The sequence below is a fragment of the Tepidimonas sp. genome, from assembly GCF_046292505.1.
In the GTDB taxonomy this organism is placed as follows: Bacteria; Pseudomonadota; Gammaproteobacteria; order Burkholderiales; family Burkholderiaceae_C; genus Tepidimonas.
This window is the reverse complement of record NZ_JBKBQX010000006.1, coordinates 1-55770: the sequence shown is the minus strand read 5'-3', so window position 1 is coordinate 55770 and position 55770 is coordinate 1. Positions and strand designations below refer to the sequence as shown.

56 protein-coding genes (1 of these 56 only partly in view) are annotated in these 55770 nt (G+C 67.6%); 31 read left to right on the top strand and 25 right to left on the bottom strand.

All coding sequences use genetic code 11. The features are described from left to right. Positions 1 to 182, top strand: partial view of a uroporphyrinogen-III C-methyltransferase gene (locus ACK4TH_RS04720; protein WP_409623386.1) — the final stretch only. Its footprint begins 940 nt before the window's first position; only the last 182 of its 1122 coding nucleotides appear in the window; its start codon lies beyond the left edge, outside the window; the stop codon is at positions 180 to 182. A gap of 48 nt (positions 183 to 230) precedes the next feature. Continuing rightward, the gene (locus tag ACK4TH_RS04715) at positions 231 to 1505 is read left to right on the top strand and encodes a heme biosynthesis protein HemY (protein WP_409623384.1); all 1275 of its coding nucleotides are present in this window, start codon (positions 231 to 233) and stop codon (positions 1503 to 1505) included. 12 nt (positions 1506 to 1517) lie between these two features. Here ACK4TH_RS04715 and ACK4TH_RS04710 read toward each other — a convergent pair whose 3' ends face one another. Next, positions 1518 to 2153 carry a DUF2062 domain-containing protein gene (locus ACK4TH_RS04710; protein ID WP_409623382.1) on the bottom strand — a complete coding sequence of 212 codons (636 nt, stop codon included), beginning with the start codon at positions 2151 to 2153 and terminating at the stop codon, positions 1518 to 1520. 68 nt (positions 2154 to 2221) lie between these two features. Here ACK4TH_RS04710 and ACK4TH_RS04705 point away from each other — a divergent pair, with 68 nt between their 5' ends. Next, positions 2222 to 3007 carry a 16S rRNA pseudouridine(516) synthase gene (locus ACK4TH_RS04705; RefSeq protein ID WP_409623380.1) on the top strand — a complete coding sequence of 262 codons (786 nt, stop codon included), beginning with the start codon at positions 2222 to 2224 and terminating at the stop codon, positions 3005 to 3007. Here the strand turns inward: ACK4TH_RS04705 and ACK4TH_RS04700 are convergent. Then, complete coding sequence (locus ACK4TH_RS04700; protein ID WP_409623378.1) at positions 2979 to 3821, bottom strand: alpha/beta fold hydrolase; 843 nt, start codon at positions 3819 to 3821, stop codon at positions 2979 to 2981. The two genes, ACK4TH_RS04705 and ACK4TH_RS04700, sit on opposite strands and share 29 nt — an antisense overlap. Positions 3822 to 3870: 49 nt before the next feature. On the opposite strand from ACK4TH_RS04700, the gene ACK4TH_RS04695 reads away from it, so the two are divergent. The 6 genes from ACK4TH_RS04695 (at position 3871) to ntrC (ending at position 10505) form a co-directional block, all read left to right on the top strand. Next, positions 3871 to 4788, top strand: a complete 918-nt coding sequence (locus ACK4TH_RS04695; RefSeq protein ID WP_409623376.1) for an EI24 domain-containing protein — start codon at positions 3871 to 3873, stop codon at positions 4786 to 4788. Beyond that, a complete protein-coding gene (locus ACK4TH_RS04690; protein WP_409623374.1) occupies positions 4785 to 5627 on the top strand; it encodes a competence/damage-inducible protein A in 843 nt (280 codons plus the stop codon). The genes ACK4TH_RS04695 and ACK4TH_RS04690 overlap by 4 nt, the downstream gene beginning before the upstream one ends. Positions 5628 to 5780: 153 nt before the next feature. Then, complete coding sequence (gene glnA, locus ACK4TH_RS04685) at positions 5781 to 7196, top strand: type I glutamate--ammonia ligase (protein ID WP_068608840.1); 1416 nt, start codon at positions 5781 to 5783, stop codon at positions 7194 to 7196. Between the two features lie 118 nt (positions 7197 to 7314). Further along, entirely contained in the window at positions 7315 to 7887 is a 573-nt protein-coding gene (locus ACK4TH_RS04680) for a hypothetical protein (RefSeq protein ID WP_409623372.1), read from the top strand. A gap of 7 nt (positions 7888 to 7894) precedes the next feature. After that, positions 7895 to 8980: a nitrogen regulation protein NR(II) gene (glnL, locus tag ACK4TH_RS04675; RefSeq protein WP_409623370.1), complete on the top strand. Its 1086-nt coding sequence runs from the start codon at positions 7895 to 7897 to the stop codon at positions 8978 to 8980. Positions 8981 to 9017: 37 nt separating this feature from the next. Then, a complete protein-coding gene (gene ntrC, locus ACK4TH_RS04670; protein ID WP_409623368.1) occupies positions 9018 to 10505 on the top strand; it encodes a nitrogen regulation protein NR(I) in 1488 nt (495 codons plus the stop codon). A gap of 8 nt (positions 10506 to 10513) precedes the next feature. Here the strand turns inward: ntrC and ACK4TH_RS04665 are convergent, their stop codons facing one another. The 12 genes from ACK4TH_RS04665 to ACK4TH_RS04610 form a co-directional block, all read right to left on the bottom strand. Further along, the gene (locus ACK4TH_RS04665; protein ID WP_409623366.1) at positions 10514 to 12583 is read right to left on the bottom strand and encodes an acyltransferase family protein; all 2070 of its coding nucleotides are present in this window, start codon (positions 12581 to 12583) and stop codon (positions 10514 to 10516) included. 106 nt (positions 12584 to 12689) lie between these two features. After that, positions 12690 to 13493 (bottom strand): exodeoxyribonuclease III, encoded by an 804-nt coding sequence (locus ACK4TH_RS04660; RefSeq protein WP_409623364.1) that lies wholly within the window; start codon positions 13491 to 13493, stop codon positions 12690 to 12692. A gap of 15 nt (positions 13494 to 13508) precedes the next feature. Then, entirely contained in the window at positions 13509 to 15143 is a 1635-nt protein-coding gene (locus tag ACK4TH_RS04655) for a hypothetical protein (protein ID WP_409623362.1), read from the bottom strand. A gap of 23 nt (positions 15144 to 15166) precedes the next feature. After that, positions 15167 to 16453, bottom strand: coding sequence for a hypothetical protein (locus tag ACK4TH_RS04650; protein ID WP_409623360.1), 1287 nt, complete (start codon positions 16451 to 16453; stop codon positions 15167 to 15169). Then, complete coding sequence (locus tag ACK4TH_RS04645; protein WP_409623357.1) at positions 16450 to 17124, bottom strand: PilW family protein; 675 nt, start codon at positions 17122 to 17124, stop codon at positions 16450 to 16452. The genes ACK4TH_RS04650 and ACK4TH_RS04645 overlap by 4 nt, the downstream gene beginning before the upstream one ends. After that, positions 17096 to 17521 carry a GspH/FimT family pseudopilin gene (locus tag ACK4TH_RS04640; protein WP_409623510.1) on the bottom strand — a complete coding sequence of 142 codons (426 nt, stop codon included), beginning with the start codon at positions 17519 to 17521 and terminating at the stop codon, positions 17096 to 17098. Before ACK4TH_RS04640 ends, ACK4TH_RS04645 begins: the two co-directional genes overlap by 29 nt. 27 nt (positions 17522 to 17548) lie before the next feature. Then, entirely contained in the window at positions 17549 to 17707 is a 159-nt protein-coding gene (locus ACK4TH_RS04635) for a prepilin-type N-terminal cleavage/methylation domain-containing protein (protein ID WP_409623355.1), read from the bottom strand. Further along, on the bottom strand, positions 17692 to 18129 hold the full coding sequence (locus tag ACK4TH_RS04630; RefSeq protein WP_409623353.1) for a type IV pilin protein: 438 nt from the start codon (positions 18127 to 18129) through the stop codon (positions 17692 to 17694). The genes ACK4TH_RS04635 and ACK4TH_RS04630 overlap by 16 nt, the downstream gene beginning before the upstream one ends. 131 nt (positions 18130 to 18260) lie before the next feature. Beyond that, positions 18261 to 18758, bottom strand: a complete 498-nt coding sequence (locus ACK4TH_RS04625; RefSeq protein WP_409623351.1) for a GspH/FimT family pseudopilin — start codon at positions 18756 to 18758, stop codon at positions 18261 to 18263. Between the two features lie 216 nt (positions 18759 to 18974). After that, positions 18975 to 20336 (bottom strand): tRNA (N6-isopentenyl adenosine(37)-C2)-methylthiotransferase MiaB, encoded by a 1362-nt coding sequence (miaB, locus tag ACK4TH_RS04620; protein ID WP_409623349.1) that lies wholly within the window; start codon positions 20334 to 20336, stop codon positions 18975 to 18977. A gap of 58 nt (positions 20337 to 20394) precedes the next feature. Further along, a complete protein-coding gene (locus tag ACK4TH_RS04615) occupies positions 20395 to 23139 on the bottom strand; it encodes a cation-translocating P-type ATPase (protein WP_409623347.1) in 2745 nt (914 codons plus the stop codon). Between the two features lie 107 nt (positions 23140 to 23246). Beyond that, a complete protein-coding gene (locus ACK4TH_RS04610; RefSeq protein WP_409623345.1) occupies positions 23247 to 24791 on the bottom strand; it encodes a CHAD domain-containing protein in 1545 nt (514 codons plus the stop codon). 49 nt (positions 24792 to 24840) lie between these two features. On the opposite strand from ACK4TH_RS04610, the gene argB reads away from it, so the two are divergent. The 9 genes from argB (at position 24841) to ACK4TH_RS04565 (ending at position 34629) form a co-directional block, all read left to right on the top strand. Then, complete coding sequence (argB, locus tag ACK4TH_RS04605) at positions 24841 to 25743, top strand: acetylglutamate kinase (RefSeq protein ID WP_409623343.1); 903 nt, start codon at positions 24841 to 24843, stop codon at positions 25741 to 25743. Positions 25744 to 25903: 160 nt separating this feature from the next. Then, the gene (locus ACK4TH_RS04600; protein WP_409623341.1) at positions 25904 to 26554 is read left to right on the top strand and encodes a TetR/AcrR family transcriptional regulator; all 651 of its coding nucleotides are present in this window, start codon (positions 25904 to 25906) and stop codon (positions 26552 to 26554) included. A 52-nt stretch (positions 26555 to 26606) separates the two neighbouring features. After that, complete coding sequence (locus tag ACK4TH_RS04595; protein WP_409623339.1) at positions 26607 to 28403, top strand: acyl-CoA dehydrogenase C-terminal domain-containing protein; 1797 nt, start codon at positions 26607 to 26609, stop codon at positions 28401 to 28403. A 26-nt stretch (positions 28404 to 28429) separates the two neighbouring features. After that, on the top strand, positions 28430 to 28861 hold the full coding sequence (locus ACK4TH_RS04590; protein ID WP_409623337.1) for a DUF2147 domain-containing protein: 432 nt from the start codon (positions 28430 to 28432) through the stop codon (positions 28859 to 28861). A gap of 28 nt (positions 28862 to 28889) precedes the next feature. After that, positions 28890 to 31301 (top strand): 3-hydroxyacyl-CoA dehydrogenase/enoyl-CoA hydratase family protein, encoded by a 2412-nt coding sequence (locus ACK4TH_RS04585; RefSeq protein WP_409623335.1) that lies wholly within the window; start codon positions 28890 to 28892, stop codon positions 31299 to 31301. Between the two features lie 19 nt (positions 31302 to 31320). After that, on the top strand, positions 31321 to 32556 hold the full coding sequence (locus ACK4TH_RS04580; RefSeq protein ID WP_409623333.1) for an acetyl-CoA C-acyltransferase: 1236 nt from the start codon (positions 31321 to 31323) through the stop codon (positions 32554 to 32556). Positions 32557 to 32573: 17 nt separating this feature from the next. Beyond that, the gene (locus tag ACK4TH_RS04575; protein ID WP_409623331.1) at positions 32574 to 33338 is read left to right on the top strand and encodes an enoyl-CoA hydratase; all 765 of its coding nucleotides are present in this window, start codon (positions 32574 to 32576) and stop codon (positions 33336 to 33338) included. A gap of 15 nt (positions 33339 to 33353) precedes the next feature. Continuing rightward, positions 33354 to 33845, top strand: a complete 492-nt coding sequence (locus ACK4TH_RS04570) for a thioesterase family protein (RefSeq protein WP_409623329.1) — start codon at positions 33354 to 33356, stop codon at positions 33843 to 33845. A 16-nt stretch (positions 33846 to 33861) separates the two neighbouring features. After that, the gene (locus ACK4TH_RS04565) at positions 33862 to 34629 is read left to right on the top strand and encodes a glycosyltransferase family 25 protein (protein ID WP_409623327.1); all 768 of its coding nucleotides are present in this window, start codon (positions 33862 to 33864) and stop codon (positions 34627 to 34629) included. On the opposite strand, the gene ACK4TH_RS04560 is transcribed toward ACK4TH_RS04565, so the two are convergent. The 4 genes from ACK4TH_RS04560 to ACK4TH_RS04545 are packed head-to-tail and all read right to left on the bottom strand — an operon-like array spanning position 34620 to position 38265. Continuing rightward, positions 34620 to 35771 carry a glycosyltransferase gene (locus ACK4TH_RS04560; protein ID WP_409623325.1) on the bottom strand — a complete coding sequence of 384 codons (1152 nt, stop codon included), beginning with the start codon at positions 35769 to 35771 and terminating at the stop codon, positions 34620 to 34622. The two genes, ACK4TH_RS04565 and ACK4TH_RS04560, sit on opposite strands and share 10 nt — an antisense overlap. Continuing rightward, positions 35768 to 37069: an O-antigen ligase family protein gene (locus ACK4TH_RS04555; protein ID WP_409623323.1), complete on the bottom strand. Its 1302-nt coding sequence runs from the start codon at positions 37067 to 37069 to the stop codon at positions 35768 to 35770. The genes ACK4TH_RS04560 and ACK4TH_RS04555 overlap by 4 nt, the downstream gene beginning before the upstream one ends. Before the next feature lie 32 nt (positions 37070 to 37101). Then, on the bottom strand, positions 37102 to 37323 hold the full coding sequence (locus tag ACK4TH_RS04550) for a zinc-finger domain-containing protein (RefSeq protein WP_409623321.1): 222 nt from the start codon (positions 37321 to 37323) through the stop codon (positions 37102 to 37104). 6 nt (positions 37324 to 37329) lie between these two features. Next, positions 37330 to 38265, bottom strand: coding sequence for a branched-chain amino acid transaminase (locus ACK4TH_RS04545; protein ID WP_409623319.1), 936 nt, complete (start codon positions 38263 to 38265; stop codon positions 37330 to 37332). A gap of 285 nt (positions 38266 to 38550) precedes the next feature. On the opposite strand from ACK4TH_RS04545, the gene ACK4TH_RS04540 reads away from it, so the two are divergent. Then, positions 38551 to 39297 (top strand): hypothetical protein, encoded by a 747-nt coding sequence (locus ACK4TH_RS04540; protein ID WP_409623317.1) that lies wholly within the window; start codon positions 38551 to 38553, stop codon positions 39295 to 39297. 23 nt (positions 39298 to 39320) lie between these two features. Here ACK4TH_RS04540 and ACK4TH_RS04535 read toward each other — a convergent pair whose 3' ends face one another. Together ACK4TH_RS04535 and ACK4TH_RS04530 are read right to left on the bottom strand one after the other, a co-directional pair. Next, a complete protein-coding gene (locus tag ACK4TH_RS04535; protein ID WP_409623508.1) occupies positions 39321 to 40421 on the bottom strand; it encodes a chemotaxis response regulator protein-glutamate methylesterase in 1101 nt (366 codons plus the stop codon). Positions 40422 to 40590: 169 nt separating this feature from the next. Then, positions 40591 to 41454 carry a flagellin gene (locus ACK4TH_RS04530; RefSeq protein WP_409623315.1) on the bottom strand — a complete coding sequence of 288 codons (864 nt, stop codon included), beginning with the start codon at positions 41452 to 41454 and terminating at the stop codon, positions 40591 to 40593. Positions 41455 to 41642: 188 nt separating this feature from the next. Between ACK4TH_RS04530 and ACK4TH_RS04525 the strand changes: the two genes are divergently transcribed. The 7 genes from ACK4TH_RS04525 to ACK4TH_RS04495 are packed head-to-tail and all read left to right on the top strand — an operon-like array spanning position 41643 to position 47598. Beyond that, positions 41643 to 42929, top strand: a complete 1287-nt coding sequence (locus ACK4TH_RS04525) for an HD-GYP domain-containing protein (RefSeq protein WP_409623313.1) — start codon at positions 41643 to 41645, stop codon at positions 42927 to 42929. Between the two features lie 14 nt (positions 42930 to 42943). Further along, on the top strand, positions 42944 to 43414 hold the full coding sequence (gene nudB / locus ACK4TH_RS04520) for a dihydroneopterin triphosphate diphosphatase (protein WP_409623311.1): 471 nt from the start codon (positions 42944 to 42946) through the stop codon (positions 43412 to 43414). A gap of 15 nt (positions 43415 to 43429) precedes the next feature. Next, positions 43430 to 44191: an endonuclease/exonuclease/phosphatase family protein gene (locus tag ACK4TH_RS04515; protein WP_409623309.1), complete on the top strand. Its 762-nt coding sequence runs from the start codon at positions 43430 to 43432 to the stop codon at positions 44189 to 44191. Continuing rightward, the gene (gene clsB / locus ACK4TH_RS04510) at positions 44188 to 45438 is read left to right on the top strand and encodes a cardiolipin synthase ClsB (protein ID WP_409623307.1); all 1251 of its coding nucleotides are present in this window, start codon (positions 44188 to 44190) and stop codon (positions 45436 to 45438) included. The genes ACK4TH_RS04515 and clsB overlap by 4 nt, the downstream gene beginning before the upstream one ends. Before the next feature lie 59 nt (positions 45439 to 45497). Next, positions 45498 to 46199 carry a GTP cyclohydrolase I gene (gene folE, locus ACK4TH_RS04505; protein WP_409623305.1) on the top strand — a complete coding sequence of 234 codons (702 nt, stop codon included), beginning with the start codon at positions 45498 to 45500 and terminating at the stop codon, positions 46197 to 46199. 4 nt (positions 46200 to 46203) lie between these two features. Then, positions 46204 to 46629, top strand: a complete 426-nt coding sequence (locus tag ACK4TH_RS04500) for a BLUF domain-containing protein (protein ID WP_068608940.1) — start codon at positions 46204 to 46206, stop codon at positions 46627 to 46629. An 18-nt stretch (positions 46630 to 46647) separates the two neighbouring features. Next, a complete protein-coding gene (locus tag ACK4TH_RS04495; protein ID WP_409623302.1) occupies positions 46648 to 47598 on the top strand; it encodes a DUF429 domain-containing protein in 951 nt (316 codons plus the stop codon). On the opposite strand, the gene ACK4TH_RS04490 is transcribed toward ACK4TH_RS04495, so the two are convergent. The 3 genes from ACK4TH_RS04490 to gpmA form a co-directional block, all read right to left on the bottom strand. After that, a complete protein-coding gene (locus ACK4TH_RS04490) occupies positions 47531 to 48292 on the bottom strand; it encodes a HesA/MoeB/ThiF family protein (protein WP_409623300.1) in 762 nt (253 codons plus the stop codon). The genes ACK4TH_RS04495 and ACK4TH_RS04490 overlap by 68 nt on opposite strands. A gap of 8 nt (positions 48293 to 48300) precedes the next feature. Beyond that, on the bottom strand, positions 48301 to 49764 hold the full coding sequence (locus ACK4TH_RS04485; protein ID WP_409623298.1) for a S41 family peptidase: 1464 nt from the start codon (positions 49762 to 49764) through the stop codon (positions 48301 to 48303). Positions 49765 to 49850: 86 nt separating this feature from the next. Next, on the bottom strand, positions 49851 to 50594 hold the full coding sequence (gene gpmA, locus ACK4TH_RS04480; protein WP_409623296.1) for a 2,3-diphosphoglycerate-dependent phosphoglycerate mutase: 744 nt from the start codon (positions 50592 to 50594) through the stop codon (positions 49851 to 49853). A 108-nt stretch (positions 50595 to 50702) separates the two neighbouring features. Here gpmA and ACK4TH_RS04475 point away from each other — a divergent pair, with 108 nt between their 5' ends. From ACK4TH_RS04475 to ACK4TH_RS04460, 4 genes are all read left to right on the top strand, one after another. After that, positions 50703 to 51113 carry a rhodanese-like domain-containing protein gene (locus ACK4TH_RS04475; protein ID WP_409623294.1) on the top strand — a complete coding sequence of 137 codons (411 nt, stop codon included), beginning with the start codon at positions 50703 to 50705 and terminating at the stop codon, positions 51111 to 51113. Positions 51114 to 51137: 24 nt separating this feature from the next. Continuing rightward, entirely contained in the window at positions 51138 to 51404 is a 267-nt protein-coding gene (grxC, locus tag ACK4TH_RS04470) for a glutaredoxin 3 (RefSeq protein ID WP_409623292.1), read from the top strand. A gap of 141 nt (positions 51405 to 51545) precedes the next feature. Beyond that, a complete protein-coding gene (gene secB, locus ACK4TH_RS04465; RefSeq protein WP_409623290.1) occupies positions 51546 to 52004 on the top strand; it encodes a protein-export chaperone SecB in 459 nt (152 codons plus the stop codon). Between the two features lie 58 nt (positions 52005 to 52062). Further along, entirely contained in the window at positions 52063 to 53085 is a 1023-nt protein-coding gene (locus ACK4TH_RS04460; protein WP_409623288.1) for an NAD(P)H-dependent glycerol-3-phosphate dehydrogenase, read from the top strand. Positions 53086 to 53098: 13 nt separating this feature from the next. Here the strand turns inward: ACK4TH_RS04460 and panC are convergent, their stop codons facing one another. Continuing rightward, positions 53099 to 53950 (bottom strand): pantoate--beta-alanine ligase, encoded by an 852-nt coding sequence (panC, locus tag ACK4TH_RS04455; protein WP_409623285.1) that lies wholly within the window; start codon positions 53948 to 53950, stop codon positions 53099 to 53101. A gap of 50 nt (positions 53951 to 54000) precedes the next feature. Then, entirely contained in the window at positions 54001 to 54876 is an 876-nt protein-coding gene (panB, locus tag ACK4TH_RS04450; RefSeq protein WP_409623281.1) for a 3-methyl-2-oxobutanoate hydroxymethyltransferase, read from the bottom strand. A gap of 118 nt (positions 54877 to 54994) precedes the next feature. Here panB and nadC point away from each other — a divergent pair. Then, the coding region (gene nadC, locus ACK4TH_RS04445) for a carboxylating nicotinate-nucleotide diphosphorylase (RefSeq protein WP_409623278.1) at positions 54995 to 55770 on the top strand (776 nt) is incomplete at its 3' end.

The following is a 55770-nucleotide window of genomic DNA, read 5'->3' as shown; positions in this document are numbered from 1 at the left end:
GCGCGCGTGCCGATGTGCGCACCGTCGAGCGCCACCTGCGGCGCTACTTCGAGACCGATGCACCGCGCATGCGCCAGACGCTCGACACCCTGGCCGCGCTGCAGCGCGATCTGCGGCAGGAGACCTTACCCCGGCCCGACGAAACGCTGGCGGCGCTGTCTGCCGCGGCGGGAGGGCGCTGACATGGCCGCGCGCACGCGCGACGGGGCAACGCACTGCGGAGGCGGGCGGTGAAGGGGGTATTCGGCCTGTTGTTCGTGGCGGCGCTGGCGGTCGTCGCCGCACTGCTGATGGGCGACAACCCCGCCACGGTGTCGTTGTTCTGGCCGCCTTGGCGGGTGGACGTCTCGCTCAACTTGGTGCTGATCGTCGCGGTCGCCGGCTTCGCGTTCGGCTACGCTGCCCTGCGCGGCATCGCTTTGTTGCGCGAGCTGCCGCGCCGGGCCAGCCGCTGGCGGGCCTTGCAGCAAGAGCGGGCCACCGTGGGCCTGCTGCTGCAGGCTTGGGGGCACCAGTTGGGCGGGCGCTTCGTGCGTGCCCAGGGGGCGGCGCGCGAGGCCATCGCGCGCCTGCAGGCGGCCGACCGGGATACCGTCCCGTACGCCGATGCGCTGTGGGTGCTGGCACACCTGACCGCTGCCGAGAGCGCCCAGCAACTGGGCCAGCGCGAACAGCGCGACACCTGGTTGGCGGCGGCCACCGATGCGACGCGCGCCCGCGGGGCACCCGAGGCCCGCGAAGGCGCGCTGCTGCGGGCCGCCGAGTGGGCCATCGAGGCCCGGGATCCCGCCGAGGCGGCGCGCTGGCTGGCCGAACTGCCCCAAGGTGCGGCCCGCCGCATCCAGGCGGTTCGGCTGCGGCTGCGGCTGGCGCAATTGCGGCACGACAGCCGTGCCGCACTGGACATGGCACGTTTGCTCGCCAAACACCGCGCCTTTTCGCCGGAGGCGGTGCGCACCGTGCTGCGTGGGCTGTGGATCGAGGCCCTGCGCGATGCGCGCGACGAGGAAAGCCTGTCCGCGGTCTGGCGCAGCCTGCACGGCGACGAGCGCCGGGACCCCACTCGGGCGCTGGCTTTGCTGGCGCATGTCGAGCGGCTGGCGGCCGAGGGCTTGCTCGACGCCACGGGACCGGTGCCCCGCGCGGTGGACGAAGCCATCCGCACGGCCTGGGCGGGGTACGACACCCTCACGGGAGCGGATCGGCTGCGGGCCGTCGCCCTGGTCGAGCCTTGGTTGACGCGGCTGGATGCCGCATGGCTGCCCCGGTTGGAGGAGGCTCAGCAGCGCAACCCGGCGGATGCCGGTCTGCAGTACCTGGCCGGACAGGCATACCGCACCCGTGGCTTGTGGGGCAAGGCGCAGACGCTGCTGCAACAGGCGGTGCGCGGCCTGGACGACCGCGATTTGCGCCGGCGCTGCTGGTGCGCGCTGGCCGAACTGGCCGAGCAGCGCGGTGACGCTGCCGCCGCCGGCCACGCGTGGAAGCAGGCCGCGCTGACCTGAATGGACCGCTGCTCAGGACCGTCGTGCATACTGGGCACGGGCGTGGCCCAAGCGCTGGCGGCGCCGACGCCGCTGCGCCAGGCGTACCTTCAAAATCCATGCTCCGTGGACTGCCAGATACACCAACAGGCCGGTGAGGCTGGCGACGATGGCCAAGCCCACCACCAGGGGTTTGCCCACGTCGGTGATCCAGTGCCAGAAGTCGGCCAGCCACGACCCGCCGGAACCGTCGGTCGCCGCGCTGTCGCCGGCCGCTGCGTCGGCGTTGGCCCCCGGTGCGGACAAGACGATGGCGTCGGTCCCGCTGCGGGGGGACGCCGCGCTGGGCTCCGCCTGCAGCACCCACTCGCCCAGCTTGTACGCCCCAAAGTACACCGGCCCAAAGGTGACCGGATTGGTCACCAGCGTGCTTGCCACGGCGGCCGGTACATTCGCGCGCAGCAACACCGCCAGCGTGGCCGAGGCCGGGATTTGCGCCACGGGAATCAACAGCCCGAAAAACACCCCCAGCGCCAACCCCAGCGCCAGCCCCTTGCGGTTGATGTGCCACAGCCGGGGATGGTGCAGGTAGGGGGCAAGCCAGCGCAGCCAGCGCATGTCGTGCAGGCGCTCGCGGCTGGGCAGCAGGGACTGGACGCGCGCTTTCATCGGTGGTGGAGTACGAAAGTGTTCAGATTGTGACGCATCCGCCGCGATCCCCGCTATCCTCGCGCCCCATGCGATGGGAAGATGTGTTGTATTCGCAAGGGTTTGGCACCCGCCGCGCCTGCCGGGCGTTGATTCTGAGCGGGGCGGTGGCGGCGGGGGCCGACCGGCGCCCCGTCGTCGATCCGGATGAGCCCGTGCCCCCGGACGAGCTCGCCCCGGGCCTGCCGTTCTGGGTGGATGGGGTCTGCTGGCCATACCAGCCGCGCGCCTACCTGATGCTGCACAAGCCCGCCGGCTACGAATGTTCGCGCCGGCCTTCGGCCTGGCCAAGCGTGCACACCTTGCTGCCCGTGCCGCTGCGCCAGCGCCCGGGAGGGGCGGCCGACGGCGTGCAGGCCATCGGCCGGCTCGATCAGGATACGACCGGCCTGCTGCTGCTGTCGGACGACGGGGCCTTCATTCATCGCCTGACGTCGCCGCGCCACCATGTCCCCAAGGTGTATGTGGTGACCTGCCGCCACCCGGTCGACGAAGGACAGGCCCAGCGTCTGCGCGCTGGCGTCGTGCTGCACGACGATCCGCGTCCGGTGACGCCCGTGGCGGTGGAGCGCATCGATGCCAGCCGGCTGCGCCTGACCCTGACCGAGGGCCGCTACCACCAGGTCAAGCGCATGGTGGCGGCGGTGGGCAACCGGGTGGACGCGCTGCACCGCACCGCCATCGGCCCTGTGGTCTTGCCCGCCGATTTGGCGCCCGGTCAATGGCGCTGGTTGAGCGTGGACGAGGTCGCCGGCCTCCAGGCGGCAGGTGGCAAGGCCGCCGGCGTCAAGGCAGCGGGTCCAGAAACGCGCTGACGCCCTGCAGCAAAGCGTCGGGTCGATCGCGGTGCGGGCTGTGGCCGCACGCTGGCAGCACCAGCCGCTGGGCCTGGGGCGCGACCGCTGCAATCGCGTCCAGTTGGTCCAAGGTGCCGTATTCGTCGTCGGTGCCCTGCACCAGCAGCAGCGGTGCCGCGATCCCGCCGCACGCCGCCCGGATGTCGAACGCGCGAAACGCCGGCGAGAGCCAGGCATCGTTCCACTGCCAGAAGGCGTTGTCCACGTCGGCGTGGTAGCGCGCCAGCCGCTCGCGCAGGCCCAGGGGGTAGGCATCGCGCGCGGCGGCAATCGCGCGCAGGGCCACGTCCTCGACGAAGACATGGGGTGCCATCGCCACACAGGCCACCACCCGGTGCTGGCTGGCGTGCAGCAGCGCGATCGTCGCGCCGTCCGAATGGCTCACGAGCACGGCCTGCTGCAGCCCCAGCGCCCGCAACAGGCGGGGTAGGGTGGCGAACGCCTCGCGGTGCATGTAGTCCGGCCCGTGCCGGCCGCTCGTGCGCACGTCGGGGATGGGGTCGGAGGCCCCATAGCCGCGCCTGGAGTACATCCATCCCACGCGGCCGGTGCGCGCGCACAGGGCCGCGGGCCAGTGGCCGCCGCGCTGCCGCCACATGGCGACCGACCCCAGCCCTTCGTGCAGAAAGACGATGGGGGCGAGTGCCCGAGGGGCAGCCGGACGAATCGCCTGGACCTCCAGCCCTACGCCGTCGATCACGATGCGCATGGGCGGATCCAGCGATGCCTCGGTGGTTGGATGGGGATAAAGCGCTGGGGCGGTCGGCTCCATGTCCGCGATGGTAGAGCCCTCGGCACGCTCCGCCGGTTATGCTTGCGACATGCGTGTGCTGCTTGGTTCGTTCTGGCGCTCGGTCGCGTATTGCCTGCACCCGCGGGTCATTGCGCTGTCGCTGCTGCCCCTGGTGCTGATGGTGGCGGGGGCGTTTGCCCTGGGCTACTGGTTTTGGGACCGGGCGGTCGATGCCGTGCTGGCCTGGCTGGAGACGTGGTCGCTGGTCGAATTCGTGCTCGGCTGGCTGGACAGCGTCGGGCTGGGGGCGCTGCGGACGGTGGTCGCGCCGCTGCTGGTGCTCGTCATGGCCACGCCGCTGATCGTCGTGTTGGCGCTGCTGCTGGTGGCGTTTTTCATGACCCCCGCCATGGTGGATCTGGTCGCCCAGCGGCGTTTCCCGGACCTGCAACGGCGCCGCGGCGGCGGGGTGTTGGGTAGCGTGGGCTGGTCGTTGTGGTCCACCGTGCTGGCGGTGCTGATGCTGGTGGTGTCGCTGCCCTTTTGGCTCATTCCGCCGCTGGTGCTGGTGCTGCCCCCGCTGATCTGGGGCTGGCTGACCTACCGCGTGTTCGCCTACGATGCGCTGGCCGAACATGCCTCGGTGGACGAGCGGCGCGTTCTCATGGCCCGCCACCGCGTGCCCTTGCTGGTCATGGGGGTGATTGCGGGCCTGATCAGCGCGGCGCCCAGCGTGCTGTGGGCCTCGGGGGCGATGTTCATCGCGCTGGCCCCGCTGCTCGTGCCGCTGGCCATCTGGATTTATGCGCTGGTGTTCGCCTTTGCATCGCTGTGGTATGCCCACTATCTGCTGCAGGCGCTGGACGAGCTGCGGCGCGAGGCCGCCACCCCGCCGGCGCCGCCACCCGCGCCCCCAGCACCCGCAGATCCTGCAGCCCATTCCGTCCCGGCGGACCGCATCATCGACGTCGAGGCCCGCGCGCTTCCTTCTCCTCCTGCATCATGACGCCCGTATCCCCTTCTGCGACCGCCGCCCCGCGCTTTGGCCTTATCGTCATCGGCGACGAGATCCTCTCTGGCAAGCGCCAGGACAAACACCTGCCCAAGGTCATCGAGTTGCTGGGCGCCCGTGGCCTGCGCCTGGACTGGGCGCGTTATGTGGGCGACGACCGCGCGGCCATCACCGAAGTGCTGCGGCAGGCCTTCGCCAGCGGCGATGTGGTGTTCTCTACCGGGGGGATCGGCGCCACACCCGACGATCACACCCGTCAAGCGGCCGCGGCCGCGCTGGGGGTGGAGGCGGTCTTGCACCCCGAGGCCAAGGCCTTGATCGAGCAGCGCATGCGCGAGGTTGCGGCGGAGCAGGGTGTACCCTTCGAGCCCGATCGCCCCGACAACGTGCACCGCCTCAACATGGGGGTGTTCCCGGTGGGCGCGCGCCTCATTCCCAACCCGTACAACCGCATTCCGGGATTTGCGTGCGACGGTCCCGGGGGTGGGACGGTGCACTTCGTGCCGGGTTTTCCCGTCATGGCCTGGCCGATGATCGAGTGGGTGCTCGACACCAACTACCGCGCCCATTTCGGGCAGTCCCGGCAGCGCGAGCGTTCGGTCATCGTGTTTGGCGGTATCGAGGCGACCCTGACCCCGCTGATGGAGCGCATCGAGGCCGAGTATCCCGGGGTCAAGGTGTTCAGTCTGCCCAGCGTCGACCACCCGGAGTGGGGGCGGCACATCGAACTCGGGGTCAAGGGCGCAGACACCGCCGCGGCGGCCGCATACGAAGCCATGCGGGACGCTTTGCGCACGATGCCCGTGCGACTGGGCCCCGAATTGGTGCGATGATTCGATGCACCACAATGGTTCAAAATGCATTGAAACGGTGCATGTGCGTCCGCCCAGGGCGATGTGCACCCCGTGCGAATCTGGCATGGAACCTGCTTTCTACTGCCCGACTTCAGTCCTTTCCCTCGACCCGAACCTCTTAGGAGCACACTGATGGCCAAGACCGTCGCCGACGTGATGAACATGGTGAAGGAGAACGACGTCAAGTTCGTCGACTTCCGCTTCACCGACACCCGCGGCAAAGAACAGCACGTGACGGTGCCGATTTCCGCTTTCGGCGAAGACAAGTTCACGTCGGGCCATGCGTTCGACGGCTCGTCGATCGCCGGCTGGAAGGGCATCGAGGCGTCCGACATGCTGCTGATGCCGGACCCCAACACGGCCAACATCGACCCCTTCTTCGAAGAGACGACGCTCTACCTGCAGTGCGACGTCATCGAGCCCAGCGACGGCAAGGCCTACGACCGCGACCCGCGCTCGATCGCCAAGCGCGCCGAAGCCTACCTGAAGGCCTCGGGTCTGGGCGACACCGCTTACTTTGGCCCCGAGCCGGAGTTCTTCCTGTTCGACGGTGTGCGCTGGAGCACCAATCCGGGCAACTGCTTCTACGAAATCGAAGAGTACGAAGCGCCCTGGAACACCGGCACCAAGTTCGAAAACGGCAACCGCGGCCACCGTCCGCGCACCAAGGGCGGCTACTTCCCCGTGCCGCCGGTGGACAGCACGCACGACATGCGCGCCGAGATGGTGCTGATTCTGGAGTCGCTGGGCATTCCCGTGGAGGTGTTCCACCACGAAGTCGCCGGCGCCGGCCAGTGCGAGATCGGCACCAAGTTCAGCACGCTGGTCGAGCGCGCCGACTGGACGCAGGTGCTCAAGTACGTCATCTGGAACGTGGCCAACAGCTATGGCAAGACGGCCACCTTCATGCCCAAGCCCTACCACGGCGACAACGGCAGCGGCATGCATGTGCACCAGTCGGTCTGGAAGGACGGCAAGAACCTGTTCGCCGGTGACGGCTACGCGGGCCTGAGCGACTTCGCGCTGTACTACATCGGCGGCATCATCAAGCACGCCCGCGCGCTCAACGCCATCACCAACCCGACCACCAACAGCTACAAGCGCCTGGTGCCGCACTTCGAGGCGCCGGTCAAGCTCGCCTACTCGGCCAAGAACCGCTCGGCCTCGATCCGCATCCCGTACGTGGCCAACCCGAAGGCGCGCCGCGTCGAGGCCCGCTTCCCGGACCCGATGGCCAACCCGTACCTGTGCTTCGCCGCGCTGCTGATGGCCGGTCTGGACGGCGTGGAGAACAAGATCCACCCGGGCGAGGCCGCCACCAAGGACCTCTACCACCTGCCGCCGGAAGAGGACAAGCTGGTGCCGACCGTGTGCCACAGCCTGGATCAGGCGCTGGACTACCTGGACAAGGACCGCGCCTTCCTGACCAAGGGCGGTGTGTTCACCGACTCCATGCTCGATGCCTACATCGAACTGAAGATGCAGGAAGTCACCCGCGCCCGCGTCGAGGTCACGCCGACCGAGTACGACATGTACTTCAGCCTGTGATGCGGACAGGCCGCCCGCGCCAGGCGGCTTGCTGAATCACCCTGGGGGCGGCCGTGTGCCGCCCCCAGCCGTTTTGAACGATACTGTGTCGAGTCGCATTCTGTGGATCAGGGTTGGCATGTCGTTGCAGCAAAACATTCGGCGATGGGGCAAGGCGGGCGCGGCCGCTGCATGGGCGGCCGCCGTGTGGTGCGCCGCCGGTGCGGCCTGGGCGCAAGGCGGTGCCATCTGGCGCTGTGGCAACGAGTACACCAACAACCCCGGCCCCAACCCCGCGGGGCGCGGCTGCCGTGAAGTGCAGGGCGGCAACCTCACCATCGTCGAAGGCACCCGCCCCGCTGGCGGGGCGGCGGGGGCGCCGGGCAACGCGGGTGGGGCGGGCGGTGCGGCATCGGGCGCCGCGCCGAATGGCGCGCGCTCGCCCGCCGAGCGGGTGGAGCCGGACCAGCAGCGCCAGCGCGACGCCGAGGCACGCCGCATTCTGGAGCAGGAGCTGCGCCGGGCCGAGGAGCGTTTGGCCCAGGCCCGCGCCGATTACGCCGAGGGCAAACCGCCGCGGCTGGCGAACGAGCGCACCGACTCCCCGCGCTACACGGCGCGGGTGGAGGAGCTGCGCACCCGGGTCGAGCGGGCCGAGGCCGACGTGGCGGCGATCCGCCGCGAGATCGGTCGCCTGGACGGCGGGCGCTGACACCGCGATGGAAGCGCGTCGATCGCGGTCGGCCGGTGCCGACAAGCGCTTTGCGGCCTTGGACCTGCTGGCCACCCTGGTGGCGGTGGTGGACGATCGGGGCCATGTGCGCTACGCCAACCATGCCCTGGAGGATGCGATTGGCCTGTCGCGCCGCAATCTGGCCGACGTGTCGCTGACCGAGTGGGTGACCCAGCCGGAACTGCTGCAAAGCGCGCTGGATGGCGCGCGCGGGCACGAATACGCCGTCATCCGCTACGACACCCACCTCAAGCGTCTGCTGCGCGAGCCCTTGCCGGTGCACCTGGTGCTGGCGTCCACCGAGTGGCCCGACCACCGCGTCGTCGAGATGCTGCCGCTGGAGCAACAGACCCGCCAGGAGCGCGAAGAACGCCTGTTGGAGCAAGCCCAGGCGAACAAGGAGCTGATCCGCAATCTGGCGCACGAGATCAAGAACCCTCTGGGGGGCATTCGCGGTGCCGCCCAGTTGTTGCAGATGGAGCTGGCCGAGCGCGATGACCTGGTCGAGTACACCGAAGTCATCGTGCACGAGGCCGACCGCCTGCAATCGTTGGTGGATCGGCTGCTGGCGCCGCACCGGCGCGCGCCCGTGATGGCCGACGTCAACATCCACGAGGTCTGCGAGCGCGTGCGGGCGATCATCCTGGCCGAGTTTCCGCGCGGGCTGCGCGTGGTGCGGGACTACGACACGTCCATCCCCGAGTTCCGCGGCGACCGCGAACTGCTCATCCAGGCCGTGCTGAACCTGGCGCACAACGCAGCCCATGCCCTCAAGGAGCGCATTGCCGCGGGGGATGCCTGCATCACCTTCCGCTCGCGTGTGCAGCGGCAGGTCACCTTCGGCAAGCGGCGCTTTCGCCTGGCACTGGAATTGCATGTCATCGACAACGGTCCCGGCGTGCCCGAGGAGATCAAGGACCGCATCTTCTATCCGCTGGTGTCGGGTCGGGATGGCGGCTCCGGCTTGGGGCTCACCCTGGCGCAGACGTTCGTGCAGCAGCACCAAGGGCTCATCGAGTGCGACAGCCGACCGGGACACACCGATTTCAAGATCCTCATCCCGTTGCCGTGATCCGGTGGCGCGGTGGGGCGAGCAGGAAGTGCCGCGCATGAAACCGATCTGGATTGCCGACGATGACCCCTCCATCCGCTTCGTGCTGGAAAAGGCGCTGGCGCGCGAGGAGCTGCCCACGCGCAGCTTCGACGGGCCCAAGGCCGTCCTCGACGCGCTGGCCGATGGCGCGGACGAGGGCCCCCAGGTGCTGGTCAGCGACATCCGCATGCCCGGCGGCTCCGGGCTGGAACTGCTGGAGAAAGTCAAGCGCCAGCATCCAGCGCTGCCGGTCATCATCATGACCGCTTATTCGGACTTGGACAGTGCGGTCGCCGCCTTTCAGGGCGGGGCGTTCGAATACCTGCCCAAGCCGTTCGACCTGCCCAAGGCGGTGGAGCTGATTCGCCGCGCCGTCGAGGAAAGCCAGCGCGAGGAGGTGGCCCAGGAGACCCTGTCTGCCGCCCCCGAAATCCTGGGGCAGGCCCCGGCGATGCAGGACGTGTTTCGCGCCATCGGGCGGCTCAGCCAAAGCCATGTCACGGTGCTGATCACGGGCGAGTCCGGCTCTGGCAAAGAACTGGTGGCGCGGGCGCTGCACAAGCACTCGCCGCGCGCCAAGGGGCCGTTCGTCGCCATCAACACCGCCGCCATCCCCAAGGACTTGCTGGAGTCCGAACTGTTTGGCCACGAACGCGGTGCTTTCACCGGTGCCCAGACCTTGCGTCGCGGCCGCTTCGAGCAGGCCGAGGGGGGCACGCTGTTTCTGGACGAAATCGGCGACATGCCGTTCGAGCTGCAGACCCGGCTGCTGCGCGTGCTCTCGGATGGTCACTATTACCGCGTCGGCGGCCACAGCGCCATCAAGGCCAATGTGCGCGTCATCGCCGCCACCCACCAGAACCTGGAGCAGCGGGTCAAGGAAGGGGCGTTTCGCGAGGATCTGTACCATCGCCTGAATGTGATCCGCTTGCGGCTGCCCCCGCTGCGCGAGCGGCGCGAGGACATCCCGCTGCTGGCCCGCTTCTTTTTGCAGCACAGCGCGCGCCAGTTGGAGGTGGAGCCCAAGCGCCTGTCCGACGCGGCACTCGAGGCCCTCAGCGCGTTCGACTTCCCCGGCAACGTGCGGCAGCTGGAGAATTTGTGCCACTGGCTGACGGTGATGGCGCCGGCCCAGGTCATCGAGGTCAAAGACCTGCCGCCGGAGGTCCTGCAGGCCATTCCCGCGACCGCCGCGCCGGCGCCGACGGCAGGCGCGGCGCCGCATCGGGCTGTCCTGCCGGGGCCTCGGTCGGCCGGGGACACGCCGGGGGCGGTTGCCCCGGCGCCGGCCGCCGGCTGGGAGGAGGGCCTGCGTGCCGAGGCGCAGCGCCTGCTGGCCGAAGGCCGGCGCGACATCTGGGACACCCTGATGGGCCGCGTCGAGCGATGCCTGCTCGACGCGGCGCTGCAGGCCACCCACGGCCGCCGCATCGAGGCCGCGCAGCGCCTGGGCATCGGCCGCAACACCATCACCCGCAAGCTGCAGGAGCTGGGGATGAGGTAAGGCTTGGCTTATCGCGGTGTCGGTAATTTGTTGTTGTCGACTGCATGTGGCGGACTTTCCGACACGTGGCTCCGAACGAGCTTTTCAATCACGGGGCCGATGTGCGCTGCGACTAGGCGCGCGCCTGCCATCGAAAGGTGATCATCGTCGTAATAGAGCAGTTCGCCATCCTTCATGGCGTAGCAACGCTCGGCGTCGCAAAGCGGTTCCATGGCGTCGACGAGGATTACATTGCTGAATGAGGCTACTGCCTGCCTGAACACGCTGCGGTAACCGTGCTGGCGTCGTTCGACATCCTTGCGATCAATTGAGCAATCCGTCTTTGACTTGTCTTCCGTTAGCCAGGTATAAGGTTTGGGTAGACATGCCTTTGGATGAAAGTCGAGCTCAGGATTGTCTAGTACCACAATCACTGTCTTGTTGGCGTTTTTTAGTGCCTGAAGTGTCGAGTAGACAGCGGCTGTGAATTTTTCGCTGGGGCTTGCATCTGTTGGAAGGTGGTCGTGTACAGTTACCCTGGATTTATTGCCTTCGACGTCGCCAAAGCCTTGACTTTCGTAATGCCATGGCCATCGTGAAGCCATGACGATTATCCTGGGTGTTTGACTGTCAAATGCGAATGTGAGTGTCGTTCGAGCAATTAGCTTTCGGTTCTCGAGGATGTCGATGGCGTCGTCGATTCCTCGGTTGGCAAAATCGAGTAACGGGGCAGTGCCTGATCCGCCAATATGCTTGAGATTGATGCCGCGCTGGCTGAGCCATTCCGAAAGACCTGGGTACAGACTGACGGCGTGCGAGTCACCGATCAATAAAACATCAGGGCTTGCCGTTGAGGTTTGTTTGCAGAATATGATTCCTTGGTACTTCGGATCGACCGGTGGTCTGAAACTTTGTAGGCAGCCCTTGTCCTGGTTTTCTGGAGCCCCAGGTCGTTCACTCAGGGCTTGCAGCTTTTTATCAAGGTAGTGGTCATGTTGGCCAAGGCGTTCAGGCCATCCGTCGCGCCAAGTGGTGATGAGACCGATACCGATGCATGCCGCCATCGCGAACAACAACGCCGTGATCGTCTTTATTTGTTCACCCCGACGCCGGATTGGTATTTCCAGCCAGCGCCAAGTGGTATAGGCGAGCGCGAAGGCTGCCAATACGGCGACGATCCGCCAGCTGCGTGGCGGCATACCTCCCACTTCGATGACGCGCAGGTAGGCGAGGATCGGCCAGTGCCACAGATAAAGGGGATAGCTGATAAGGCCGATCAAGACCAGCGGCTTCCGGGAGAGTAGCAGGCGGTTTGCGGCAGACGAAGATCCGGAACCGATCAACAGCACGGCGGCGGCTACCGGAATCAGCGTTTGGGCGTTGGGCCAGTCGCCGGGCTTGAGCAGCAGGACCGACCCTGCCAACAGGGCCACTGCGAACCACGACACCCCATCGCGCGCTAGTGATGGCGTTGTTTCGGAGAAATGGACAATTCCGTTATGTTGCAGGGTGGCGAGGATGGCGCCAGCCATCAACTCCCATGCTCGCGTGTGCAGTAAATAGAAAGTTGAAGTGGGGTGATTGGTTGCTCCTTCGAGCATCAAGACGGCGGAAACGATGAACAGTGCTGCCAGCGCCAGCAACAAAAGTCCGGCTTTTCGCCATGCGGCAATCAAGATTATGGGTGTCAAAAGATAGTACTGTTCCTCGACGGCGAGCGACCAAAGGTGCAAGAGCGGTTTTAGCTCGGATGAGGTGTCAAAGTAGCCGCTTTCCTGTAGGAGATTGAAGTTTTGGAGAAAAAATCCTGATGCGGTGATGTGTCGGCCGAGGGTTTTGAGGTCGCTTGGGTAGAGAAGCGCGACCCCTGCGATCCAAGTGGCTAACAGGGTGACGGTCAGTGCCGGAAAAAGTCGGAGTATGCGGCGTCGATAAAAATCGAGAATGCCAAAATATCCATTATTCAGTTCACGAAGTATAATTCCGGTAATCAAATAGCCGGATATGACAAAGAAAATGTCGACACCGATGTAGCCGCCAGGAAAATATTTGGGGAAGGCGTGGAAACCTACTACTGGCAGGATGGCAAGGGCCCGCAATCCATCGATGTCGGGGCGGTAAACTGGTTGCGGGTTGCGGGTTGCGGGTTGCGGGTTGCGGGTTGCGGGTTGCGGGTTGCGGGTTGCGGGTTGCGCATTTTTGTTTTTAGCTCATTTGTAGCCCGTTCAGCGTCAGCACCACGGGCGCGTGGTCGCTGGGTTGCGGGCGCTTGCGGGGCGTGCGGTCGATGGCGCAGGCCACGGCGTGGGGCTTGAGTGCGTCACTGATGAGGATGTGATCGATGCGCAGCCCGCGGTTTTTGGGGAAGGCGAGCTGGCGGTAGTCCCACCACGAGTAGCTCTTGGGGGGCTGCGGGAACAGCCGAAAGGCGTCGTGCAGCCCCAGGTCTTTGAGGGCCTGCAGCTGCGCGCGCTCCTCGCGCGTGCAGTGGATGGTGTCGCGCAGGCCGTCCGGGTCCCACACGTCGTCGTCGTCCACGGTGATGTTGAAGTCGCCCATCAGCACCAGTCGCGGGTGACGGGCCAGCTCCTGTGCGACCCAGGCGCGCAGCGCGTCCAACCAGCGCATCTTGTAGGCGAACTTGTCGCTGCCCGGCGCTTGTCCGTTGGGAAAATAGGCCCCAATCACGCGCAGCGGTGGCACACCCGATGCCGGCTGGACCGTGACCGCAATTGCGCGCGCCTGTTCATCCGCGAAGCCCGGGATGTTGCGCTGAACCTCCTCCAGGGTGCCGGGCGAGCGCACCAGCAAGGCCACACCGTTGTAGGTCTTTTGACCCAACCACGCGGCCACGTAGCCCGCTTGTTCCAGCGCCTGGGCTGGAAACCTGTCATCGGTGAGCTTGAGTTCCTGCAGCGCCAGCACATCCACCGGGTGGTCGGCCAACCAATCGAGCAGGTGCGGCAGTCGGACGGAAAGGGAGTTGACGTTCCAGGTAGCGAGGTGCATGAGGGGTGTGAGCGGTCAATCGCTGCTGCATGTGAACGATTCGCCGTTGATGTTTCCTGTGACTGTCGTGAAGGTGCGCGAAGCGGGATCGCCGTTGGGCTGCAAGGTGATGGTGCCACTCCACCCGTGCGGGACTTGGCAACTGTAGTTGCCTGCGTCGACCGAGCATACGCCGTCTGCGTAAGGATAGCCTGCGCTGACGGCTCGGGCACCGGTGCAGTTGGTACCGCTGCCGCTGATGGTGTGCAGCAGGCTGGCTTCGTTAGCCAGCACGTGTTGGGTATAAACCAAGCTGGGGACACCTTCCCGGCCCCCGCTCTTCGGTATGCCGTTGGCATCGAGCCCAAGCCATTCACCCGCCCGCCGAAAGACGGTATACGTTGCCGGTGCCGTGCCGGTGATTGCGCTGCCGGTCGTTTTGAATACATTCGCGCACGTGGTTGAGTCGCGAATAATGGCAAAATCAAGACGCCATGTCTGTTTCAAATTGGAGTAAGTCGGCATCGCAATGACCTCGTGGGAAGGGAGTACGCCCGATGCGCCTACCACAGCGCCGCTGGTGTTGCGTACGAGGGTTTTGATATTGCGGATCCCACTCAAGAACGCACTGCCATCGGTCTCCCCTGGGCATGCGAGGTCGGCTCTGAAATCGCATTTGCCGATTCTGGTCGTTCCGTCAAACAAGTTGTAAACATCGTTGCAGTTATAGGATTTTTGCAGCAAGCCAATGTTACCGCGCCAACCTTCCGGTACATAGCACACGTAGGCTGCGGCTGTGTCGGTCGTCAGCGATGCACCGGGTGTTGAAGAATCCGGGCGCAGGCCATAGGTTTCCGGATCATTTTCGTCAGAAAATGGCAGCGGGAAGATGCAATAAGTCACATCGCTGCGATACACCGTGACGTTAAGAATTGAAGTTGGGTTTTGATTTTTTCCGGCAGTTTGATCGACGGCTACCAAGCCACTCAGTCGCACGAATGGTACCGAGCTGGCGATCTTGGCTTTGTTGTCGACCAACAGAATGTATTCGCCTTTTGTGCTCCGAACGATTCTTGCTTTGTCGTTTCCTGTGGGGCGAACGGTTGAATCTTCCGTAAACGCATAGTCGTCCGGAACAAACTTGGCGGTCGTGGGCGGGGCACCACCGGCTCCGCCACCGGTTCCCCCGGTACCGAGGGTGGCGCTGGTGGCGAGGGGGTCGTTCCACGACACGGTGCTGTGCAGGGTGACGTTTTTGCTGCGCTCGCGCGTCGTCCAAGTGACCGTAACCTGGATGCGATGACGCGCGGCGGTGCAGCTGCCGTCCACGTTGGTGGCTGGCGTCACGGTCCATGCCCGGGTATACGTCGTCTCCAGCCCTGTCAGGGACACCGTGTCGGAGCCCGTTCGGACTATCGTGCCGGCCGCACAGCTCGTGCCCTGGTGTTCCGTTTTCAGCGTGGTGTTGCGCAGCTCCTCCAGCTTGGCGCGGCCCAGGCTGTAGGCCATAGATGTGGCCTTGGCATCGGCGCTGGCGGTGACGATGGCGGATTGCAGCTTGGCAATGCCCAAGATGCCGGCTGCGACCACCATCATCGCCACCAGTCCCTCGACCAGGATGTAGCCCGCATGGGCATATCGCGGGGATCGACGCTTTGGGGAGTGCGCCATGGTCTTGTCCTTCGATGAACGTATTAGGGCTGTCCAGGCCAATCACGCCACGTACCGGCAACTGGCATGTGCATCCAGAAGTTTCGGGGGTCGGTCCTGTCATCGGGGGGGGCGGGCGCGGGTGCGGTTACTCTGAGGGTCCCGTTGAGGTCTTCCACGCTCTGCGCGAGCAGATTGCCCACGATCTTGACGGTGCCATTGAGCCGCTTCAGATTGCGCGCGACGACCGTACCGTAGATCGTGTTGTTGCCGTTCAATGTCAGGTCGCCCTCGACGATGAGCAGGACGGGTTGGGCTGCAGTTCCCAGGTCCATGTTGGGGTCAAAACTGTTGGTACCGGGGTTGACGTAGATGATCTTGCCCGCGTGGCCGTCTGTGGCCGAGGGCAAAGCCTGGCCCGCCCCCAGGCGCAAGTCCGCTCCTGCCACGACCGTGGAAAGATCCACGCCCAGCATGTTGCTGTAAAAATCCGCGAACGGACGCATCACCCCCGTCACCGGATCCTGCGCTTGGCTGCGTATCTGGGGATCGTTGTACACGACGTCCGGCCCCACGAAAAATCGATTGCCGTCCTTGCCAGAACTGGTCTGGTCGGTTCTGCCCTCGACGGCGATCTTGGTCTCGAAGCTCCCATTCATGGCGCCGATATCGGTGCCGGTCCAGATGGTGACGCCACCTGGGTTGTTGTTGGTCACCGTCAGATTGCCGGTGAGCTTGGCCGGTAGCGCCACGGCCGCGGTGATGGTACCGAGGCTGGCCGTTCCCCGTCCGATCGCCTTTTGCGAGCTGACCATGACTCCAACGCAATAAACAGCCGACCCGTCGTTGCTTCGCCCAACGGCGTACAAGTGTCCACCGACCCCACCCTCGGTCTGATCGTGCCGGGTTTCGAGCGCCGCCGGACATTGAGCAAACAGGGTCGCTTGGCTGAGCCCGTTGGTGGCGTCCAGCTCGGCCGGTCGGAGGAAACGCAACTGCTCCACCGGCAGGCCGCTCAAATCCCGCTGAAGACACTCCTGGGCCAGGATTTGCTGCGGGGTTCGTGCGCCAGCGCCGGTTTCGAGCAGCCCGTTGGCTTGGTATTGCGCCAGCATACAGTCCAAGGCAGCTTCGGCGTGCGACTGGGCTTCTTTGAGTCGTGCCTGGGTACCTATCACGTTGAGGTCGTTCAGGCTGGACCGCGAGGTGTAGGCGGCGACGATGCTGAGTACCAGCAGCAGTACGACGCTGAGCAGGAGCGTGGCCGCCCCGCGCACGTGTGAATACCGGCTTTGCCTCTGGAGGGGAATGGCGCAATGGCGGGTCATCATGGGGTTCGCCTGTCGTTGCGAATTTCGACGGACGTCCGAGCCACCTTGGTGATGGCATCGGCTGCTGCGGTGCTCGTCGCGGTCAACTGGATCGTGACGTAACGGCGCTCTGCGATCAGCGCCCCACCGGGTGCCGACACGGCACTGTTGGCGACGGTGAACTGCAGTCCGTCGTTCGCAACGCGCATGACGTTGGGGTCGCTCAGCGGTTGCCAGGTGCCGTTGTTGCAGTCGGTGTCGGACGATCCATTGCTGCGGATTTCCACCCTCCCGTTGGTAACCCTGAACCCGAAAAACTCTTGCGAGTCCTGGATGCCGTTTCCGTTGTAGTCGTAGCTGTAGAGAAAGCACGACGACGTCGTCGAGGTTGCTGGAGGCGTCGGGACCGGGAACACCCGGGAGAACGGATTGCCCGTGCCGGGGATGGCTGTATATCCCGCCCGCCGGATGTCGTTGGCCATCAGATCCAGCAGGGTCTGGACATCGACGTTGATACGGTCGGCCCGTATGTTGGTCCGACTGCTGTTGGTCACTGCGATGAAGGCCGCGAACGCCCCCCCCATCACGACCAGCGCGATCAGCAAGCCGACGAGCAGCTCGACCAACGAGACGCCGCGCTGACGTCCCGGTATCGATACGGGGTCAGGGACAGGTTTGCAAACCGGCGACATTGCTGGCTCCTGCAGGGCTGCATGCGGTCGCGCGCCCGAGCGTCGAAAGAAGCACGCGTGTCTCGGATCCCGACGGCGAGCTCAGTCGGATGGTGACTGCCGTGCTCACCACACCGCGGACCGGGTCGATCATGGCCTGAACGACACCACCGTCGGTGGATAAGGCGATCGTGGAGTGCTCACCCGAGCCCGTCCAGACCTTGGGAATGTTCTGGGTTGTTGTCCTGATCCGTGTGCTGACGATGCACACCGTGGCGTCCACTTTCGTCTTGCCGCAATCGTCCGTGTCGCCAAACCCGACGGCCCAGGTTCCCGAAATGCCGGGCTGTATGCCCAGGTGCATGGGCCGGGATTGACTGGCGGCCTCGGCCCGTGCCGCCTGGACTGCCCCGAGCACATGCTCGGTCGCGCTGCGCAACCGCTGTCACTCCACGAATGCCGAAAGGCTGGGGGCGGCTATGGCGGCGATGATGGCAAAGATGGCCACGGTCACCATGAGTTCGATCATGGTGATTCCCCGGCACGGCACCGGCCGGGTGTTCGGATGAGGTTCGGTGCGGGGGGACATCAGTTTTTCCAGCATCCGGCCGGACCTGTGGTCATGACCCCACCCGATACGGAAAGCGTCAACGGTGTGCAACCGGTGTCGGCTTGTTGTGACGCGCTTTGCGCTGTTGCCGTGGCCTGGAATCCGGTCGCGGTCGCGGTTGGGATGGCGAGTTTGTAATGCCCATCCGGAGAGTTGTCACCCAGACCCAGGGTCGCCAGACTGGTGGTGTATGTCGCGTTCGTGGAGCGGTGCTTCTCCTGCGCGAGTGCAATCTGGTGCAGCGCCGATTGACCATCGACCCGGCGCGATTCCCGAACGTAACGGTTATACGACGGCAGCGCAATCGCAGCCAGGATCGCGATGATGGCTGCAACGATCATGAGTTCGATGAGCGTGATGCCCTTGCCGGCTCGTGCCAGGGGTTGCGTCCAGGGCAGATCGTGGTGTGACAACATGATTTTGCGGCGAATATCCGGTTTGGGAGCAACGCCCTGATACTAGTGTGCCCGGTCGTCGATGCCGCAAAGACCGGACGGGTGGTTGTGACAGCCAGACAGGCGGCCGAGGGTTTTGGCACGCGCGAGCATCAGCAAGGAGGGATCCCGGCAAGCGGAGGGCTGGTGCTCGGAACACACGAGCGGATACGCCCCATGCCGTGCACGACGATGCGTACGGCGTATCCGCTGGGCGACTGTAGGGTGACGTTGCCAGCAGTGATGGTTCCGCGCGCGGGGTTGATACCGAAAATGCCCTCGGCAACGTTGGGTCGCAGGTCGATATCCGGCCAATCGTCGCCGGTCACGACACGCGGTGTGCCATCGATGTGGCAGCCCGATTTGAGCGTACAGTCGCAGCCCCCGCCCATGTGCCAGCCGTAGCACCACTGTCCCGGGCCAGTGCGTTGGAAACGGACGGTCAGGCCGCTTTGACGTTTGCTAGCCTCCGCCTGCGCGAGTCGCAAATCGTTGTGCACCAAGGTGGACGCGGAGCGCAATCGATGGACTTCCTGCCATTCCCGAAGCGTTGGCAGTGACAGCGCCACTATGATCCCCAGTGTGGCCAGCACAATCAACGCTTCGATCACAGACACACCCATGTCTGGGCGTGGCCCACGGCCGTCCCCCATTCCCTTGCCCTCCCTGCCCGTTGCCGCAGCAACACCAGTATTCTGGCAAGGCGCTCATCGGCTCACTATCCCCTATTTCGGGGAGCAGGAGGCCGAACCCTTAAGGTTGCACGGGGCAGTTGTGGTGCACGTAAGCGACGTGTGTGACCTGGGTGGTCTGGATGGTGGGCGCAGTTAGATCGCGGCCGCACTCTGCGGGTGGACGACGGTGCCCGCCTCGCGCACCACCACCTCGCCGCGCAGCGAGTGCGGCAGCGCCTGCGTGATGCGCACGTCGATCATCCGGCCGATGAGGCGCTGGCCGTGGGGGTCGCCGTCGAAGTTGACGATCCGGTTGCAGGCGGTGCGGCCCATCAGCTCCTGCGGGTTCTTCTTCGACGGGCCTTCGACCAGGATGCGCTGCACGGTGCCGACGCGGCTCGCGCTGATGCGCTCGGCGCTGGCCTGCAGCGCGGCCTGCAGCGTCTGCAGGCGTTGGAGCTTGACCTCGTGCGGCGTGTCGTCCGGCAGGTTGGCCGCCGGCGTGCCGGGCCGCGGGCTGAAGATGAAGCTGAAGCTGGCGTCAAACCCCACGTCCTCCACCAGCCGCATCAGCTTGGCGAAGTCGTCCTCCGTCTCGCCGGGGAAGCCGACGATGAAGTCGCTCGAGAGGCTCAGGTCCGGCCGCACCGCGCGCAGCTTGCGCACCGTGCTCTTGTATTCCATCGCGGTGTAGCCGCGCTTCATCGCCATCAGGATGCGGTCGCTGCCGTGCTGCACCGGCAGGTGCAGGTGGCTGACGAGCTGCGGGATGCGGGCGTAGGCCTCGATCAGGCGCGGCGTGAATTCGTTGGGGTGGCTGGTGGTGTAGCGGATGCGCTCGATGCCGGGGATCTCGGCCACGCACTCCAGCAGCAGCGCGAAGTCCTCGCCGTCGTCGCCACGCCAGGCGTTGACGTTCTGGCCCAGCAGCGTCACCTCCTTGACGCCCTGCTCGGCCAGGCCAGCCACCTCGACCAGCACGTCCTGCAGCGGGCGCGAGACCTCCTCGCCGCGCGTGTACGGCACGACGCAGTAGCTGCAGTACTTGCTGCAGCCCTCCATGATGCTGACGAAGGCCGAGGCGCCCTCCACCCGCGCCGGCGGCAGGTGGTCAAACTTCTCGATCTCGGGGAAGCTGATGTCCACCTGCGGGCGGGCCTGCCGCTGGCGCTGGCGCAGCAGCTCGGGCAGGCGGTGCAGCGTCTGCGGGCCGAACACCACGTCGACGTAGGGCGCGCGCTGAATGATGGCCTCACCCTCCTGGCTGGCCACGCAACCGCCGACGCCGATCAGCACACCCTTCTTCTTCAAATGCTTGACGCGCCCGAGGTCGGAAAAGACCTTTTCCTGCGCCTTTTCGCGTACGGAGCAGGTGTTGAACAGGATCAGGTCGGCCTGCTCGGGGTCGTCGGTGGGCTCGTAGCCGTCGGCGGCGGCCAGCACGTCGGCCATCTTGGCCGAGTCGTACTCGTTCATCTGGCAGCCGAAGGTGCGGATGTAGACTTTTTTGCTCATGGGGCGTCAGCGGTGCGTGGTGTAGATCCAGGGGCTGGACGGGAAAAAGCCCAATAGTCTAGCGCGTTGCGCGCAACAGCGCCTTTTCCAACTCCAGCACCGCCAGCACGGCCACGCCGGCGCCGGCGCTGAGGGCCAGCAACGGCAGGGGCAGGGCCGCGCTGCCAAACCAGCCTTGCATGAAGGGCGTGTAGGTGAACAGCGCCTGCAGCCCGCAGGCGACGGCCACGGCTGCCAGCACCCGGGGGGTGCCGCGCACGCCCGTCCAGGTGAACGACGGTGCCTTGAGGTAGCGCACGCTGAACAGGTAGAAAATCTCCATCGCCACCAGCGTGTTGACCGCCAGCGTTTGCGCCACGTCGGTCGGGTGGCCGGCATCCAGCGCCCAGCGGTAGACGCCAAAGATGCCCACCGCGAACAGCGCGGACACCAGTCCGATGCGCCACAGCACGAAGCGGCTCAAAATGGGCTCGCCCGGTTCGCGGGGCGGGCGGCGCATCACGTCGGCCTCGGTCGGCTCGAAGGCCAGCACCATGGCCAGCGCCACCGAGCTGACCATGTTCACCCACAGAATTTGCACGGGTGCGATCGGCAGCGCCAGGCCGAAGAGCACCGCCACCAGCAGCGAAATCGACTCGCCGCCGTTGATCGGCAGCAAGAACGTGATCACCTTGCGCAGGTTGTCGTACACGGTGCGGCCTTCCTCGACCGCGTGGGCGATGGTCGCGAAATGGTCGTCGGCCAGCACCATGGCAGCGGCCCGTTTGGCCGCCTCGGTGCCCTTGTGCCCCATGGCGACGCCCACGTCGGCGGCTTTCAGTGCGGGGGCGTCGTTGACGCCGTCTCCGGTCATCGCGACGATGTCACCGTTGGCTTGCAGCGCGCGCACCAGGCGCAGTTTGTGCTCCGGCGCTGCGCGCGCAAAGACGTCGGTGGTTCGGACCGCCTCGCGCAGCGCGGCGTCGTCCAGCGCCTCGATCGCCTGTCCCGACAAGGCCGGGGCCCCCGATCCCAGGCCCAGTTGATGCGCGATCGCACTCGCGGTCACGACATGGTCGCCGGTGATCATCTTGACCCGGATGCCCGCGGCGCGGCATTGCGCGATGGCGGCTTTGGCTTCCTCGCGCGGCGGATCGATGATGCCAACCAATCCGACGAGCACCAGATCCCCGGCCACGGCGTCGTGGGTGAGCGGGCGATGGCTCGGCAGGGTGCCGGTGGCGATGGCCAGCATGCGCCGGCCTTGGCGGGCTTGCCGTTCGACCTGATCGGCCCACTCGGCGCAGCGCAGCGGCTGGGGGTGACCGTGGGCGTCCAGTTCGTGGCTGCACATCGTCAGCAGCCGCTCTGGCGCGCCTTTGACCCAAACGTCGAGGCGCGTGTCGGCCCCATCGCCGCGGCGGTGGGCCGTGGCCATATAGCGGCGCTCGGATTCGAAGGGCAGCACGCCCACGCGCGGGCGCTCCTCCCCCAGGCGGACGGGGTCCAGCCCCGCTTTCATCGCCAGCGTCAGCAGGGCGCCTTCGGTGGGGTCGCCGGACAGCCGCCAGTCGGTCGCGCCCCCTTCGCCCTGGAGGAGTTCGGCATCGTTGCACAGGGCCGCGCCTTCGGCCAGCGCGAGCAGGGCGGGTGCCTCGCGCCACAGCTCCGCGGGCTGCAGCGGCACGTCGCCGCGCAGCAGCGCCCCCGTCGGCGCATAACCCACGCCCTCCACGTCCACCAGGCCGTCGGCCAGCGCCACCTGCTGCACGGTCATTTCGTTGCGGGTGAGGGTGCCGGTCTTGTCCGAGCAAATCACGGTCACGCAGCCCAGCGTTTCCACCGCAGGCAAGCGCCGCACGATGGCGCGCCGCTGCGCCATGCGCTGCACGCCAATGGCCAGTGTGATGGTCATGATGGCGGGCAGACCCTCCGGGATGGCCGCCACCGCCAGCCCCACGGCCGCCATGAAGGTGTCCAGCGCCGGCAGCCCGCGCACCCGCCAGCCGAACACGAACAGCAGCGCGGCGGCGGCCAGCACAGCCAGCGTGATCCAGCGGCCCAGTTGGGCCATCTGGCGCACCAGGGGGGTGGTGGTGTCGCCGACGTCCTGCAACAGCCGCCCGATGCGGCCCATCTCGGTGCCCATGGCGGTGGCCACGACGACCCCGCGGCCCTGGCCACGGGTCACCAGCGTGCCCGCGTAGCCCATGCTGCGCCGGTCGCCCAGCATGGCCGCCACGGGGACGGGGTCGGCCCGCTTCTCCACGGGCACGGACTCGCCGGTCAGCGCCGCTTCGTCCACCTGCAGTTCGTGCACCTGCAGCCAGCGCAGGTCTGCCGCCAGGCTGTCGCCGGCCGCGGCCTGGACGATGTCGCCCGGGACCAGGTGGGCGGCGTCGATTTCGACCAGATGCCCGTCGCGCCAGACGTGCGCGCGGGGGGCGAGCAGGTTGCGGATGGCAGCTAAGGCGCGTTCGGCTTTGCCTTCCTGAATCAGGCCGATCGTCACATTGAGCATGACCACCGCCACGATGACGACGGCGTCGATGCCGTGCCCGATGGCGACGGTGATGGCGGCGGCGGCGAGCAGCACCCAGATCAACAGGTTGTCGAACTGACGCGCCACTCGCCGCCACAGTGGCACGGGCGGTGTCTCCGCCAGCCGGTTTTCGCCGTGGTGCTCCAGCCTTGTGGCCGCGTCGGCCGCGCTCAGGCCCCGCGCGGCGGTGTGCAGGTGTTGCAAGACCGCGTCCCCGTCGAGGGCGTGCCAAGCGGGGGTGGGGCGGTTGTCGTCGGCGCGGGGTGGCTCGGGAGGTGGCATGGCTTTGTCCATGATAAGGGCGGGGTTATCGTCGGACGCGGCCATGCCGTCGCGAGTTCCTGGCCCGACCGTCGCGCAGGACCCGTCGCGGGATCGGGGTGTCGGGGTCAGTCGCCGGTGTGCGCTTCGGATCGCCGGCCGGCCAGCGCCACTCCGCGCAAAAAGCTGGTCAGGGCTGCATCGGCACGGTGCTCGGCCAGCAGCTCGGCCGCGCGCTGGGTGTCGCGCCATCGGCCGATGCGGCTTTGCCACGCGCGGGCGTCGCGCTGCCAGCGATGGACACGCCGAGCAGCTTTGTCGGGCAAGGTGGGGACGATGGCTTCGGCCCCGTAGCGCAGGCGCTTGGCCAGCAACCGGGCGGCATGCAGGGCGTCGGTGGTGGTGTGGGCATCGGCGGGATGGGCCGACTCCCGAAGGCTGCGCTCCAGCCGCGCATGCCAGCGGCCCAGCCGCTCGGCGGCCCAGCCGGCGGGGGCCTCCACACGCTCGGGCAATTGGTGCAGCCATGTGGCGCAGGCCAGCAAGGCCTGCGCGGTCGCCGGATCACTCAGTTGCCCCCGCAGCGCCCGTCGGGCGGACCTCACGCTGGCGGTCAGCCGCCGGGTCGCCTGCTGCCAGGCGCGCAGGCGGTCGGGGTGCACGGTGTCGTCTTCCACAAACAACGGGCCCCAGAGGGGCAGCGTTTCGGACAGCGCCACGTCCAGGTCACGCACCGCGCCCAGACTGGCCAGCAAGGGGCGCAGCGCGTCGTGCGCCGGCGGGGTGGGCAACCATGGGCGCAGAAGGCGCTGCAGGCTGCGCCAGCGCCGCCACCCCACCCGGGCTTGGTGCACGGCTTCCGGGTCGTCATGGCGCGCCGCCAGCAGCAGGTTGTCGCACAGTTGGCCCAGGGCATCCCCCAGCGCGGCGCGGGCGACGGCCATCGGATCGGCGTGTCGGGGCAGATCGAGCGGCCGCGCGACGATCGGCTGATCCAGCGTGCCATCGCCCAACCGTTGGGCCTGCTCGGCCTTGCTGGTGCGGGCGGGCAGCAGCGGCAGGTCGCTGGCCAGCGCATCGGCCAGGGCGTGCAGGGCGGCGGGGTCGCCGGCCTGCAGTTCCAGTTCCAATTCCAGCAGTGGTGCCCGGCGGCCGTGTGCGCGGATGTCCCCGGCGTCCAGCGCGATTTCGACGACGCTGCCGTCGTCACCCCGCACCGTCCAGGTCGTGCGCAGGCAGCGGGTTTCGTGTACCGGCTGCAGGGCATCGAGCCGTTGTGCCAAATCGGGGGCTGCGGCCAGCGCGGTGGTCAGCAGCGCCGCCCGATCCAGCGCGGGCCGCGCCAGCGGCATGGTCCACTCGCCGCGCACGCTCAAGGCCCCGCTGCCGTGGCCGGCGGTCTTCAGGGTTTGCTCCCAGCTGCGCCTGGCGCGAGTGCCTTGCGTCGGTTGCGCGGTTGCCGGCGTCTTGCCCGGCAGTACCTCGATCCCCCGCAGGCGCAAGGCGCAGCGCTGGGTGCGCAGCCAGCCGTCCGGGGTGTCGTAGTAGCGGTTGACCAGCCGTTGCTGCCGCATGGGGCGCCGGCGCAACAGCGGGTGGCGGCGCAGGCGCTGCAGGGCATCGTCGGCGCGCATGCCCGGCAGGGCGAACTTGAGTTCGATTTCTTGCGGCACAATGACCTCCGCCAGATACAGAACGCCTATCGTAGCCGCCCCATTTGTCATGAGCCATACCCCTCGCGACCTGTCCCACCTCGAGCCCCGCGACCGCGCCGAAGTGCTGGCGCAGGCGCTGCCCTACATCCGCCGCTACCACGGCAAGACGATGGTCATCAAGTATGGCGGCAACGCGATGACCGACCCCGAGCTGCAGGCCGCGTTTGCCGAGGACGTGGTGCTGCTCAAGCTGGTGGGCATCAACCCCGTGGTGGTGCACGGCGGCGGCCCGCAGATCGAGACGCTGCTCAAGCGCCTGGGCAAGGAAGGCCGCTTCGTGCAGGGCATGCGCGTGACGGATGCCGAGACGATGGAGGTGGTCGAATGGGTGCTCGCCGGCGAGGTGCAGCAGGACATCGTCGGCCTCATCAACCGCGCCGGCGGCAAGGCCGTGGGGCTGACCGGGCGTGACGGCGCGATGATCCGCGCCCGCAAGCTGCGCATGGTGGATCTCGACGACCCCAGTGTCGAGCACGACGTCGGCCAGGTCGGTGACATCGTCTCGATCGACCCGAGCGTCGTGCGTGCGCTGCAGGAGGATCAGTTCATCCCGGTGGTCAGCCCGATCGGCTTTGGCGAGCACAACGAGAGCTACAACATCAACGCCGACGTCGTGGCGGCCAAGCTCGCCACCGTGCTGCAGGCGGAAAAGCTGCTGATGCTGACCAACATCCGCGGCGTGCTGGACAAGGAGGGGCAGCTGCTGGCGGAGCTCACCCCGCGGCGCATCGACGAGCTGGTGGCCGACGGCACCATCAGCGGCGGCATGATCCCCAAGATCGCCGGCGCGCTGGATGCGGCCAAGAGCGGCGTCAAGGCCGTGCACATCATCGACGGGCGCGTGCCGCACGCGATCCTGCTGGAGGTGCTGGGCGACCAGCCGTTCGGCACGATGATTCGCTCGCACTGACAGGGTTTGCACGTTGGCGCCGATGCTGGGCGTCAGCACCATCCTCCGGGCTGGCGTCTGGTCGGGTTAGGGTGCAGGGTTTTCCCTAGGTCTTGGGGATTGACAGGCCGTCGTTCGCCTCTAGAATAGAACGACCGTTCGTTTTATTTTGGAGGCTCGCATGGCCGACATCGACGCCGCTCACCCGGCGGCTCGCGCCCGTGGCCGCAGCGCAGGCCGCGCCCCGCACAAGGGGCAGCAGACCAAGGCTGCCATCATCGACGCGGCGCTCGGGCTGGCCTCGCACGTCGGGCTGGAGGGCCTGAGCATCGGCGCCATCGCCGAGCTGATGGGCATGAGCAAGTCGGGCGTCTTCGCGCACTTCGGCTCGCGCGAGGAGCTGCAGATCGCCGTCGTGCGTGAGTACCACGCGCGTTTCGAACGCGATGTGTTTCAACCGGCACTGGCCGCCCCGCGCGGGTTGCCGCGGCTGCGCGCGCTGTTCGACCATTGGATGCGGCAGACGTCGCTGGAGATCGACTCGGGCTGCATCTACATCAGCGGCGCGGTGGAGTTCGACGACCGCCCTGGCCCCGTGCGCGATGCGCTCGTGGACACGGTCAATACCTGGCAGTCGGCCGTGCGGCGTGCCATCCGCATCGCCATCGACGAAGGTCACCTGCGCGCCGACGCCGATCCGGCGCAGATCGCCTTCGAAATCCACGGTCTGATCCTTGCGCTGCACTACGAGGCGCGCTTTCTGCGCAGCCCGGCCGGGCTGCACCATGCCCGCACCGGTTTCGACAACATTCTGGCGCGCTACCAGCCCTGAGCACCAGCCCCTTCAACCCCTCCACCGTTCACCCGCTTTCCAGGAGACCACCATGCCCCAGTACACCCCGCCCCTGCGCGACATGCAGTTCATGCTGCACGAAGTCTTTCACGTCGTCGACGAGCTCAAGGTCTGCCCGCCGCACGCCGAGGTGGATGCCGACACCATCAACGCCGTGCTGGAAGAGGGGGGCAAATTTGCCGCCGAGGTGACTTTCCCGCTCAACATCAGCGGCGACGCCGAGGGCTGCCGGCTGGACAAGACCACCCACTCCGTCACCACGCCGCAGGGCTTCAAAGCCGCATACGAGCAGTACGTGGCCGGCGGCTGGCCCGCCCTGTCGTGCGACCCGGCCTACGGCGGACAGGGGCTGCCCTTCGTGGTCAACCAGTGCTTCTACGAGATGCTCAACAGCGCCAACCAGGCGTGGACCATGTACCCCGGTCTGTCGCACGGAGCATATGAGTGCCTGCACGCCCACGGCACCGAGGCGCAGAAGGCGCTGTTCCTGCCCAAGCTGACCAGCGGCGAGTGGACCGGCACCATGTGCCTGACCGAGCCGCACTGTGGCACCGACCTGGGCCTGCTGCGCACCAAGGCCGAGCCGCAGCCCGACGGCACCTACAAACTCACCGGGCAGAAGATCTTCATCTCCGCCGGTGAACACGACCTGGCCGAAAATATCGTGCACTTGGTGCTGGCCCGCCTGCCCGACGCTCCGGCGGGCAGCAAGGGGATCAGCCTGTTCCTGGTGCCCAAGTTCCTGGTCAACCCCGACGGCAGCCTGGGCGAGCGCAACGCCATCTACTGCGGCGGCCTGGAGCACAAGATGGGCATCCACGGCAACGCCACCTGCCAGATGATCCTGGACGGCGCGGTCGGCACCCTGGTCGGCCAGCCGAACAAGGGCCTGCAGGCGATGTTCGTGATGATGAACGCCGCCCGCCTGGGCGTGGGCAACCAGTCGGTCGGGCTGACCGAGGTAGCCTTCCAGAACGCGCTGGCTTACGCCAAAGACCGCATCCAGATGCGCAGCCTCTCGGGTCCGAAGGCCAAGGACAAGCCCGCTGACCCCATCATCGTGCATCCGGACGTGCGCAAGATGCTGTTGACCGCCAAGGCCTATGCCGAGGGCGGGCGAGCCCTGTTGATCTACTGCGCGCTGCTGCTGGACAAGGAATTGCACCACCCCGACGAGAAAGTGCGCAAGGACAGCGCCGATCTGCTGGCCCTGCTGACACCGATCGCCAAAGCCTTTCTGACCGACAACGGCTTCGAGGCCACCAACCACTGCCTGCAGGTCTTTGGCGGCCACGGCTACATCAAGGAATGGGGCATGGAGCAGTATGTGCGCGATGCCCGCATCAACATGATCTACGAGGGCACCAACACCGTGCAGAGCCTGGACCTGCTGGGCCGCAAAGTGCTGGCCAACAACGGCGCCACGCTCAAGAAATTCGGCAAGCTGGTGGCCGCGCTGGTGGAGGAAGAAGGCGTCAACGAGAAGATGGCCGAGTTCATCAACCCGCTGGCCTATCTGGGCGAGCAGATGACCAAGTTCACCACCGAAATCGGCTTCAAGGCGCTGCAAAACCCGGATGAGGCTGGCGCTGCCGCCGTGCCCTACCTGCGCGTGGCGGGCCACCTGGTGTTCGGTTATTTCTTTGCCCGCATGGCCTCGGTGGCGCTCAAGGCCATCGCCGCCGGCAGCACCGACCCGTTCTACACCGCCAAGCTGCAGACGGCGCGCTTTTACTTCGCGCGCCTGTTCCCGGAGACCGCGACGCTGATGCGGCTGGCCCGCTCCGGCAGCGCTGCGCTCATGGACACCGACGCGGCCCTGGCCTGATCGTCTCGGCGCAGAGGAGTCGACCCATGCGGCACGGCATCGTTGCACTGTTGCTGGCCCTGGCCGCCCCGGCCTGGGCCAATCCCACCCCCGTCGGCCGGTGGCACACCATCGACGACGACACCAAAGAAATCAAAAGCGAAGTCGTCATCACCGAGCAGGACGGTGTGCTGACCGGGCGCGTCGAGAAGCTGCTGCGCAAGGGCGCTGACCCCAACCGCCGCTGCACCGCCTGCACCGACGACCGCAAGGATCAGCCCATCGTCGGGTTGGAGATCATCCGCGGCGTGCGGCAGGTGCCGGGCAAGGCGGTTTGGGAGGGCGGCACCATCCTCGATCCCGAAAACGGCAAGACCTACAACGTGCGCCTGACCCCGGTAGAAGGCGGCGCCAAGCTGGAGGTGCGCGGCTCCATCCTGTTCATTGGCCGCACGCAGACCTGGGTGCGCGCGAACTGACGCGCCCCGCCCATTGCAAGGATTCATCATGTCCCGATTCACCGTCAAACGCGTCGCCGTGCTCGGCGCCGGCGTCATGGGGGCGCAAATCGCCGCGCACCTGATCAACGTCAAGGTGCCGGTGGTGCTGTTCGACCTGGCCAAAGACGGCGCCGACAAGAGCGCCATCGCCCGTCAGGCGATTGCCAACCTGAAGAAAATGAAGCCCAGCCCGCTGGGCGTGGCCGATGATGCCGATCTGATCCGGCCGGCCAATTACGACGAGCACCTGGCGCTGTTGGGTGAATGCGACCTCGTCATCGAGGCGATCGCCGAGCGCATGGACTGGAAGCACCAGCTCTACGCCCGCATCGCGCCGCACTTGGCCGCGCACGCCATCCTGGCCACCAACACCTCGGGCCTGCCGATCTGTCAGTTGGCCGAGCCGCTGCCGGCGGCGCTGTGTGCGCGCTTCTGCGGCATCCACTTCTTCAACCCGCCGCGCTACATGCCGCTGGTGGAGCTGATCGCCGCGCCCGAGACGCGCGCCGACGTGCTCGACGCGCTGGAGGCGTTCGTCACCACGACGCTGGGCAAGAACGTCGTGCGTGCCAAGGACACGCCCAACTTCGTCGCCAACCGCATCGGGATTGCCGGGATGCTGTCGACGATGGTCGAAGCCGAGCGGCATGGCCTGACCTTCGACGTCGTCGATGACCTGACCGGCAAGCGGCTCGGGCGCGCCTCCAGCGGCACCTTCCGCACCGCCGACGTGGTGGGGCTGGACACGCTGGCGCACGTGATCCGCACGATGCAGACCCAGCTCAGCCCGGAGACCGATCCGTTCTACCCGACGTTCGAGACGCCCAAGGTGCTGCAGGCGCTGCTCGACAAAGGCTTCCTTGGGCAGAAGACCAAGGCGGGCTTCTACAAGAAGGTCGGGCGCGACGTGCTGCGCTTCGACCTCGCCACCGGCGACTACGTGCCCGCCGGCGCCAAGGCCGACGAGGTCTACGGCCGCATGCTCAAGAAACCCGCGCCCGAGCGCCTGAAGCTGCTGCGCAACGCCGAAGGGCCGCAGGGGCGCTTCCTGTGGGCGATCCTGCGCAACGGCTTCCATTACGCGGCGCTGCATCTGCAGTCGATCGCCGAGACGGCGCGCGACGTCGATCAGGCGATGCGCTGGGGCTTTGGCATGCAGCAGGGGCCTTTCGAGCTGTGGCAGCAGGCCGGCTGGCTGGAGGTGGCGCGCATGGTGCAGGAGGACATCGACGCCGGCCGCGCGCTGTGCTCGGCGCCGCTGCCGGCCTGGGTGTTCGAAGGCCCGGTGGCCGAGCGCGGCGGCGTGCACCAGCCGGAGGGCTCGTGGAACCCGGCCACCGGCCGCTTCGAGCCGCCGCGCACGCTGCCGGTGCACGCGCGCCAGCTCTACCGCGAGCGCGTCCTCGGCGAAGGCGGGCCCGACTGGCGCACCGACGGCGCCACCGTGTATGAAGACGACGCGATCCGCCTGTGGACGCTGCCGCGCCCCGGCCTGGACGACGTGCTGATCGCCAGCCTCAAGACCAAGATGCACGCCATCAGCCCGGCGGTGGTGGAGGGGCTGGACCGCGCGGTGGAGGAGGCCGAGGCGCGCTTCGCGGGCCTGGTGGTGTGGTCGGGGGATGAGCCGTTTTCCGTCGGCGCCGATCTGCAGGCCACGCTGCCGGCGTTTGCGGCGATGGGCGTGCAGGCCATCGAGTCGGTGGAGGCGGAGATGCAGCGCGTCATGCTGCGGCTGCGCTACGCCCAGGTGCCGACGGTGGCGGCGGTGCGCGGCATGGCGCTGGGCGGCGGCTGCGAGCTGGCGGTGCACTGCGCGCGCCGCGTGGCGCACATGGAAAGCTACATGGGCCTCGTGGAGGTCGGCGTCGGCCTCATCCCCGGCGCCGGCGGGTTGACCTACATCGCCCGCCGCGCCGCGGAAAACGCCCGCGCCAGCACCGGCACCGACCTGCTGCCGTTCCTGACCGAGGGCTTCAAGGCCGCGGCGATGGCCACGGTGGGCACCAGCGCGCTGGAAAGCCGCAAGCTCGGCTACCTGCTGGACAGCGACGTGATCGTGCCGCACCGCGACGAGCTGCTGTTCGTGGCCGTGCGCGAGGCTCAGGCCCTGGCCACTGGCGGCTACCGGCCGCCGCTGCAGCGCCGCTTCCCCGTCGCCGGTCGCTCGGGCAAGGCCACCATCCTAGGCTCGCTGGTCAACATGCGCGACGGCGGCTTCATCACCGCGTACGACTTCCACATCGCCAGCCGCATCGCCCATGTGGTCACGGGCGGCGACGTCGAGGCCGGCACGCTGGTGACCGAAGACTACCTGATGAAGCTGGAACGCGAGGCGTTCTGCGCCCTCATCGTTCAACCCAAGACACAGGCCCGCATCATGGCCTTGCTCGACAGCGGCAAGCCCCTGCGCAACTGAACCTGCGGAGACACCCGACATGAAAACCCGACAAGACGCCTACATCGTCGCGGCCACCCGCACACCGATCGGCAAGTCCCACAAGGGCTACTTCCGCCACACCCGGCCCGACGACCTGCTGGCGCACGTGTTGCGCGCTGCCGTGGCGCAGGTGCCCTCGCTCGACCCCGCCGCCATCGAAGACGTGATCTGCGGCTGCGCCATCCCCGAGGCGCAGCAGGGCTTGAACGTCGCGCGCGTCGGCGCGGTGCTGGCCGGTCTGCCCAAGAGCGTGGGCGGCATCACCGTCAACCGCTTCTGTGCCTCGGGTCTGTCGGCGGTGCAGATGGCGGCCGACCGCATCCGCGTCGGCGAGGCCGACGTGATGATCGCCGCCGGGGTAGAAAGCATGAGCATGGTGCCGATGATGGGCAACACGCCCAGCCTCTCGCCGGCGATTTTTGCCAACACCGACGATGTGGACGACTACGGCATCGCCTATGGCATGGGGCTGACCGCCGAGAAGGTGGCGCAGCAGTGGAAGGTGTCGCGTCAGGCGCAGGACGAATTCGCGCTGCAGTCGCACCAGCGTGCCATCCGCGCGCAGCAGGCCGGCGAATTCCGCGACGAGATCACCCCGGTGGAGGTGGAAGAGCGCAGCTTCGACCCCGAGACCGGCGAGGTGCGCCTCACTCGCCGCACCGTCGATTTGGACGAGGGCCCGCGCGCCGACACCACCCTAGAAGCCCTGGCTAAGCTGCGCCCGGTGTTTGCCACACCCCGTCGCGCCGACCTCACGCCCACTGGGCTGGGCAGCGTCACGGCGGGTAACAGTTCGCAGACCTCCGATGGTGCCGGTGCGCTGATCCTGGCCAGCGAGGCGGCCATCCAGCGCTTCGGCCTGCAGCCGCTGGCGCGTTTCGTCGGCTATGCCAGCCGCGGCGTGCCGCCGCACATCATGGGCATCGGCCCGATCGAAGCCATCCCGGCGGCGCTCAAAGCCGCGGGCCTGAAGCAGGACGACCTCGACTGGATCGAGCTCAACGAGGCGTTTGCCGCGCAGTCGCTGGCGGTGATGAACCAGCTCGGGCTCGATCCGGCCAAGGTCAACCCGATGGGCGGCGCGATCGCGCTGGGCCACCCGCTCGGGGCCACCGGCGCGATCCGCTCCGCCACTGTCGTGCATGCGCTGCGCCGCCACAACCTGCGCTACGGCATGGTGACGATGTGCGTCGGCATGGGGCAGGGCGCGGCCGGTATTTTCGAGCGGGTATGATGGCGCAGGAGACCACGATGGCCGACATCCTCGAACACACCGAAGGCGGCGTGCTGACGCTGACCCTCAACCGTCCCGCCCGCAAAAACTCGTTGACCAGCGCCATGTATGCCACGCTGGCGGATGCGCTGGCGCGCTCGGCCGCGGACGCCTCCGTGCGCGTCGTCGTCATTCAGGGCAACGAGGCGATGTTTTCGGCGGGCAACGACATCGAGGAGTTCCTCCACGCTCCGCCCGCCGGCACCGACAGCCCGGTGTTTCGCTTTTTGCGCGGCATCGCCACCTTCCCCAAGCCGCTCGTGGCGGCGGTTTGCGGGCCGGCGGTTGGCATCGGTACCACGATGCTGTTCCACTGCGACCTGGTGTACGCGGGCGACAATGCGGCGTTTTCCATGCCGTTCGTCAACCTGGGCCTGTGTGCCGAGGGGGCGTCCAGCCTGATCGCGCCGCAGATGTTCGGCTACCACCGCGCGGCCGAGGCGCTGCTGCTGGGCGAGCCGATTTATGCCGAGGCGGCTCTGGAGGTGGGGCTGGTCAACAGGGTGTTGCCACCGACCGAGGCCAACGCGTACGCCCAACAGATCGCGCGCAAGCTCGCCGCCAAGCCGATGTCGTCGCTGGTCGAGACCAAGCGCCTCATGAAAGGCGCCCAGCAGGACGCCGTGCTGCAGCGCATGGCCGAGGAGGGGGCAAGCTTCGGCCGCATGCTGCGCGAACCCGCCGCCAAAGAAGCCTTCTCGGCTTTCTTGGAGAAACGTGCACCCGACTTCAGCCGGGTGTGACGCGAAGGGGTGGCCGTGACGCGCATCGCACATCCGCCTCTGGCGCCCGTCGCCTTCGAGCCCGAATTCGTCGAAGGCGTGCGCGAGATCTTCGAGCAGAAGATCGTTTTCAACACGGTGCTGGGCCTGCGCATCACGGACATCGCCGCCGACCGGGTGCAAGCCCGCATCGCCATGCGGCCGGAACTGGTCGGTCATTTCGCCTACAACCGCATCCACGGTGGTGTGATCAGCGCCGGGCTGGACGCGATGGGCGGGCTGGCGGTGATGGCGGCGATCGGCGCGCGCCATATGGACGAGCCCCCCGCCCAGCGCCTACACCGCTTTGCCAAGCTGGGCACCATCGACCTGCGCATCGACTACCTGCGCCCCGGCATCGGCGAGGCCTTCGTGTTGGAGGCCGAGGTGCTGCGTCTCGGCTCACGCGTGGCGTCCACCCGCATGGCGTTTCTGGGCACGGATGGTAAGCTGCTGGCCACGGGGGCTGGGGCTTACATCGTGTCATGAGGGCTTGGCCACGCCGATGCTGCCCGTCGTCTACATCAACCTCGACCGCGACACCCAGCGGCGGCAGGCGATGGAGGCGATGCTGCGGCGCCGCGGACTGCCGTTCGAACGCCTGGCGGCGGTGACATGGACGGCACTGGACGAGGCCAGCCGCACCCGTCTATACGACCCGGCATTGAACCAGCGCCAGTTCGACCGCCCGCTGGTCGATGGTGAGAAGGGCTGCTACGCGAGCCACCTCAAGGCCTGCGAACATCTGCTCGCCTCCAGTGCGCCTGCTTTGGTCGTGCTGGAGGACGATGTCGAACTGTCGGACGCCGTTGCCGATGTGCTGGCGGCGATCGAGGCGCTGCCCCCCGAGGGGTGGGATGTGATCAAGTTGTACAGCCGGCGCAACGAGCGGCCGGCTGCCGCCACGCCGTTGACCGGTGCGCACCAGCTGGTGGCTTACCGTCGCGTGCCCAGTATGTGCAACGGCTACGCCCTCAGCCGCGCCGGAGCTGCCAAGCTGCTGCAGCACCGGCGTTCGTTTGGTCGGCCCGTGGATGTGGACGTGCGCTACTGGTGGGAGGCGGACCTTCGCGTGCTGGGCATCGTGCCCGGGGTCGTGACGCTGGGGGCCGGTTCGGAGGCGAGCAGCATCTGGCGGGCTGGGCGCCCCGGTCGAACCTGGGCAGAGCGCTGGCGGCGTTGGTCCTCGCAGCTCGATTATTCGCTGCGCAACGCATGGCATCGGCGCCGTCAGGTCCTGCCGGCCGAGGTCGCTCGGCGCCCTCACGGGTGAAGGCCATCACCCCCCCGTTCGGTGGGTGAATCGCCGGTCACCAGGCGGACCAGCAGTTCCCGGTACCGAGCCTGCATCGAGCGACGGTCGAAACGCGCCCACACATCGTGCTGGCCCGATGCGGCGAGCGTGCGCGCGGTGTCGGGGGCCGCGTTCAGAGTGCTCAGCGCATCGGCCAATGCCTGGGCGTTGCCCGGGGGGACGCGTACGCCTGTTCGGTTGTCGTCGATCACCTCGCGAATGCCCTCGACGTCCGAGCCGATCGCACAGCAGCCACTGGCCATTCCCTCGATCAGCGACAGGGCCAGGCCCTCGTAGTGGGAGCTGAGCACGCAATAGCGAACCCGGCCGTACAGGGACGGCAAGTCGCTGACCGGCCCGAGGAAACGCACCCATGGTGTGACGCCGAGCCGCTCGGCCAGGCGCTCGGCACGGCCCCTCCAGCGGCGACTGCCGCCACCGGCCAAATAGAAAGTCATAGGGGTGCCGCGATCGAGCAGTTCGCGCGCGGCACGGATGAGGGTTTCGTGGTCCTTTTGTCGCGCAAACCGGGCCGCCATGACGACGGCGGCCTCCCGCTCGTCCCACGGCTGACTGGCCGACCACCGCGACAGATCGATGCCGTTATCAATGGTGATGCAGCGCGAATCCGGATGGCCCAGCCGCACGAGCGCATCCCGGACCGAGTCCGAGACACCGACCAGCGCATCGGTGTGCCGCGCGAGCCAGCGCGACTGCCACAGCCGCCAGCGGCCATACCGCTCGCGCACATTGTGCTCCACCTGCACCAAGTGGGGCACACCCGCCAGCAGGCCTGCCCAGCGGCCCCACAGATGGTCGCTGAAGCCATGCGCCACCAGCACGTCTGGGCGCCAAGCGCGGCACAGGCGGACCAGCCGCCACACGGTCAGCACATGGGGCCAGCCGGGCACGGTCTTTACCGCGATGCCGCGGCGGCGCAGTTCGTCGATGCGGTGCGCCGGCGTCTGCCGTTTGCGCCGCAGCACCAGCAGCGTTTGCAGGTCCGATTCACCCGCGCACAGGTCGATGGCGACCTGGGTCGCCCCGGAAAACCCGCCGCTGACGAAGTGCAGCACCCGCAGGGGCGATGCTCCATCCCGGGAAGGTGGCTGGGGATTCATCGGTCACCTTCCACTGCGGCGGGCCGCAGGACCATGCTGGCCCACACCAGATTCATGAACAGGTAAACGAGGTTGCCGCTGTTGTGTGCAAACATCGCCTGCGTCATGCCAAAGCCCAGGTAGCCCAGCACCAGCATCAGCCCGGCCCACGCGGCCCATGAGCGGTCGTCGCTGGGGTGTCGGCGGCGCAGGTGGCGGCAATGGATGACCGCCGGCACGCCATAGAACAGCGCCAGTGCGAGCACGCCGACCGCCCCGGCTTTGGCCCACAGGTCCAGCCACTCGTGGTGTGCATGGCCAAAGCGCAGCACGACCGCGGGGGCCTGTCCGGCCTCCACCCATTCGCGTTTGCGCTGCTCGTAGCCGGCCTCGCTCCAACCCAGCCCAGGCCGCTCCAGCCCCATGTGCCAAGCCAGGCGCCAATGCGCCAGACGGTGGCCGACCGAGGTTTCCGCATCCCCCTGGCGGTACAGCTGCAGGTCGCGTTGCAGGGCTTCCAGGCGTTGGTTCAGTGACGAATCGTTGGCTACCCAGATCAGTCCGCCGATGGCCAGAGCAAATACCGTGGCGACGGTTCCGATGGGCCCGCGGTGCGGACTCGAGGAGGAGGCAGCGGCACGACCGCCGGGCAGATACCCCCGCCATGCGGCCAGCGCCAGCAGGATCAGAAGAGCCGCAAGCACCCACCAACCCCCGCGCGCGCCCGACAGCAGCGAGGCGTAGGAGCCAGCCAGTACGGCGCCGATGGCAGCCCAGCGTTCCCATCGGGTCCGGGCCCGCCACGCCGCCAGCGCGCTCCACAAGGCCAGCAGCACGGCCACGTTGCCAAATTGGATGGCGTTGGTATCCCCATGCGCACGATCCAACCCTAGGGCGTGCACCTGCCAGCCGGCCACCGCGGCCGCCAGCCATGCACCAACCCAGCAGCCACGCAGCGTCCAGGTCAGTGGCGGTGCCGTCCGCATCAGGGCCGGTGCCGCCATCAGCGCCAGCAGATATTTGGCAAAGCGGTCGAAGTCCCCTGCCCGCAGGGCATGCCATTGCAGGTCCAGCCGCAGCAGCCAGACCAAGCCCATTGCTGCAATCGATCCGAGCAGCCAGCGCCATGGCGCCGTCCACCCGCCCGGCCGACGCAGGACGGGACCGGCTGCCAGCAGGCCGGCAAACACCAGGCACAACGCGCCCCACGAGTACCCAGATGGGATGGCCAGGCTGAGTGCAGGCAGCAAAAAAGCGCCCGCCGCGACCAGGCGATGCACCCAGGACGGCGGCGGCTCGTCAGCGGCGGACCCGGTCACAGAAGGACATGCACATGCGCGGGCGCGCGCCGTCAGCCATGGTGGCATGGCTGCTCCCCGGCGCGAAGCCGGTACACCGTCCCACAATACGGGCAGTGCACTTCACCGGTTTTCGCCACATCCAGAAAGACGCGGGGATGGCCGTTCCAGAGCTGCATGCCGGCTTTCGGGCTGGGGCAGACCACGCCGCCATGCGCATTCAGGTCGCGCACGGACAATTCGACGACGACAGGGGCTGAAGTCGGGCTGCTCATAGGGGGTCACACCAGCGTCAGCCAGTGCGCGTACTTCGGGTTGCGGCCGTTGACGATGTCGAAGAAGGCGCTCTGGATGCGCTCGGTGATCGGGCCGCGCTGGCCCGCGCCGATCTGGATGCGGTCGAGTTCGCGGATCGGCGTGACCTCGGCGGCGGTGCCAGTGAAGAAGGCCTCGTCGGCGATGTAGACCTCATCGCGCGTGATGCGCTTCTGCACCACCTCCAGGCCCAGATCCTTGGCGATGTGCAGCACGGTGTTGCGCGTGATGCCGTTGAGCGCGCCGGCCGACAGGTCCGGCGTGTAGATCACGCCGTTCTTGACGATGAAGAGGTTCTCTCCGGCGCCTTCGGAGACGAAGCCGGCCGGGTCCAGCAGCAGCGCCTCATCGTAGCCGTCGTCGGTGGCCTCCATGTTGGCCAGGATGGAGTTGGTGTAGTTGGACACCGTCTTGGCCTGCGTCATCGTGATGTTGACGTGGTGGCGCGTGTAGCTGGAGGTCTTGACGCGGATGCCGCGCTTCATGCCTTCCTCGCCGAGGTAGGCGCCCCACGCCCACGCCGCCACCATCAGGTGCACGCGGTTGCCCTTGGGGCTGACGCCGAGCTTTTCCGACCCGATCCAGGTCAGCGGACGGATGTAGCCGCTTTCCAGTCCGTTGGCCCGGATGACGGCGCGCTGCGCCTCGTTGACCTCCTCTATGCTGAAGGGGATCTGCATGCGCAGGATCTTGGCGCTGTTGAACAGGCGCTCGGTGTGCTCCTGCAGCCGGAAGATCGCGGTGCCGCGCTCGGTCTTGTAGGCGCGCACGCCCTCGAAGGCGCCGCAGCCGTAGTGCAGCGTGTGCGTCAGCACGTGCACCTTGGCATCGCGCCAGTCGACGAGTTCGCCGTCCATCCAGATCTTGCCGTCGCGGTCGTGCAGCGGGAGGGGTGTCGCCATCGGGGTGTCCTTGGGTTGGGGGCGCCTGTCTGGGGCCTGTGCCGGAGTGGGCGCACCGGGATCAGAAGTGGTCGTCATTTTACGTGGCTTACCCCCGGTGCCGTGCTGCGGTACGGGCCGATTCGACCGGCTCTTGGGCGGTGTCAGTGCCGTGCCATGGCGGGGCGCGGGACGATCGTTTGAAAAACGGGCGATTTCCCCCTAAAGTCGGGCTCAAGTTGGTCGATAACACGAATGAGCGCAGGGAGTGTGGCCCTTGCGCACAGACGAGTTGGGGGTTGCGCCATGTTGACCATTTCATCGATTGCCGTGGCACCGGCGCCGCAATCGACGCCGACCGTGCGGGCCCAGCCAGTGACCCCGGCGCGGCCCGGCAATGCCGTTGCCCGTGAGAATGCGGCCGGTGCCGTCGTGGCGCCGCAGGGCGAGGCCGCGCGTGCGCAAGCGCAGGCGGCGCCACCGACGTTGGCGCCGGTCACCCCGGCGCAGGAAGGCCAGCGCGCCGACGGCTTTGCCAACGGGGCCGCTCCCGAGCGGTCCGGACTTCCGCTGCCCACCCTGGGCCGCGACAATCCCCGCGCCACCGATGCGCAGGCGATGACCGACCAGGAGGCGGCGCAGGCCCGGGCGGCTGAGCGAGACAAGCGGGCGCGGGAGGCCCAGAATGCCGATGCCCAGCGCCGTGCCGAGGCGCAGTCGCGCCCACGGCAAGCCGGTGATGCCGCCGGACGGTCGGGCCAGAAGGATTTTCCCGAGGTCAAGAACCCGGCCCAAGAGGCGATGGATGCCCAGATCAAGGACCTGTTGCCCAACATGTGGAAGGCCAGCCGCGCCGCGGTGGACATGATGATCGGCCAGGAGGCCGTCCAAGCCGCGCAAGAGCGCGCCCAACGGCTGGAAGAGTTGCAGACGCGCCTCAACACCCGGCCTCTGGCCAACCTGCCGCCCAACGACGTGGCGCAGAACTACGGCGCGGCCGCTGACGACGGCAGCCGACCGGCGCCGGGGGGGCAAATCGACCAACTGGCCTGAGCCTGATCGGTCGGACGTCGCCTTCAGATGCGGTGCCGCACGCCCGAGGCCGACACGCGCTCCATGATGGCCCGCGCAATCTGCTTGAGCGGCAGTACCTCGTGCACGGCTCCCGCTTGGATGGCCATTTTGGGCATGCCGAAGACAACGCAGCTCGCTTCGTCTTGGGCAATGTTGTAGGCCCCGGCGTCACGCATTTCCTTCATCGCCTGGGCCCCGTCGCCGCCCATGCCGGTCAGCATCACCCCGATGGCATTGGGTCCCAGGACCCGCGCACAGGAGCGAAACAGCACCTCCACCGACGGCTTGTGGCGGTTGACCGGCGGTGAGTCGTCCACCACGGCGATGTAGTTGGCGCCGCTGCGCGCGATGGAAAACTGGCGCCCGCCCGGGGCGATGTAGGCATGACCGGGCAGGATGCGCTCGCCGTCGCGCGCCTCGGCCACCCGGATGCGGCACAGCGAATCCAGCCGCGCGGCAAAACTGGCGGTAAAGCCCGGCGGCATGTGCTGGGTGATGACCACCGCCGGGGCGTCGGACGGCAAGTCGACCAGAATCTCTTTGATCGCCTCGGTGCCCCCGGTGGAGGCGCCGATGCAGATGATCTTCTCGGTCGACAGCCGCAGCAGTCCGGTGCCCGAGGCCGTCCCCATCGGGACGCTGGGTGTCGCGGCCACCGGGGTCGACGTCGCGGCGGCTGGGGCAGCGGTCAGACGCCGCACATGGGCCTTGGCGGCGATGCGGATTTTTTCGACGATGTCGTCGGCCAACTCCTGCAGCCCCGCGCTGACGCCGACGCGTGGCTTGGCGACGAAGTCCACCGCACCCAGCTCCAAAGCCTTGAGCGTCGTCTCGGCGCCTTGCTCGGTCAGCGTCGAGACCATCACCACCGGGGTGGGGCGCAGCCGCATCAGGCGCGAGAGGAACTCCAGCCCGTCCATCTTCGGCATTTCGACGTCCAGCGTGATGACGTCGGGGTTGCGCTCGCGGATGATCTCGCGCGCTTGCAACGGGTCGGCGGCTGCGCCGATGCAGGTCATGTCGGGTTGTTGATTGATGATCTGGGTCAACAGACTGCGCACCAGCGCCGAGTCGTCGACCACCACCACCTTGATCTTGGGCAGATCAGGGGTGTTGCACTTGATTATTGACTCCGCCACCTTTAGCGCAACTTCAGCAAGCCGCGAAGCAGGGGAATAGATGGCGTTGTTCTGGTCGCTTCAAAAGCAAGGCCAAGGGAGAAGAGCCGGCTATGGCCGGCCCATCCGAACTGGGATCGCGTCGCGCCGCTGGTTAACGCAGGAGTGCCAGCACGTTTTGCGGCAGCTGGTTGGCCTGGGCGATCATGGCGGTGCCGGCCTGCTGCAGGATCTGCGTGCGGCTGAGGTTGGCGGTCTCGGCGGCGAAGTCGGCATCCATGATGCGGCCGCGGGCGGCGGTTTGTTTTTCCACCGCCTTGCGCAGGAAGGCGATGGTGTTCTCGAATCGGCTCTGCACGGCACCCAAACGGGCTCGGCGTTCGTCAACTGCTGCAATGGCTTGGTCCAAAGCGCTGATGGCGCTGGCGTTGGCCGACGTAGCGCTGATATTGAGCGCAGAATAACTACCGCCACCGCTCACGACTGCGCTAAAGTTGGCATTGCCGCTCAGCGAGATGTCTGCCGATGCGATGGTGATTCGGTTTTCCGTACCAGAGTTGGCGCCCACTTGGAACTCGTAATTGGCCGACCCCGCCAAAATCGCTTGACCGTTGAACTGCACCGAGCCGCTCATACGGGCCAGTTCGCCAGCGAGTTGTTGGTATTCTTGGTTGAGTTTGTCGAGGTCACCGCCCGTTCCCGTGGTGTTGGTGGAGTTGACCGCCTGCACAGCCAGCTCGCGCATGCGCTGCAGCATTTCGGTCATCTGACTCAGGCCACCTTCGGCGACCTGGGCAAGCGAGATGCCGTCGTTGGCGTTGCGGATGGCGACATTCAAGCCGCGCACCTGGGTGTTCATGCGGTTGGCGATGGCAAGGCCGGCCGCGTCGTCCTTGGCGCTGTTGATGCGCAGACCCGACGACAGGCGCGCCATGGTCGTCTGCAGCGACTGCATGTTGTTGACGGTGTTGCGCTGCGCGTTCAGCGAAATGGCATTGGTGTTGATGCACAGGCTCATAGCGGTCGCTCCTGTGGTTGACAACCCGGGTGGCCCAGCGCAGTTGGCCCCATGCCTTCTGCCGTTGAACCCTTTGGTGTCCGGTTGAGTGATATATCGGGCCCCCGCGGCAAAACTTGAGGGCCTCCTCATAGAATCGGTGCACGCCCGTCGCGCGCTGCGCGCGGGGCGCGTCTGCCGAGTGCTGCATGAGTCGAATCGACCGATCTTCCCCCGTCCCGCTGCCCACGGAGCAGCTGCGCATCGGTTTGGTACTGCCGTTCACGTTGCTGGACGCGGAGGGGCGGGTGTTGCTGGCCAAAGGGCAGCGCATCGAGGACGAGCAGCAGTTGCGCCTGCTGCGCGAGCGTCGGCAAGTCTTCGTGCCCTTCGAGGAGTCGGAGCTGGCGGTCAAGGTCTTCATGACGGGGCTGCTGGAGCTGGACCGGCGTGGCGGGGCGATCAAAGACCTGGACCGCTACGTGCAGTTGGGCGAAGACGGCGCGGCCAAGGATGCAGAGCCGTTGCGCGGTACGCAGCCGGAGCAGTGTGCCGAGGTGGCCGCGCGTTTGCGTCGGCTGTTGGCGGGCATCGAGATGGGGGGCGTGGCACCGGCGGACGGGCCGGTGCGCTTTGAGCAGCTGTGGCGTGACATCGGGCAGCTCACCGCCAACGAGGCGGTGGCGGAGACGAGCACGCTGGTGCTGATCTACCGTGCCTGCACCAGCCCGGCCGAGTACAGCGTGCTGCACGCGCTGCAGTGCGCCGTGCTGGCGCGCCAAGTGGCGCCGCTGCTCAAACTGTCGGCGGAGGAGTCGCGCACCCTGGTGCTGGCCACGGCGAGCATGAATGTGGCGATGTTGCGGCTGCAGGATGCGCTGGCGCAGCAGCGCGTGGCCCCATCGCCGGTGCAGCGCGCGCAGATCGACGCCCATGCCGCCGAGGGCGAGCGGCTGCTGCGCGCTGCGGGTGTGTCCGATCCGCTGTGGCTGGAGGCGGTGCGCTTGCACCATACGCCGCTGGCGCCAGGTGTGGCGTTGGCGCAACGCCCGCCGGGCCAGCGGCTGGCGCACATCGTGCAGGTGTTGGACCGGTACACGGCGGCCATGAGTCCGCGCGCCAGTCGCCCGGGGCGCACGGCCAAGGACGCGGCGCGCACGGCGATTCTGTTTCGCACCGGGGGCGAGCAGGACGAGGTGGGGCTGGCGCTGGTGCAGTTGCTGGGCCTGTATCCCCCCGGTACTTTTGTGCGCCTGACGGGGGGCGAGACGGCGCTGGTGTTGCGCCGTGGTGCGCGGGCGGGCACGCCGGTGGCGGCCGTGGTGGCCAACCGCGCTGGCGAGCCGCTGGGGACGCCCAAGCTGGTCAGTACCGCGCGCCCGGAATATGCCCCGTCCGATGCGGTGCCGGGGTCGTCGGTGCGTGCGCGCATCAATTTGGACGAGATGGTCAAACTGCTGGCCTTCGCCCGCACGCCCGGTTCGGGGTTGCGCTGACGGCATTGGACGGCATGGACCGCCCGCCCAAGGCCCCGAAAGTCCCCGAGTCGGTGCTGGTCGTGGTGCACACGAGCGCGCTGGACGTGCTGTTGCTGGAGCGGGCCGATGCGCCCGGCTTCTGGCAGTCGGTGACGGGCGCCAAAGATACGCCGGACGAGCCGTGGGAACGGACCGCGGTGCGGGAGGTGGCCGAAGAAACCGGCATCGACGCCCGTGCGGCAGGTTGTGCCCTGAGCGACTGGGGGTTGGAGAATGTGTACGCGATCTACCCCCGCTGGCGTCACCGGTACGCGCCGGGCGTGACGCACAACACCGAGCGGGTGTTTGGTCTGTGCGTGCCGCCGGGGACGGTGGTGCGGCTGGCGCCCCGGGAGCACACGACACATATCTGGCTGCCGTGGCGCGAGGCGGCCGATCGCTGCTTCTCGCCCTCCAACGCCGAGGCCATTCTGTGGCTGCCGCGGTATTGGCCGCGGGGCTGATGGCATGATTGGCGCATGACGACCGTGCGCGTGGCGACCTACAACATCCACAAGGGGGTGCAGGGGGTGGGGCCGCTCAAGCGGCTGGAGATCCACAACCTGGTCCGCGCGGTGGCCGCGCTGCAGGCCGACGTGGTCTGCCTGCAGGAGGTGCGGGCGTTTCATCGCCGTCTGCAGCGGCGTTTTGGCCATTGGCCGGCTGGTGATCAGGCGCAGTTTCTGGCCCCGCCGGGCTACCACGCCGTCTATCGGACCAATGCCGTGACCCGCCACGGCGAGCACGGCAATGCGCTGCTGAGTCGCTTTCCGGTTTTGGCACAGGCCCACCAGGATGTGTCGGATCACCGTTTCGAGCAGCGGGGGCTGTTGCACGTGAGCCTGGCCGTGCCGGGCGGCGCGGGCGAGGCCGGCTGTCCACCCGTGCGGGCCTTGCATGTGATCGTCGTGCATCTGGGACTCATCCACGCCAGCCGGGAGCGCCAAGTGCAGGCGCTGGGGCGCTTCATCGACCAGTCCGTGCCCGCTGGTGCTCCCTTGGTCGTGGCCGGCGACTTCAACGACTGGAGCGAGCGGCTGCACGAGCCGATGGCGGCGCTGGGCCTGCACACGGCCCCGCAGTCGCGCGTGCCCACGTATCCGTCGCGTTGGCCGCTGCTGCCACTGGATCGCATTTATGCACGCGGGGTGGCGGTGCGGGCGCTGTCCGTTCCCCACGGGGGCGGTTGGGGCCGCTGGTCCGACCATTTGCCGCTGGTGGCAGAGTTGGCGTTGCCGTGACTGCACCCCTGCGTCCTGGGCATCGCCTGCGGCTGCTGGAGGGCGGGCGGGCCCTGTTCCCGGCCATGGTGCAGGCCATGGATCGGGCGCGCCATTTGATCCATGTGGAGACGTACATCTTCGTCTTTGCCCACGATGCCTTGCCCGTGGCCGAGGCCATGGAGCGCGCGGCCCGACGCGGCGTCCAGGTGCGGCTGGTGGTCGATGCGGTCGGCACTCCGCAGGTGCCGGCCGAATGGGTGCACCGCTTTCGCGCGGCAGGGGTGCAGTGGCGAACCTACGCGCCACTCGGGCGCCTGGGGCTGTTGATCCCGAGCCGCTGGCGGCGCCTGCACCGCAAGCTGTGCGTGGTCGATGGGGTGGTGGGGTTTTGTGGCGGGATCAACCTGATCGACGACCGCGACGACGTTGTGCTGGGCCGGTTGACTGTCCCCCGCCTGGATTACGCCGTGGAAGTGAGCGGGCCACTGGTGGGCGACATGCTGGCCACGATGGAGCGGCTGTGGTGGCGACTGCTGGCGGCGCGGCGTGCGCGCCGGCGCGAGTTTCGAGCGGCCTGGCAGGCGTGGCGCGCGGCGCATGTCGGCGACGATTTGCGCGCTTGGTGGCAGGGCTGGTTCATGGAGCGCGATGCGGCGCCGTCCGGCCCCGATGGCGGGCCGACCGTGCACGGGGCCGCCGCCGCCGTGCTCTGGCGGGACAACGTCCGCCACCGCCACGACATCGAGCATGCGTATCTGCAGGCGATTGCGCAGGCGCGGCACGAGGTGATCATCGCCAATGCCTACTTCATCCCTGGGCGACGACTGCGCCATGCACTGGCGCAGGCCGTTGCACGCGGGGTGCGCGTGCGCCTGCTGGTGCAAGGCAAGTACGAACGTTTTTTGCAGTACCACGCCCCGAGGCCGGTGCATGCGTGGCTGCTGCGCGCGGGGGTGGAAATCCGCGAGTACGCGCCCAGCGCCCTGCATGCCAAGGTGGCGGTGGCCGACGAGCGGTGGGCCACGGTCGGCTCCACCAACCTCGACCCGATCAGCCTGTTGCTGGCGCGCGAGGCCAACGTCGTCACCACCGACGCGCGCTTTGTGCGCCACTTGCGCGCCCGGCTCGACCACCTGACGCGCACCGCTGGGGTAGTGCTGGACATGGAGACGCTGCAGCGGCGCCCGTGGCACGAGCGGGCGCGGGACTGGATCGCCTTTGCCGTCATGCGGGCGGTGCTGTTTTTGACCGGGCACCGGTACTGATGGTGGGGTTGATGACCCGGTGTTAGCATCCAGGCATGCTTATGAAAGCCTCCGAGACCATGACCGACGACACCCAGCCCGACGAGGGCGTGCCCGTCTCCGTGCGGATCCGCGAGCGGATCCGGGCGGCGCGCAAGCGCTTTCACTCCAACGACAACATCGCCGAGTTCATTCGCCCGGGCGAGTTGGAGCAACTGCTCGACGAGGTGTCGGAGAAGATGCAGGCCGTGCTGGATGCCATGGTCATCGACACCGCCAACGACCACAACACCGAGGACACCGCGCGCCGCGTGGCCAAGATGTACCTCAAGGAGGTGTTCGCGGGTCGCTACGTGCCGGCGCCGTCCATCACCGAGTTCCCCAACGCCGAGCATCTCAACGAGCTGATGATCGTGGGGCCGATCACGGTGCGCAGCGCGTGCAGCCACCACTTCTGCCCGGTGATCGGCAAGGTGTGGATCGGCGTCATGCCCAACGAACACACCAACGTCATCGGGCTGAGCAAATATGCCCGCCTGGCCGAGTGGGTGATGGGCCGCCCACAGATCCAGGAAGAGGCAGTGGTGCAACTGGCCGACTTGATCCAGGAAAAGACCCAGCCCGACGGGCTGGCGATCGTCATGGAAGCGACGCACTACTGCATGGCGTGGCGCGGCGTCAAGGACATGGACAGCCGCATGATCAACTCGGTGATGCGTGGGGTGTTTCTGAAGGATTCGAACCTGCGCCGCGAATTTTTGTCCCTGATTCCGCGGAGCTGAGGCCATGCTGGTGCGTTTGCTCTACGTCAGCCGGGCCGTGGACCCGGACACCTCGCACGCCATCGAGTCGATCCTGGCCTCGGCGCGGCGCCACAATTTGCACAACGGCATCACCGGCATCCTGTGCTACGGGGGCGGCATCTTTTTGCAGGCCATCGAGGGGGGGCGCAGCGCGGTCAACCGGCTGTACAAGCAGATCGTCGACGATCCGCGCCATCAGGATGTCGAGCTGCTGCTCTACGAAGAAATCACCGAACGCCGTTTTGGCGGCTGGACCATGGGGCAGGTCAACCTCACCAAGCTCAACACCTCCATCGTGCTCAAGTATTCCGAGCGGCCGGAGTTCGACCCCTACACCGTCTCGGGCCAGGTGTCGCTGGCGCTGCTGGAAGAGCTGATGGCCACGGCCAGTATCATCGGCCGCGTCTGAGCACCCGAGAGGCCGGCATTGGTGACCGTGGCGGAGCGCCCGCGGCTGCTGGGGTGCGACTTCACCAGCGCCCCGTCGGCGCACAAGCCCATCGTGCATGCCGTGGGGCGCTTGGTGGGGGAGGGTGGACGCGGGTGTCGCGTGGTGCTGGAGGGGCTGGAGCGTTTTGCGTCGCTGGCCGCATGGTCCGCCGCGCTGGAGCGTCCGGGTCCGTGGGTGGGGGGCTTTGATTTGCCGTTTGGGCTGCCGCGGGCGTTGGTGCTGGCTTTGGGCTGGCCGACGACGTGGCAGGCTTGCATGGCCCACTATGCGGGGCTGTCGCGGGCGCAGATCCGCGAAATTTTTGCCGCTTACTGCGCGGCGAGGCCGGCGGGGGCCAAGCTGGCGCACCGCGCCACCGATGGCCCGGCGGGCTCCAGCCCCAGCATGAAGTGGGTCAACCCACCGGTGGCCTATATGCTGCACGCGGGCGTGCCGCGATTGTTGGCGGCGGGGGTGGCATTGCCCGGATTGCACGAGCCGCCCGGCGGCGCCGACCGCGTGGCGCTGGAGGCCTATCCGGGGCTGCTGGCCCGCAGCGTGCTGGGGCGGCGGTCGTACAAAAGCGATGAGTCGGCCCGACAGACCCCGGAACGCCTGATTGCCCGCAAGAACCTGCTCCATGCCTTGGAGGCCGGTACCGCACCGCTGCTGGCCGCAGCGGGCCTGCGCCTGCATCTGAGCCCTGCGCAGCACGAGGCGCTGGTGGACGACGCCCGAGGGGATGCTCTGGACGCCGTGCTGTGTTTGGTGCAAGCGGCTTGGGGCTGCCTGCAACACGAAGCCGGTCACCCGTGCTGGGGTTTGCCGCCGTTCGATCCCTTGGAAGGGTGGATCGTGACGGCGGAGGCATCTGCGTCCGTCAGGCCGGCCGATGGCGCAGGCCGCACACCGGACACTGCGGGTGCCGGGCGAGCTGCACCTCGGTGAACGCCAGACCACGGCCGTCCAGCATCAGCAGTCGACCGACCAGGCGCGAGCCCAAGCCCACGATCAGCTTGAGCGCCTCGGCCGCCTGCATCGTCCCGATGATGCCCACCAGCGGCGCAAAGACACCCATCGTGGCGCAGCGGGTTTCTTCCAGCCCCTCGGTTTCCGGGAACAGGCAGGCGTAGCAGGGCGAGCGCGGGTCGCGCGGGTCGTATACCGACAACTGCCCGTCGAAACGGATGGCCGCCCCCGACACCAGCGGAACCCGGTGTCGCACGCTGGCGCGGTTGATCAGGTGGCGGGTGCGGAAATTGTCAGTGCAGTCCAGCAGCACGTCGGCGCCAGGCAGCACGCCGTCGAGCACGGCGTCGTCGGCGCGCTGCAGCAGCGGCTGGATGCGCACCTCCGGATTGATGGCGCGCATGGCCACTTGCGCCGACTGGGCCTTGGGCAGGCCCACACGCGACAGGTCGTGTGCGATCTGGCGCTGCAGGTTGGTGGCGTCCACCGTGTCGTGGTCGATCACGGTGATGCGGCCCACCCCGGCGCTGGCCAAGTACAGCGCGACCGGCGAGCCGAGTCCGCCCGCGCCCACGATCACCGCATGGGCGGCCAGCAGCCGCTCCTGGCCTTCCACGCCGATGTCGTCGAGCAGGATGTGGCGCGAATAGCGCAGCAGTTGCTCGTCGGTCATGTTTGGCGTCAGTTGTCGGCCTTGGCCGGGCGCTCGGCGGCGGTCTTGCTGGCCACCACCGGCAGGCCCTTGAGGCGGTTGAGCGCCTGCTGGAGCTGGAAGTCCTTCTCCGACCCAAACTCCGGCAGCAGCCGCGCGCCGGGGTTCTTGCGCTGTTCCTCTTCCAGCCGCTGGCGCGCCTGCTCGCGTTCGCGCTCGCGCTGGCGCAGCGCCTCGCGTTCGGCCTCGGTCAGCTTGGCCTCGTCCGGGCCGGCTAGGTGCTTCTCGAGGTCGGCCTCGCGCGTGCGCAGCGCGGCGAACAGATTGCCCTCGGGCGTCTCGTCCACCCAGACGTCGGGCACGATGCCCTTGGCCTGGATCGAGCGGCCGCTGGGGGTGTAGTAGCGCGCGGTGGTGAGCTTGAGAGCCGTGTCCGGGCCGAGCGGGCGCACCGTCTGCACCGAGCCCTTGCCGAAGGTCTGGCTGCCCATGATGACCGCGCGCTGGTGGTCTTGCAGGGCGCCGGCGACGATCTCGCTGGCCGAGGCCGAGCCCTCGTTGACCAGCACCACGAGCGGGATGCGCTTGAGCAGCCCTTGCGTGCTGGCGGTCAGCCGCGCGATCGGATCGTTGCCGGCGCGACGCAGGTAATCGCGCGGGGTGGCGCGATAGGTGGCCTTGCTTTCCTCCAATTGGCCGTTGGTGGTGACCACCACGGCGTCGTCGGGCAGGAAGGCCGCCGACAGACCCACGGCCGCATCCAGCAGGCCGCCCGGATCGTTGCGCAGGTCCAGCACCATGCCCTTGAGCGTCGGCTCTGAACGCGCGATCTCTTCGATCTTGCGGGCAAAGTCCTCCAGCGTGCGCTCCTGGAATTGCGACACGCGCACCCAGGCGTAGCCGGGCTCCACCACCTTGGCGCGCACGCTGACGGTCTTGATCTCTTGCCGCGTGATGGTCACCGGGAAGGTGCGGTTTTCGTCCCGGCGGAAGACGGTCAAAGTCACCTGGGTGTTGGGCTCGCCGCGCATGCGCTTGACGGCGTCATTGATCGTCAGGCCCTTGACAGCGGTGTCGTCGATCTTGGTGATGAGATCCCCCGCCTTCAGCCCGGCGCGGAAGGCAGGCGAGTCCTCGATCGGCGTGACGACCTTGACGAGGCCGTCTTCCATCGTGATTTCGATGCCCACACCGACGAAGCGCCCCGAGGTGCCTTCGCGGAATTCCTTGAAGCTCTTGCGGTCGAAATACTGCGAGTGGGGATCGAGCGACGACACCATGCCAGCGATGGCGTCGGTGATGAGCTTCTTGTCGTCGACGGGCTCGACGTAGTCGCTCTTGATCATGCCGAAGACGGCGGCCAGTTGCTGCAGCTCCTCCAGCGGCAGCGGCGCGAGCGTGGCCCGCGCGGTCGCCTGCACCTGCACCGTCGTCAGCGCGCCGGCCAGCGCCCCGAGGGCCACCCAGCCGGCAATCTTCAGTTTCTGCCCCATCGCAATCCCTGTCGTCGCGTCTCGCGCCACTATACACGTTGGACCGGCGGCGCGCCGGCGCGGTTCCCGTCGGGCGGGGCCAGGGCTCAGGCTTGGCCCTGGCGGGCGACGGCGGCTGCGGCCGCTTCCGCCGCGGCGGCGTCACCCAGGTAGTAGCGGCGCAGCGGCTTCATATCGTCGTCGAACTCGTACACCAGCGGGATGCCGTTGGGGATGTTCAGCCCGACGATGTCCGTGTCCGAGATGCCGTCCAGATGCTTGATGAGCGCGCGGATGGAGTTGCCGTGCGCAGCGATCAGCACGCGCTGTCCGCTGCGGATGGCGGGCACGATGGTGTCGTTCCAGCACGGCACCACGCGCGCCACGGTGTCCTTCAGGCACTCGGTCAGGGGAATCTGCTCCGGCGGCAGGGCGGCGTAGCGCCGGTCCTGGCGCTGGCCGCGCGGGTCGTTGGGGTCCAGCGGCGGTGGCGGCGTATCATAGCTGCGGCGCCAGACGAGCACCTGCTCGTCGCCGTACTGCTTGGCCATGTCCGCCTTGTTGAGGCCCTGCAGGGCGCCGTAGTGGCGCTCGTTGAGCCGCCAGTCCTTGATCACCGGCAGCCAGGTGCGGTCCATCTCGTCGAGCACATACCACAGCGTGTGGATGGCGCGTTTGAGGACGCTGGTGAAGCACAGGTCGAAGTCCCAGCCTTCCGCCTTGAGCAGCCGTCCCGCCGACATGGCCTGCGACACCCCCGTGGGCGTGAGGTCGACATCGGTCCAGCCGGTGAAGCGGTTTTCGAGGTTCCAGGTGGACTCTCCGTGGCGGATCAGGACGAGCTTGTGCATGGCGACAGGGGGGATTCCCGATTGGGACGACAAAGGGAAAACCCACATTCTAGAATACCGGTCTGCCGGGGCAGGGCTGTCCCGTTCGATTCCCAATCAAGGCGTACCGTGGATTTTTTGATCGAAAACTGGATGTTGGTGGCGGTGGCGGTCGGCTCGGCCGTGATGCTCATGTGGCCGGCGTTGGGCGGCGCAGCGGGCGGCGCGGGCGTGTCGCCGACCGAAGCGGTGCAACTCATCAACCGCGAGAAAGCGGCCGTGATCGACGTGTGCTCGCCCGCCGAGTTTGCCGCCGGGCATGTGACGGGGGCGCGCAATATCCCGCTGGACGCGCTGGAGCAGCAACTGCCCCAGGCCGTCAAAAACAAGGCGACGCCGCTGGTGCTGGTGTGCGCGTCGGGCATGCGTTCGCGCCGCGCCGTGGCCATCGCCAAGAAGCTGGGTTACGACAAGGCGGTCTCGCTGTCGGGCGGCATGGCCGCCTGGCGCGGTGCCAACCTGCCGGTCCAAAAGGCCTGATCGCGCACCGCAAAGGGCAACCGCATGGCACACGTCAAGATTTTCAGCAGTGACTACTGCCCCTATTGCCACCGGGCCAAGGCGCTGTTGCGCGCGCGTGGCGTGACCGAGTGGGAGGAGATCAACGTGGATGGCCGACCCGAGGTCCGTCAGGAGATGGCGCGGCTGGTCGGGCGCACCAGCGTGCCGCAGATCTTCATCGACGGGCGTCACATCGGGGGGTGCGATGATCTGCACGCCCTCGATGCCCGTGGTGGCCTGGTGCCGTTGCTGCAGGGGCAGGCCGGCTGAGTCCGGCCGCGCTCGGTCAGTGCGGCTGCCGCTGTCATAATCCAATCGTTTTGCCGGCCCCGATGCGGCGCACTCCGCGCAACCGGGGGCGGCTTCACCCGGGCATCCGCCGCCGGCGGGTGCTCCTCATCCACTTCGACCATGTCCGACGATCAAACCCCCGTTTTCCAGATCCAGCGCATCTACCTGAAAGAGGCCTCGCTGGAGCAGCCGAATTCCCCCGCCATCTTCCTGGAGCAACAACAGCCCAGTGTGGACATCCAATTGGGTGTCGAGGCCAAAGCGGTGGCCGACGGGGTGTACGAGGTGGCGGTCGCGGCCACCGTGCACACCAAGATCGGTGAGCGCACCGTGTTTCTGGTCGAGTGCAAGCAGGCGGGGATTTTCGAGATCCGCAACCTGCCGCAGGAGCAAATGGGCCCGATCATGGGCATCGCGTGTCCGCAGATCGTCTATCCCTATCTGCGCAGCAATGTGGCCGATCTGATCACGCGCGCCGGCTTCCCGCCCGTGCATCTGGCCGAGATCAACTTCCAGGCCATGTACGAGCAGCAGCAGGCCCAGCAGCAGGACGACGCGCCGCGCATCGTCACCGCCTGATGGGTGCTGGGGTGGGTGAGTGGCCCACCCTGTCGCCAACCGTTGTCCTGCCGCTGTCATGCACCTGACCGTGATCGGTGCCGGCGCCTGGGGGACGGCCCTCGCCATCGCGGGGGCTGGCACCCATCGAGTGCGCCTGTGGGCCCGCGACCGCGCGCAGGCCGAGCGTCTGCACAGCGAGCGGGTCAATGCCCGCTACCTGCCGGGGGCGATGTTTCCGCCGGCGCTCGAGTGTGACGGCGGCGACCCTGCGTTGCTCGCGCCGTTGCTGGCGGCCACCGACTTGGTCGTGATCGCCACGCCGATGGCGGGGTTGCGACAGTGGTTGCAGTGGCTGTCCGGCGCATTGCCCGCAGCGGACCGTGGCGACGTCCCCGTCACCTGGCTGTGCAAAGGCTTCGAGCGCGCCCGCGAGCCCGGCGCCGACGGCTTGTTGGGGCATGAAATCGCCGCCCAGGTGGCGCCCGACCTGCGCGTCGGGGTTCTGAGCGGCCCCAGCTTTGCGCAGGAGGTGGCGGCGGGCCTGCCGACGGCGTTGGTGGCGGCCGGTGGCCAGGCTGCGGTGCGCGACGCCTTGGTGACCGCCTTCCATGGCCCGACGCTGCGCGTCTATGCCAACGACGACATCGTCGGCGTCGAAGTCGGCGGGGCGGTCAAAAACGTCATGGCCATCGCCACCGGGTTGTGCGACGGCTTGCGCCTGGGGCACAACGCCCGGGCGGCCTTGATTACCCGTGGCTTGGCCGAGATGACCCGCCTGGGGCTGGCGCTCGGGGCGCGGGCGGAGACCTTCATGGGCTTGTCGGGCTTGGGCGATCTGGTGCTGACCGCCACCGGCGACCTGAGCCGCAACCGCCAGGTCGGGCTGCTGTTGGCCCAGGGCCTGACGCTGACCCAGGCGGTGGATTCGCTCGGGCATGTGGCCGAGGGGGTCTACAGCGCGCGTACCGTGGCGCAGCGCGCCCGTTCGCTGGGGGTGCGTATGCCGATCACCGACGCCGTGGTGGCGCTGCTGGACGGCGCGCTGCAGCCGCGCGATGCGGTTGCGCGCCTGATGGCGCGCGATCCGGTGGCGGAGTGAGGTCCCCGGGGCGTCAAAACTCCCAGTTGTCGATCAGGCGGGTGCGGCCCAGGCGGGCCGCACCGAGCGCCACCAGGCGGCCGGGTTGCAGGTCCGCCACCGTGGGGGGCAGCAGATCCTCGCGCCGGCGTACGGTCAGGTAGTCGGGCTGCCAGCCACGGGCCGCCAGCGCCTGCTCGGCGTGGCGCTCCAGCGCCGCCAGGTTGCGCTCGCCGCCCAGCACGTCGGCGGCCAGCAGGCGCAGCGCCTGCACCAGTTGGGGCGCCTCGGCGCGTTCGAGGGGCGAGAGATAGCCGTTGCGCGAGCTCAGCGCCAGCCCGTCCGGCGCGCGCGCGATGTCGCCGCCGTGGATGGTGATGGGCAGAGCAAACTGCCGCACCATCTGGCGAATCACCATGAGCTGTTGGTAGTCCTTCTTGCCGAACACCGCGTGGCGCTCGCCCTTGGCCTGGGCAAAGACGCACTGGAACAGCTTCATCACCACCGTGCAGACGCCGGTGAAAAAGCCGGGGCGGAAATGTCCCTCCAGCATGTCGGCCAGCGCGGGGTGCGGCTGCACCTTGAAGGTTTGCGGCTCCGGGTACAGCTCGCTTTCGGCCGGCGCGAAGACGATGTCACAGCCGACTTCCGCCAGGCGCTCGCAGTCGGCCTGCAGCGTGCGCGGGTAGGTGTCGAAGTCCTCGTGCGGCAGAAATTGCAGCCGGTTGACGAAGATGCTAGCCACCGTCACGTCGCCCAGGGTGCGTGCATAGCGCACCAGGCTCAGGTGGCCGTCGTGCAGATTGCCCATGGTGGGCACGAAGGCGGGGCGGTCGAATGGGGCGAGCGCCTGGCGCAGCTCGGCGATGGTGTGGATGACTTGCATCGGAATGGCGGGGAGGCAAACGGGGGGCGTGGGGCGCGGCAGGCCGCGGTTCACCACGCGTGCATGGCATTGTCGGGGAAGTCGCCGGCCTTGACGGCGGCGACATAGGCGGCCATGGCGTCGCGCACACTGGCCGCCCCATCCATGAAGTTGCGCACGAACTTTGGTGTCTTGCCCAGGTGGATGCCCAGCATGTCGTGCATCACCAGCACCTGGCCAGCGGTGCCATTGCCGCTGCCGATGCCGATGGTGTGACAGCGCGGCAGCTGTTGGGTGATCTCGGTGGCCAGCGCGGCGGGCACCATCTCCAGCACCAGCATCGTGGCGCCCGCATCCTGCAGTGCCAGCGCGTCGCGGCGCAATTGCTGCGCTTGGGCGTCGTTGCGGCCCTGCACGCGGTAGCCGCCGATGGCGTGCACCGTCTGCGGCGTCAGGCCCAGGTGGCCGCAGACGGGGATGCCGCGCTCCACCAAAAACCGCACGGTCTCCACGGTCCAGCCTCCGCCTTCGAGCTTGACCATGTGCGCGCCAGCCTGCATCAGCGCCGCGGCGCTGCGCACGGCTTGCTCGCGCGACTCTTGATAGCTGCCAAAGGGCAGGTCGCCGATCACCCACACGGTGCCCTGCACGCGGCGCAGGCCTCGTACCACGCTTTCGGTGTGGTAGCACATCTCTTGCAGCGACACGCCGACCGTGCTGGGGCGTCCCTGGCAGACCATGCCGAGCGAGTCGCCCACCAGCAGACAATCCACACCGGCGGCGTCGGCCACCGCGGCAAACGTCGCGTCGTAGGCGGTGAGCATGGCGATTTTCTCGCCGCGCTCGCGCATCTCGAGCAGGCGCGGCAGGCTGATGGGCTTGCGCGGCGGCAGGGGCGCGGCGGCCGGCAAGGTGCCGTACGGGGTGCGCGGTGTGGTGTCGGTCATGGCGTCCAGTTCTCCAAGTCGCGCAAGTCTAGTCGATGCGTCTGCCCTGGCTCTCGGGGACGAACAGGCCGATGTGGATCCCGTTATGCTTGTGGTTTACGGAGTTTTAGGCCTGTCGATGAGCGATCCTGCACGCCCCGACCCCCTGTCGTTGCAACCCCCGCTGCCAGATATTGCCGCGCAGGCGGCGGCCGATGTCGCCCGCGCACTGGCCGAGGACGTGGGCAGCGGCGACCTGACCGCCGCGCTGGTGGACCCTGGTCTGCGCATGCGGGCGCGGGTGATCGCGCGCGAGTCCGCTGTGGTGTGCGGCGAGCCCTGGGTCCGCGCGGCCGTGCAGGTGCTGGACCCCGGTGCGCAATGGCACTGGCGGGTGCCGGATGGCCAGCGGGTCGAGCGCGATGGGGTCGTGTTCGAAGTCGAAGCCCATGCCCGCGCCCTGCTGTCGGCCGAGCGCACCGCATTGAACTTTTTGCAAACGCTGTCCGCCGTGGCCACCCAGACCGCGCGCTATGTGGCGGCGGTGGCGGGCACGCGCGCCCGCATTTGCGACACGCGCAAGACGCTGCCTGGTCTGCGCGTGGCGCAGAAGTACGCTGTGCGCACCGGCGGCGGGCTGAACCACCGCATGGGCCTGCACGATGCGGTGCTGATCAAGGAAAACCACCTCGCCGCCGCCGGCGGCGTGCGGGCGGCGCTGGCGCGGGTGCAGTCCAGTGCCCCACAGGCGCTGTTCGTGCAGATCGAGGTCGAGACGCTGGCCCAGTTGCGCGATGCGCTGGATGGCGGTGCGCGCGTCATCCTGCTCGACAACATGGACTTGCCGACCCACGTCAGGATGCGCATCTGTGCCTCCGTATCGCCCTCAAAGCGTTGCCAAAGCTCCGGCGCCAC

Coding starts and splice junctions, on each gene's coding strand:
- ACK4TH_RS04710 (WP_409623382.1), bottom strand. CDS start 2,153: ATGAAAGCGCGCGTCCAGTCCCTGCTGCCCAGCCGCGAGCGCCTGCAC.
- ACK4TH_RS04705 (WP_409623380.1), top strand. CDS start 2,222: ATGCGATGGGAAGATGTGTTGTATTCGCAAGGGTTTGGCACCCGCCGC.
- ACK4TH_RS04700 (WP_409623378.1), bottom strand. CDS start 3,821: ATGGAGCCGACCGCCCCAGCGCTTTATCCCCATCCAACCACCGAGGCA.
- ACK4TH_RS04695 (WP_409623376.1), top strand. CDS start 3,871: ATGCGTGTGCTGCTTGGTTCGTTCTGGCGCTCGGTCGCGTATTGCCTG.
- ACK4TH_RS04690 (WP_409623374.1), top strand. CDS start 4,785: ATGACGCCCGTATCCCCTTCTGCGACCGCCGCCCCGCGCTTTGGCCTT.
- glnA (WP_068608840.1), top strand. CDS start 5,781: ATGGCCAAGACCGTCGCCGACGTGATGAACATGGTGAAGGAGAACGAC.
- ACK4TH_RS04680 (WP_409623372.1), top strand. CDS start 7,315: ATGTCGTTGCAGCAAAACATTCGGCGATGGGGCAAGGCGGGCGCGGCC.
- glnL (WP_409623370.1), top strand. CDS start 7,895: ATGGAAGCGCGTCGATCGCGGTCGGCCGGTGCCGACAAGCGCTTTGCG.
- ntrC (WP_409623368.1), top strand. CDS start 9,018: ATGAAACCGATCTGGATTGCCGACGATGACCCCTCCATCCGCTTCGTG.
- ACK4TH_RS04660 (WP_409623364.1), bottom strand. CDS start 13,493: ATGCACCTCGCTACCTGGAACGTCAACTCCCTTTCCGTCCGACTGCCG.
- ACK4TH_RS04655 (WP_409623362.1), bottom strand. CDS start 15,143: ATGGCGCACTCCCCAAAGCGTCGATCCCCGCGATATGCCCATGCGGGC.
- ACK4TH_RS04650 (WP_409623360.1), bottom strand. CDS start 16,453: ATGATGACCCGCCATTGCGCCATTCCCCTCCAGAGGCAAAGCCGGTAT.
- ACK4TH_RS04645 (WP_409623357.1), bottom strand. CDS start 17,124: ATGTCGCCGGTTTGCAAACCTGTCCCTGACCCCGTATCGATACCGGGA.
- ACK4TH_RS04635 (WP_409623355.1), bottom strand. CDS start 17,707: ATGCTGGAAAAACTGATGTCCCCCCGCACCGAACCTCATCCGAACACC.
- ACK4TH_RS04630 (WP_409623353.1), bottom strand. CDS start 18,129: ATGTTGTCACACCACGATCTGCCCTGGACGCAACCCCTGGCACGAGCC.
- miaB (WP_409623349.1), bottom strand. CDS start 20,336: ATGAGCAAAAAAGTCTACATCCGCACCTTCGGCTGCCAGATGAACGAG.
- ACK4TH_RS04615 (WP_409623347.1), bottom strand. CDS start 23,139: ATGCCACCTCCCGAGCCACCCCGCGCCGACGACAACCGCCCCACCCCC.
- argB (WP_409623343.1), top strand. CDS start 24,841: ATGAGCCATACCCCTCGCGACCTGTCCCACCTCGAGCCCCGCGACCGC.
- ACK4TH_RS04600 (WP_409623341.1), top strand. CDS start 25,904: ATGGCCGACATCGACGCCGCTCACCCGGCGGCTCGCGCCCGTGGCCGC.
- ACK4TH_RS04595 (WP_409623339.1), top strand. CDS start 26,607: ATGCCCCAGTACACCCCGCCCCTGCGCGACATGCAGTTCATGCTGCAC.
- ACK4TH_RS04590 (WP_409623337.1), top strand. CDS start 28,430: ATGCGGCACGGCATCGTTGCACTGTTGCTGGCCCTGGCCGCCCCGGCC.
- ACK4TH_RS04585 (WP_409623335.1), top strand. CDS start 28,890: ATGTCCCGATTCACCGTCAAACGCGTCGCCGTGCTCGGCGCCGGCGTC.
- ACK4TH_RS04580 (WP_409623333.1), top strand. CDS start 31,321: ATGAAAACCCGACAAGACGCCTACATCGTCGCGGCCACCCGCACACCG.
- ACK4TH_RS04575 (WP_409623331.1), top strand. CDS start 32,574: ATGGCCGACATCCTCGAACACACCGAAGGCGGCGTGCTGACGCTGACC.
- ACK4TH_RS04565 (WP_409623327.1), top strand. CDS start 33,862: ATGCTGCCCGTCGTCTACATCAACCTCGACCGCGACACCCAGCGGCGG.
- ACK4TH_RS04560 (WP_409623325.1), bottom strand. CDS start 35,771: ATGAATCCCCAGCCACCTTCCCGGGATGGAGCATCGCCCCTGCGGGTG.
- ACK4TH_RS04550 (WP_409623321.1), bottom strand. CDS start 37,323: ATGAGCAGCCCGACTTCAGCCCCTGTCGTCGTCGAATTGTCCGTGCGC.
- ACK4TH_RS04545 (WP_409623319.1), bottom strand. CDS start 38,265: ATGGCGACACCCCTCCCGCTGCACGACCGCGACGGCAAGATCTGGATG.
- ACK4TH_RS04540 (WP_409623317.1), top strand. CDS start 38,551: ATGTTGACCATTTCATCGATTGCCGTGGCACCGGCGCCGCAATCGACG.
- ACK4TH_RS04530 (WP_409623315.1), bottom strand. CDS start 41,454: ATGAGCCTGTGCATCAACACCAATGCCATTTCGCTGAACGCGCAGCGC.
- ACK4TH_RS04525 (WP_409623313.1), top strand. CDS start 41,643: ATGAGTCGAATCGACCGATCTTCCCCCGTCCCGCTGCCCACGGAGCAG.
- nudB (WP_409623311.1), top strand. CDS start 42,944: ATGGACCGCCCGCCCAAGGCCCCGAAAGTCCCCGAGTCGGTGCTGGTC.
- ACK4TH_RS04515 (WP_409623309.1), top strand. CDS start 43,430: ATGACGACCGTGCGCGTGGCGACCTACAACATCCACAAGGGGGTGCAG.
- folE (WP_409623305.1), top strand. CDS start 45,498: ATGACCGACGACACCCAGCCCGACGAGGGCGTGCCCGTCTCCGTGCGG.
- ACK4TH_RS04500 (WP_068608940.1), top strand. CDS start 46,204: ATGCTGGTGCGTTTGCTCTACGTCAGCCGGGCCGTGGACCCGGACACC.
- ACK4TH_RS04490 (WP_409623300.1), bottom strand. CDS start 48,292: ATGACCGACGAGCAACTGCTGCGCTATTCGCGCCACATCCTGCTCGAC.
- ACK4TH_RS04485 (WP_409623298.1), bottom strand. CDS start 49,764: ATGGGGCAGAAACTGAAGATTGCCGGCTGGGTGGCCCTCGGGGCGCTG.
- gpmA (WP_409623296.1), bottom strand. CDS start 50,594: ATGCACAAGCTCGTCCTGATCCGCCACGGAGAGTCCACCTGGAACCTC.
- grxC (WP_409623292.1), top strand. CDS start 51,138: ATGGCACACGTCAAGATTTTCAGCAGTGACTACTGCCCCTATTGCCAC.
- secB (WP_409623290.1), top strand. CDS start 51,546: ATGTCCGACGATCAAACCCCCGTTTTCCAGATCCAGCGCATCTACCTG.
- ACK4TH_RS04460 (WP_409623288.1), top strand. CDS start 52,063: ATGCACCTGACCGTGATCGGTGCCGGCGCCTGGGGGACGGCCCTCGCC.
- panC (WP_409623285.1), bottom strand. CDS start 53,950: ATGCAAGTCATCCACACCATCGCCGAGCTGCGCCAGGCGCTCGCCCCA.
- panB (WP_409623281.1), bottom strand. CDS start 54,876: ATGACCGACACCACACCGCGCACCCCGTACGGCACCTTGCCGGCCGCC.